This is a genomic window from Cyanobium sp. A1C-AMD (assembly GCF_024346495.1).
GTDB classification, from domain to species: Bacteria; Cyanobacteriota; Cyanobacteriia; order PCC-6307; family Cyanobiaceae; genus Cyanobium_A; species Cyanobium_A usitatum.
Window position 1 is genome coordinate 1 of sequence record NZ_JAGQDB010000005.1, and the last position, 55,783, is coordinate 55,783.

Below are 55,783 nucleotides of genomic sequence, written 5' to 3' on the forward strand. Positions count from 1 at the left end.
ACAGGCCGCCGAGCACGGCGTACAACTGCTGGCTGCCAGCGGCCTGCTGTACGCGGCCAATGGCCAACAACAGGCAAGCCGGGAGATGACCTGGGTCGGCGGCGGTGCCACCGTCGGCATCCTGCTGTTGCTGTTACTGGCGTTCCGTCGTTGGCGCGTGTTGCTGGCGTTTGTCCCGGTGCTGGTGGGCATGCTGTTTGGTGCAGTGGCCTGCGTGGCGCTGTTTGGCCATATGCATGTGATGACCCTGGTGCTGGGGGCGAGCCTGATCGGCGTGGCGGTCGACTACCCGCTGCACTACCTGTCCAAGAGCTGGAGCCTGCAACCCTGGTGCAGTTGGCCGGCCTTGCGCCTGACCCTGCCAGGCCTGAGCCTGAGCCTGGCCGTTGAAGCTGCCCAGCAGCCCACCCCCGGCGATGGCGAGTCCAAGCAGCAGTTGGGCCTGGGGCGATGGGGTATGGGCTGCCATGCCGATGCACTAGTTCAGACTGCTCCCACTCTGGCCCCCCGCATGGGGGATCGCTGCCGTGAACGACATCTGGAACGACCCCTTAATTGAGCAACTGGCTGCTGAGTCCCGGGAGTTTGATGGCACTGGTCGGGATCCGGAGCGCAACTGCTGGCTGGCCGTGCATCGGTATGTGCACGGTGTACTTCCCAGCGAATACGACATCCGCGAGGTTCCGGAGGAGCTTTATCTGGCCGTGCTGGCTGCCCGCCGAGGCCAGAACTGAGATCCGGGCAGAGTTTTTCCCGGATTTTCGCTCAGCTACGGAGGCCAACAAAAAACCCCGACCTTGGCCGGGGTTTGCTGAAGGACTAATTGGATAATTGAGTCAGGAAGACCAGCCCAGGAACACCGGCCCCGGAAGACCAGCCCTTAGATCAGGCCCAGCCCTTAGAAGACATGTCTTCGACGTAGGCAGCGACATCAGCGATGTCACCTTCGCTGAGCTTGCCACCGAAGGCAGGCATGGCGTTCTTGCCGTTGGTTACCTGGTAAGCAATGGCAGCTTCGTGGCCTTCGCTGTAGTTGGCCAGGTAGGCCGTTAGGGCATCCTGCTTAAGGGTGCGCTCGGCATTAACAACGTTGCCACCACCCATGTGGCAAGCGGCGCAGTTGGCGGAAAAGATCTGGCCGCCATGGGCCACATCGGCAGCGAAGCTAGGAGCAGCACCCAGCACGAGCGCTAGGCAGAGAGCGATCAGAGAGAAGAGACGGCGCATGGGGGGCGCTTAAAAGCATGGGCAACTCGACAAAATTAAGGCGTGAACGGGGCTGATGTGACCTCTGGCAACCAGGTTCGAAACAATTGCCACAAAGTTGGCTGTGAGGTGGGATCAGCTAGGTGCCAAGACGTTGATTTCAGCGGTCATCCCTGCTGCCCGATGGGGCTCACACCAGATCGCGTAGCGGCCGGGCATATCAAATTTTTGCTCCCAGCTTTCGCCCAAAGCGAAGCTGAGGGGTTCATGGCTCCATTCGGGATGGCCTGCCACGATCAAGTTGTGGGGGCCGAGCCCCCGTACTTCAAAGCTCACTGTGTCGCCGGCGTTGATCGTCAGCTGTTCGGGTTGGAACACCAGAAAGCCTTCGTCGTTGCCCAGCAGCATCGTGAACACGAGGCAGCCCAGCAGCAGCCTCCCGACCAGCCAACCATGCCTGTGCTTGCTCATCTGTGCGGCAGGCCAGCGGTTTCGAACACCGCTTGGAGCGTTGGTGCATAGCTCACCAGGCCAAAGCGTTCTGGTGGGCTCACCGGCTCGTGCACGAAGTGGCGTTGACGAATTGAGAAGCGATCCCAGGCATTGACTTCGATGCGTAGCAGTTTGATCAGGGCTTCGATTAACCAGCCTTGCAGGTCGATCCCAAAGGATGGCTGCCAGCTGCGGCGCCAACGGCAGAGCTGGGCCACGGTGTCATTGACGCTGATCGGCGCCTGGCCGAGCACCAGGCGCCGCAGAGCTCCCTGGTTTGGTTCCGGATTGGGTTGATGGGGCTGGGTGGTCAAATGGGCGCACACCAGGGCTATGTCGGCGGCGTGGATGAAGTGGAAGCTGGCTTCGGTGCGCAGCCACTTAGCAAGCCACAACCAGCGGGTTGCCTCCTTAATCCCGGCGGTGAGATAGCTGGTGGGATGGCGGTCGCCCGGACCCACCTGACCCCCAAATACCAGGGTGGGAAATACGGCCACAATTTTGGCGGCTAGGGGGTGGGCCTCCAGTTGCTGCAGGCAGAGGGCCTTGGTTTGGATGTATTCCGTGCCAAATTCCGCTGCCTCGGGCAGCAGCTGCAACTGCCGATCCAGAATTGAGGCGGTGGAGAAGTAGATCACCTGCTCCAGCCATACAGGGCTGGTGAAAGCCAGCAGCTGCTTGACCGCGTCCACGTTCACCTGCTGGGCTCTTAGGGGATCGCCCCAGGCGGTGGCCGTGTGGATGATGCGAGTAGCGGTGGCGATTGCACCGGCATGGGGCGTTAGCTCCCGCAGGTCACCGACCAGCAGGGTGACCCGAGGATCAGCTGCTGAAACAACCGTGAGCTTGGTTGGATCACGGAGCAGGAGCAGCAACTCCGCATCGCTGTGGCGATAGAGCTGCTCGGTGATGTATTGGCCAACGCAGCCACTAGCCCCTGTGATCAGGATCCGCTGGGGTCGGGATCCTCCCGCGGGGCTGCTCAAGCCGCCGCTCCGATGCGCTCCATCACACTCTTGCCGGCTTCAAAGAAGGCACGGCCGTTTTCTTCTGGAGTGCCCGGCAGGATGCCGTGGCCCAGGTTGAGAATGTGCTTGCGGCCGCGGGCTTTGCGCACGGTGTCGTCGATGCGGGCCTGGATGGCCGCTGGGGTGCCGAATAGCAATCCGGGATCCACGTTGCCCTGCACGCCAATGTGCTCGGGTAGGCGGGCCAGGCCCTCGGCCATGTCCACGGTCCAGTCGAGCGAAATGATGTCTACCCCGGTGCGTGCCATGCGCTCAAGTACGCCGGCGCTGCCGGAGATGTAGAGGATGAAGGGGGTATCGGGGTGGGTTTGCTTAACCAGATCCACCACCTTCTTCTGGTAAGGCGCCGCGAAGCTGTCGTAATCCATGGGGCTGAGCTGGCCGGCCCAGGAATCGAACATCTGCACCACCTGGGCGCCGGAATCGATCTGGTAGCGCAGGTAGGTGGCAATTGACTCGGCGAAGTGGTCTAGGAGCTTGTGCAGCAGCTCCGGCTCTTTGAAAGCCATCGCCTTGATCACGGCGTAGTTCTTGCTGCTTTTGCCCTCCACCACATAGGCGGCCAGGGTCCAGGGGGCACCCACAAAGCCGAGTACAGCAGCTTCATTGCCAACCGATTGACTTAAACGGGTGAGCACTTCACCCACAAACGGCATGCTCTCGGCCGGCTCCAAGGCCCGCAGTGCCTCTACTTGGGCAAGGTTGCGGATTGGGTCCTGGATCAGGGGCCCCTGGCTCTCAATGATGTCGAAGTTGATCCCCATGCCCGGTAGGGGCGTGAGGATGTCTGAAAAGAGGATCACGCCGTCGGGCTTGAAGGCGTGGAAGGGCTGCATGGAGATCTCGTAGGAGAGATCGGGGTTTTCCGAGCGCTCGCGGAAACCGGGATGGCGGTCGCGCAGGTCGCGATACACCTTCATGTAGCGCCCGGCCTGGCGCATCATCCAAACCGGGGGCCGCTCCACCTGCTCACCTCGGGCGGCGCGCAGCAGCAGGGGGGCGGTTTCGGTCATGGTTGCAAGCAGAGCGAAGCGAGAACTTACCCGAGCAGGGCCCCGGAACCGGTGGCTTCGTCACAGGTGTCTTTATCCAACTGCTGGCTGCGCTTTTCATCGCGACGGAACACCAGCACTGAAAGGGGTGGTAGGCAGAGATCCAGAGATTGCTCATAGCCATGGATGCCCCACTGGTCGGTGAATTTGCCGCCCAGGTTGCCAAGGTTGCTACCGCCGTAGCGCTCAGAATCTGTGTTGAAGGCTTCCTCATAGAAGCCTTCCAGCGGTACTCCAACTCGGTAGTGGGAATGGCTCTGGGGAGTGAAGTTGGCCACCACCACAAGCCACTTGCCCGTGGCACTTTCACGCCGCATGAAGCTGATGATCGAGTGGCGATTGTCGTTGCAATCGATCCACTGGAAGCCGAATTCGCTGAAGTCGTCGCCCCAGAGAGCCCGCTCCGATTTGTAGAAGACGTTGAGATCGTCGACGAGACGCTGCAGCCCCTGGTGAGAGTCGTGCTGCAGCAGCTCCCACTGCAGGTCGCCCCATACATTCCACTCAGCCCTCTGGCCAAATTCCATCCCCATGAAGATGGTTTTCTTGCCGGGATGGGTCCACATGTATGCCAGCAGTGCCCGCACGTTGGCAAATTTTTGCCAGTCGTCACCAGGCATTTTATGCAAGAGGTTGCTCTTGCCATGCACCACTTCGTCGTGGCTTAACGCCAGCATGAAGTTCTCGGTGAAGGCGTACCAGATTGAGAAGGTGACGTTGTTCTGATGGAACTGGCGGAACCAGGGATCTAGCTCGAAGTAATCGAGCATGTCGTGCATCCAACCCATGTTCCATTTGAGGTTGAAACCGAGGCCGCCAATATTGGTGGGCTGGGTAACCATGGGCCAGGTGGTGGATTCCTCGGCGATCGAGAGTGCTCCAGGGAAGTGCTCGAACAGCACGTGGTTGGCCTGTTGTAGAAAAGTGACTGCCTCGGTGTTTTCACGACCGCCATGGTCATTTGGCAACCATTCACCATCTGGGCGCAGGTAGTCGCGGTAAAGCATGGAGGCCACCGCATCTACGCGGATGCCGTCGATGTGGAACTCCTCAAACCAATAAACCAGGTTTGCCACAAGGAAGTTGCGCACTTCGTTGCGGCTGTAGTTGAAGATTAGGGTGCCCCACTCCTTATGCTCGCCGATGCGCGGATCGGCATGCTCATAAAGATGGGCGCCATCAAAGAAGGCCAGGCCGTGGGCATCTTTGGGGAAGTGGCCTGGCACCCAGTCGAGGATCACGCCAATGCCTTCGGCGTGGCAGCGATCCACGAAGGCGCGGAATTCATCCGGTGTGCCAAAGCGGCTGGTGGGGGCGTACCAGCCCGTGACCTGGTAGCCCCAGGAACCATCGAAGGGATGCTCCGAGATCGGCATCAGCTCGATGTGGGTAAAGCCGCGGGCTTTCACGTAGGGGATGACCCGATCAGCTAGCTCCGGATAGGTGAGTAGGCGAGCGCCGGGTTTGAGATCGGCTGCAGGCACCGGCGGGCGCGGTGTGCCGTCAGCTTCGATGTAGGGCTGGTCGGCAGCGCCGTGCATCCAGCTGCCCAGATGCATTTCATACACAGACACCGGCTGGTCGAGGGGGTTGCGGCTATCCCGCTCCTGCATCCAGCTCGAGTCTTGCCATTGGTGCCCCGCAAGCGACTCAACGATCGAGCCATTGTTGGGACGAATCTCATGGCGGAAGCCATAGGGGTCTGCTTTTTGATAGCAGTGCCCGTTTTGAGCTCTTACTTCGTATTTGTAGATCTCACCTGGCTTAAGCCCGGGAATGAATAGCTCCCAGGATCCACCCACCCTTGCCTGCATCGGATGGTGGCGGCCATCCCAGCCGTTGAAATTGCCCAGCACCGCCACGCTGCGGGCATTGGGGGCCCAGAGGCAGAACTGAACGCCCTTGACGCCGTTGTGCTCCACCACGTGGGCACCCATACGGCGCCATATGTGGTGGTGGTTGCCCTCTGCAAACAACAGGCGGTCTAGTTCGCCCATCCATTCATGGCGAAACGACCAGGGATCGGGCTGCACGTGTTCGATGCCGCCGCGGTTTACCCGCACTTGGTAAGCGGTACCGGGATCACTGCCCCAAGCTGCTTCGAAAATCCATGGGTGATTCGGAGTGGCCATCGGCAGCGATTGGCCATCGATCAGCAGCTCAACACGCTCTGCCTCAGGCATCCAGACGCGTAGCACCCATCCGCCCGATTCGAGGGGCTGGGGCCCCAGCACCGCAAACGGGTGGTCGTGCCGGCATTCAGCCAGCCGCTGGCAATCGTCCGCCATCCAGTTAAGGGTGAGCAAGGACATGTACCAGCAGCGATCGGAAGGCGAGCTTAGGCGGCTCAGGGCTCAGCGCACCGGCTTGGGGGTGATTGGATCGCTGGGAAAGTCGATGCCGATTATTTCGTTGTTGGCATTAAGGATCACAAAGAGGGAATCGCTAAGACGATTGAAATCGGTATTTACCAGTACAAGGCGCTGGTCGCCGCCGCCCTCGGCCACCACAACCTTGCGGATCCGTACAAATTCGCCGGTTTGACGTTGCAGCTGCTGCCAGCGCACCTGCAGGCTGCTTGCGGAGATCTCCTTCTGCAGTGACAGGCTCAAAAAGCTACGCGCTGAGATGAACTGGCCACTGGTTAGGGCGGTGACAAATCTTTTGGCAACCACGCTCGGTGCCTCATCGGTTACATCCAGGTGGTAACCAGCGAGCTTGCCTTCGGGGTTGAGCACGATGAACAGCTCTCGCTTGCCCATGGTTGTGGTGATGCTGGCCTCAACGGTGGTGTTGCGCAAACCCCCTTGCACGCTGAGCAGGGTCCAGCTCAACAGTTTCGGTTGGGTGCGCATTGTCTCCGCCACCATCGAAGGGCTGCTAACCGCCTTGAGTTCCTCTGAGAATTGGCTGTAGCGCAGGTTGGGATCGCGGCTTTTTACTGCTGCCAAGATCCGATCAGCCGCGGCTCGGGCTGCTTCGACGCTGAGGGCTGGGCGATCCACACCACTGCTCTGGCTCTGGGCCAATGCCGCACTGCCTGATGTTCCTGGCAGTGCGGCCATGGTGATGCTCAGGCCGGTGGCCAGCGCAAGCATGCCGAGAGCCATGCGGCTGAGGGCCTGGGGCTGTTGAACAAAGCGCAGGTGGCGCAGCGACATCGCAAAAACAAACATTTGGATCAGTGTGCCCCAAATTTGCCGCCCAAGAGGGGCAGCAGCTGCAATTGGGAATCAGCCAGTTCAAGCTCCAGCGTGATGACTCGATGGTGCGGGCCTGTAGGCCCGAAGGTCTCGAAGCCGTCGCCGGGGTTTACGGCAATCTGCGGCCAGGCCGCTCCCGCTAAGGAGAGTCGCAACCGTTCCCCGGGGCAGAGCTCAACTAGCAGGGGCTGCAATTGAACTTGCAGCAACGATTTTTCGCCTGCTAGCTGCTGCGTCCTGGCCACACCCGTGCTCAGTTGGAGCACCCTTCCCTGGGGATCAATCACCGAGAGAGCTGCACAAAGGTCAAAGCTGGGTTGGTCGGCACGCACAGAAATGGTCAATAGGGGCCGTCCCTCCAGCTCCAGGGGCGTGCTGAGTGGTGAACTGCTGAAGCAGATCACATCACTACGGCGGTCCAGGTCGCCGCGTTCACACGGGCCTGGATCGAGGCCAAGGTGGCCGCCCCGGCCTGGAACTGGTCGCCAGGGATCGTGCACTAGAGCGACCTCGCCGCTGCCAAATTGATCGAGCAGCAATTCGCCCTCCTCCACGTCGATTGTGGCCAGGCCACGACTGCGTAGCCCCCAGCTCCGGTTGCTGCTGTCTGAATTGGGGGGCCGCCAATGGAGGCTTGAGTTCTTGCCGTTTGTAAGGGGGGCTTTTTCTACAAGAACGGCAGCGCTGAGTTGTTCTGGAGCGGCTTGATCCTGAAGATGGTGCTGAAAGAAGGCCAGTTGCAACCGATCAAGGCCGCCGTTCCAGTCGAGGTGGGTATAGGCACCAATGCGGAGCAGCGGCGAGCCACCTGCAGCGCTAGCAAGTGCAAAGAGGTTCAAGATGCCGCGCAGATGGGGGTCATACCAGCCACCGATCAGCAGCATCGGGCGCTGCCATAGAGCTGCGACTGGTTGGTGGCAAACCCATCTAGGGGCCTCGCTTGCCGGCAGCTGCAGCCAGCGGCAGGCCATGCCTTGGGGGTCATGGCGCTTGAGCAGGTCAAAGCCTTCAGACAGAAAGTCGCCCGAGTCGAGGCTGCGGCGAATCGCTTGCCAGCCGGCATCGTCCCCAAGTTTTTTGCAGCGCAGGGCTGCCAATTGCAGTCCCCAGCCCAGGCCTAGGGCCCACCAGTGGGCTCCTCCCTCGCAGGCCCAGTCTCCGCGCTCGTCCAAACCAGCCATGGCCGGTGCCAGGCAGTCGGGCAGGGCCGCTGGATCGTCGCTTAGCAGTTGGGTCAGGCCTTGGTATGAAAATCCATAGCAACCGACTCTTCCGTTACTGCTTTCAAGTTTGCGAACCCAGCGGATGGTGTCTGCCCCATCGGATAACTCCTGTTCGAATCCTTGGAACGTCCCCTGGGAAGCACCTTGACCGCGCACATCCTGAACAACTACCAGAAAGCCATGGGCTGCGTACCAGCTGGGATGGGCATAGGTAATAGTTGAGGCGATTGCTCGGCCGTAGGGCTGTCGCATCAGCAGCACCGGCCATGGTCCTTGGTCTGCTGGTTGCCAGACTCGGCTGATCAGCTGGGTGCCATCCCGACAATCCATGGCCTCGTCTCGCCATCGAACCTGCAAAAGGTTTGGCGCCGGGCTGCTCACTCAGCGCACATCGGGGCAATAAAGCCCAATCACATAGGTGATAAGAACCTCAGAATCCATGGGACTGAGGTTTTCTTGGCGGGCGATCTGGCTCACGGCCGAGCTGGATGTAGCGGAGAGCCCCTGGGCGTTGAAGCCCTGAAACTGGCTGCAAAGCGCCTTCGCCCTCGCAGGGTTTTGCTTCACGGACTCAAGCAATTGGGATTGGGCCAGGGCAGGTGACCACAGGGCTGCCAGACTGATCAGCAGCAGCGGCACCAGGCCGAAGATGTAACGGCCGCAGGTCGAATTACTGGGTGGGGAGTGGAGATTTGACAACGTATGCAGCCCCAAGGCACTTCCATTTGAGCCACCTGGGGCGGCGGCTGGTGGCTGCTCTGGATCAGTTCGTGGGGCGGCGCTGAGCGCGCCGGATCCATTCGCTCAAGGTGGTCAGATCGAGCAGGGGGGAGGCCATGCCGGTGAGGCTTCGTTGCAGCCGGCCCATCTGTACCAAGAGTTGGTGCGGATCACTGGCCGCCAATCCAGCCCTGCTAGCGATGCCGGCGTAGAGCAGCAGGGCGGCTTCTGCCGGCTCGAGGCCCACCTCCACAACTAGCCGGGCCTGGCCCCGAAGCTTGATCAGCCGGGCCTCGCTGGCGCCGCCGCTGCGGCCGAGCCGGCGCAGGTCCTGGTCTTGGAGACCGGCGAGTTGGGGCCAGTCATCGATGCCGGCTAGCTCCAATTGGCGTTGTTCACGCTGAAAGTGAATCGGCAGTTGCCACATGGCTAGGGCTGTAGCTCAACATCACCACTTGTCAGGCTGCGGGTGGCTTCTGCCAGCACCACTGGCTTGCTCAGCCCTGGGGCGATCGTCTCGACGCGGCGCAGTCGCACATGCACCAGGTTGTCGGCGCTGCTGCGGCCGCCACCCCTGAGGTTTTGGGCTACTTGCTGAATGGTGGGTGCGGCGGCCCCATCCGCTAGGCCGTCTGGCGCTGCTGCCACCACCAGGTCGATGCCGTTGTCAAACACCACCGGCACGCTCACGGCCCCAGCTAGCTGCACCCGAGGGGTGTAGCTCACCGCAAAGGCCAGGCAGGAAACGGCAAGCAGGGCCGTGAAGCTGGTGACACCAACCAGCCGAAAGCGAATCCCCCAGCGGCTCAGATAACCAACAATCGTGGTCAAAGCCAGGACCCCACTGGCGGCCCCCAGCCATTTGCCTGCTGTCAGCAGGATTGGATCAGCGGCCATAGGGCTGGATGTTTGGGTTAGTGCCTTTATATTGCGCCCGTCGCAGGGGTGGCAGCCCACGGGAATGGCGGAGTTGCCAGAACAGAACCCTGGGCCAGTCCCCGCTTCGCCTTCACTTGCACCCCCACCCTCGCCCCAGGGCCAGGGCAGCTTCCGCTTGCTGGCGGCGTTTACAGGCGGCTGCGGTGCCCTGCTTCTGCTGGCCTGGGGAGGGGATCAGGCCCTGAGAAAGCTCTACGAGCACTGGAGACCTCGGCTTGAGCAGCCGCTCAGCCAGCTTGCTGGCCATCCCGTTGAGCTTGGCGAATATCAGGGTCTGGGCTGGGGTGGTCTGCGCATTGGGCCCAGTCGCATCGCCCCTGGGCGGCTGGATGGCTCCTCAGTCTTGGTGCGTTCGGTTTTGGTGAGCTTGGATCCGCTAGCCAGCCTGCGCCAGCGGTTGCCAGTGGTGCATGTGGGCCTGACTGGTGTGCGCGCTGAGTTGCGGCGCAACTCCCAAGGTCAGTATTGGGTGCCAGGGCGCCTTGCTGTAGGCAGCGAGCCGCCGCGCCTGGATCTCAGGTTGCGCCTGGTGGATCCCGCCTTGCTCAACCTGCAGCCTTCCGGTGCGAGCCTCCGCCTCACGGGCCGTGGTGCAGTGCTGCCCCATCGCCGGGAGGTTGAACTGGCGGCTTGGCTGCGCTCGGAGGTGGCCGCTGGCGAGCTGGCCATGGAGCTCCAGGGCAATTGGCAGAGGCAGCGCTGGGATGGAACCCTGCGGACAAAGGCCTTGCAGCTACCCCCTCTGCAGCGCCTGTTAGGCCTGCCTGGTCAACTTGCGGGTCACGCAGATGGCAAGTTCGCCTTGGCCTGGAGGGATCGCCAGCCCTTCTGTCGAGGTGGAGCCCAGCTGCGCCAATTGCGCTGGCGGCCTGCGACCGGCGTATCCCGACTGGAGTTGCCATTCAGCCAACTGCGCTGCAGCGGCCAGGCGCTCGAGTTGGACCGCTCTGCCTGGCGCTGGGGAGCACCGGGCAGCAAGGGCCTGCAGGGCACCCTGCGGCTTGAGGGGCTGTGGCAGCGAAACCAGCTTCAGTTGCGCCAGTTTGAGCTGGCCCGCGGTCGCTCCTGGCTAAAGCTCAAGGGGAGCTTGGCCAGGCGTTTTGATCTGACGGGGCAATGGCAGCTCCGGCCCGGTGACCTTCCCCTGCAAGCCGGCACCCCTGAGTGGCTGTTGAACCAACAGGTAAGCGGCTCAGTTTCGGCCAGGGGGCCGTGGCGCCTGCCCCAGCTCCAGGCCCGCTTTGGTCAGCCCAGTAACCCGTTGCTGGGTCGCTGGGATGCGGTTTTGGATTGGCGCGATAAGCGCCTAGTGCTGCAGCGTTTCAGTAGTGCCCACCTCTCCGCCCGTGGCGTGTTGCCCCTGGGCCTGCGGGCCGGTGAGGGGCTGGTGCCAGGCCAGCTCGATCTCAACTTGGAGCTGCAGCGCTACCCCCTCGAGCGGCTCGATTTGCTTGTGGGCACCCAATTGCAGGGAATCTTGCAGGCCACTGGCCGGGTTCGGGGCCCTCTCAAAGCCTTGAGGCCAGACCTGGATCTCCAGATCGACCAGCCCGGTGCGGGCCCCCTCAGCTTGCGGGAAAACTGGCAGGGCCAGTGGTTTGGTGATCCGGCTGGTGGTGGGCGCCTACGCATGCAAGCTCTCGCCCCTGCGCCGGTGGGGGTGCTTACGGCCCGCCTCGATTCCCGTTGGGTCCCCCGTGCAGTTCGCCTTGACCGGGCCGGCGGCACTCTGGAACTCAACGGCAGCCCTCGGGCCTACCGCTGGCAGGCATCCCAGTTGCCCCTCGACGGATTGCAGCTAGCCCTGGGGCCAAATTCGAGGCGTCAACCCCTGCAAGCCCGGCTGAGCGGTCAGGGCCTGCTTGAACTCCAACCCCTGGCCTTCAGCGGTAGCGCCCAGCTTGATCGGCCGGTGTTTTTGGGCGTCTGGGGGAAATCGGCCCAGGCGAATATCCGCTATGCCAAGCGTCGCTACTCAGTCCAAGGAGCCATCTCTCCCCTTGCTGGGGGCAACCTTGCCATCGATTGGAGTGGCGTGTGGCATGGCGCCTTCCGAGCCCGCCTTCAGGGTGAGCGATTACCGCCGCTGTTTTTGCAGCAGTTGGTCAGGGCCTGGCCCCAGTGGCGCGGAGGGAGCGCGCCGATCCTGGGCCGGGCCAGCGACATCGGCACCCTGCTTATCGATACCTTTAGCGGCAGCGTGCAGGACCAGCTGCGGGCCCTGGAGCTTGCTAGAGCTCGGCTGAGCGCTGCCCGGCTGGAGCGTGACCGGCAAAGCAGTCCTCAGGAGCGACTGCAGCGGCTGGCAGGTCAGATCGACGCCGACCTGCGCCTTGACGGAGCAAGCCTGCTAGAAGCCCGCGCCGACCTCCAGGCCCGCGCCCACCTGTGGTTGCCTGAGGCAAACCAGGACCATCCCCTTACCTCTGTGCCGGTGCTGGTGAAGTTCACCGGGCCCCTGCGGCGGGGGGCTGGCAATTTCAGCCTGGCTGATCTGCCCCTTGAGCTGTTGGCGCTGCTTACCCCTGTGCCCGCCGGATTGCGGGGCCGCCTATCTCTGCAGGGGCGCTACCGCCTCGGCACTCCCCAACCTGAGCTTGCCCTCAACATCAACCTGGTTGATGGCTACCTAAGGGAAACGGCTTTGGTGCTGGAGCGGAGCACCATTCAGCTGGAGCAGGCCAGGCTGCTCCTCGATCTTTCTTTGCGGGCGGCCGGGGCTTCAACCAGCGTCGAATTGGCGGGTGTTGTGCCCTTGGATCCGGGGAGGCAGGGTCTTGAACTGCGCCTGGCTAGTCGTGACGACGGCTTGCGCTTCCTGGCGGGGCTTGCCCAGCCTGCCCTGCAGTGGAATCAGGGCAGCGGCGACCTCCAACTGCTGGTGCGCGGCAGCGTTAGAGAGCCGATCGCTAACGGATTTTTGCGTTTTCGGGGTGCTCAGTTGCAGTTCATCGGCCAAAAGGTTCGTGACGTCGATGCCACCGTGCTGTTCGACTTTGAGCAGCTCCTGCTTCAGGAGTTCAACGCCAAGGTGGGAGATAAGGGAGTGGTGCGTGGTCAGGGAAGCCTGGGGCTGTTTCGCCCTGAGGCCACAGCTGATGGCAAAGACGCCACGCTGAAGGTAGAGCTTGAAAAGGTGCCCTTTGCCATGTCTCGGATCAAGGCCGTGGCTGATGGGTCCCTTCAAATCGGAGGCAGCGTTGCTGCCCTTGATATTGGCGGGGAGCTGGCTATATCCCGGGGCAGCATCAACGTTCAGCCGGCTCGACTGGCCAGTGAAGCCAATCTGGCGGCACCGGTAGCTAGCGCTGCTGAATTGCTCGAATCCAGCTGGAATTACGACCAGCCCTTGGTGCTGCTCGGTCCCGATGTGGAGAGCAACGCCAGTGAGGCCCTGCGTGCCGCCGTACCTAATGCCAGCTTTGTGGGTTTCGACGACCTGAGGTTGAAGCTGGGCCCCGACCTGAAGGTTGGCATCCCCAACCTGGCCAGCTTTGGCACCAGTGGTTTGCTGCGACTTAATGGGAGGCTTGATCCGAGCCTGCGCTTGCAGGGTGTGGTGCGATTGCTGAACGGGCGACTAAACCTGTTCACCACCACGTTTGGTCTCGACCCCGACTCCCCAAACGTTGCGGTGATCACACCCTCGATGGGATTGATTCCTTTTTTAGATATCTCGCTGCGTACCAGGGTCTCCGACAACCTGCCGACCACCAGTGGTATTGGGACCGCCGGCAGCCTTTCATTGCAGGACTTTCAGGCGGTTGGCGCCACCAACTCCCTCGACCAGCTCAACTTGGTGCGTGTTTTTCTGAGTGTGAGCGGCCCGGCGGACCGTCTTGCCGACAACCTGGTGCTGCGCAGTTCGCCGCCGCTCTCGGAAGATCGGCTGCTGGCCCTGATCGGCGGCAATACCCTGGCCGGCCTGGCGGGATCTGCAGGCGGCACCGTGCTGGCTACCGCCCTAGGACAAACCCTGCTCTCGCCTCTGCTCGGCACCCTCGGCGATGCCTTCGGCCAGCGACTCAGCTTTGCCCTTTATCCCACCTATGTGAACCAAGGTGTGGCCAGTGGCGCCGAACGTCGCTCAGGTCGGGTGCCGCCCCAGCTGGTGCTTGGAGCTGAGTTAGGTCTTGATCTCACGGAACGCTTCAATGCATCTGTGTTGGCTGCCCCCAACCGCTCCGACGTCCCCCCCCAATTAAATCTGAATTTCAAGGCCTCAGAATTGCTCAACCTGCAGGGGGCTATCGACTCCCAGGGTGCCTGGCAGACCCAGTTGCAGCTGTTTTTCCGCTTCTGAGCTTGTTTTGTTCGATGCAGCGATTCCGATGAACCAGTTGATCGGGGTGGATCTCGGTGGTAGTGCCATCAAGTTGGGGCGCTTCAGCGAAGCCGGCGACCTGCTTGCGGAGTTGCAGGTGCCTACTCCCCAGCCAGCGGTCCCTGGTGCTGTGACAACGGCGATCGTGGCGGCGGTACAGCAACTAGATCCTCAGCGGTTGGCCGATCGGATTGGGGTCGGCCACCCCGGGCCCAGCGACCAAGCCGGCCGGGTGGCGCGCATCGCCATAAACCTGCCGGGTTGGCTGGATGTGCCCTTGGCCAATTGGCTCGAGCCCCTGCTGGAGCGCCCTGTGACCCTGGCCAATGACGCCAACTGCGCCCTGATCGGTGAGCACTGGCTCGGGGCAGCCCGGGGAGTTGGCGATGTCTTGCTGCTCACCTTGGGCACGGGCGTGGGCGGTGCGGTGTTGCTCGATGGCCAATTGTTTACAGGTCATCGGGGGGCGGCCGCCGAGCCCGGTTTGATAGGCCTCGATCCCGCTGGTCCGCCCTGCAACAGCGGTAACAACGGCTCCCTGGAATCCTTCTGCAGTCGCCGCGGCTTCGATCGCCTATCCAGCCTGGATCCGGCCGAACTCTGCCGCCGGGCCACTGGCGGCGATGGCGAAGCCCTGGCGGTGTGGCGGGCCTATGGCCAGTTGCTGGGGCAAGGTTTGAGCTCGCTGCTTTATGTGCTCACACCGGAGCTAGTGCTGATTGGTGGTGGCCTCAGCGGCGCCAGCGATCACTTCCTGCCAGCGGTGTGGCAGGAGGTGGAGCAGCGGGTGCAGGCAGCCAGCCGGGAGGGTCTGACGATTCGTCGCTGCAGTCTCGGCAACGGAGCCGGCCGGCTGGGGGCGGCTCGCCTGGCGCTGCAACGTTTGGCGCCCAGCTTGGGATGATGGCTTGATGATTCCTGATCCCTCCCCAGACCTGCTGGCCCGGGCCGCCCAGGTGCGCCGCTGCGCCATGGCCCTTGGCCAACTCGACGATGGCAAGCGCCGTCAGGCCGTGCTGGCCATGGCAGAAGCCCTAGAGCAGGGCAGTGAAGTCATTTTGGCCGCCAACCAGGCCGATCTTGAGGCCGCTGCCGCCGAGGAGCTGGCGCCGGCGCTGGTGGCCCGGCTCAAGCTCGATGGTCCCAAATTGGCAGGGGCGATCGCGGGTGTGTGCCAGGTGGCGGAGCTTGCCGATCCGGTTGGCCGCCGTCAGCTCCACACCGAGCTAGATGAGGGGCTGGTGCTGGAGCGGTTAACGGTGCCCCTGGGGGTGCTGGGCGTGATCTTTGAGGCGCGGCCAGATGCGGTGATGCAGATCGCCTCCTTGGCTATTCGCTCCGGCAACGGCGCCCTGCTCAAGGGTGGTCGCGAAGCAAGCCGTAGCTGTGAGGCCATTCATGCAGCGCTGCGCCGTGGCCTGGCCGCTAGTGCGGTGCAGCCCGATGCCCTGGAGCTGCTCACCAGCAGGGAGGAAAGCCTGGGGCTGCTCAAGCTCGACGGCCTGGTGGACTTGATTATTCCCCGGGGCTCCAATGCCCTGGTGCGCTTCATCCAAGACAACACCCGTATTCCAGTGCTGGGTCATGCCGATGGCATTTGCCACCTGTTTGTGGATAGGGCCGCGGATCTGGATCTGGCACTGAAGGTGGCGCTGGATTCCAAGACCCAATACCCGGCAGCTTGCAACGCGATCGAAACCCTGCTGGTTCACGCGGAGACAGCTGCCGATTTTCTGCCCAGGGCCGTGCTGGCCTTCGGGGCAGCCGGGGTTGAATTGCGCGGCGATGCCGCCGCCATGGCGCTGGGTGTGAGCCATGCCGCCTCAGACGACGACTGGAGCACCGAATATTCAGACCTGATTTTGAGTGTGAAGGTCGTTCCCGACCTCGAGGCAGCCCTCGATCACATCGCCCGCTACGGCTCCCGTCACACCGATGCCATCTGCACCCGGGATGCTGCCATGGCCGACCGCTTCCTGGCTGCGGTAAACAGCGCCGGCGTCTACCTCAATTGCTCCACCCGCTTTGCCGATGGCTTCCGCTACGGCTTCGGCGCCGAGGTAGGCATCTCTACCCAAACCATGCCCCCCCGGGGCCCCGTTGGGCTGGAGGGTTTGGTGACCTACCGCTACCGGCTGCGCGGCGAGGGCCACATCGCCGCCGATTACGCCGGCGGCGTGCGCCATTTCAGCCATCGCCCCCTGCCCCTTTGAATTTCCTGCCATGAGCGATGCGATTCAGGTGCGCGGCCTGCGGCTTTGGGCCCATGTGGGGGTGCTCGATTTCGAGCGCAGGGATGGCCAGTGGTTTGAGCTGGATCTGGAATTGGGCGTGGATCTCAGTGCTGCTGGGCGCAGTGATGCCCTAGGCGACACCCTCGACTACAGCCAGTTGATCACCGCCCTGCAAAAACAGGCCCGCAGCCTGCGCTGCCAAACCCTGGAGCACTACAGCGAGAGGATTCTCGAACGGATCGAGGAGCTTTATGGCCCGGTGCCGCTCCGCCTTGAACTGCGCAAGTGTCAGGCCCCGGTGTCAGGCTTTGGCGGGATTGTGGCGGTGCGGCGCAGCCGGCATCACTAGGCAAATTTGAGGCAGAACCCGCTTCTGTGGTGAAAGTCAGGTTCGCTGCCAGGATGGGCCACGGCCCAGTAGGCCAGCTCTCCGTTGGAGCTTTGGAGTACGGCGGAGACCCCAACTTCGATCCCCTCAGCTGCCCGGTGGCTGGCCAGCGCTGGTGGCAGCGCGCAAGTAAGGCTCAAGCTCAATTGTTTGTCATCACCCATCACACTGAAGGGGAGTTGCTTGTAAGCAGGTTCCTCAGCTAGCCCCTGCCGGTAGCCCTCTAGGTGATAGACGTTCCAGTGACCGGCGGGCGAAAGGTTGTACTCCCAGTAGTCGCTGTTACCTGCAGCGGCAAGAAAGAATTCCAGGCAGGTTGCTTGCCAAAGAAGGTCTTGTCGCAGTGGTGGGCCGCTGCTATGAGCAATCCTCAACTTGGCTAGTTCGCCCTCAAGCTGGAATGTGATCTGCAGAGTATTCTCAGCCATGCTGAGTTGGCCATGGAGTGAGTAGAGGGCAAGTTCTCCCTGCATTTCGGCTGCAAAAGGAATTAATTTGAAGCTAGTGGTGTTCATCGCAGTTTTGCCACAATCTGCCGGATTTGTTCTTCCTGGGCCTCAATGCTTTCGGTGAGACGAAATTGGACCAAAGCCCTATCGAGGTTGTGGTTTGCATGGGTGGTACGAAAGTAGACATTGCCTGCTAGATGGTCGCTTAAGAAGCGCAGGCCTAGCTCGAAGCTGATCAGCCTTGCCGACACGTAGATGTAATCCAGGTCTGTATCGCTTAGGAATGTTCTTGCCGCGTCCAGGTAGCCCTCTAGGAGGATCTCGCAGAGATCGAGATCAAATTTGACGCTATCAGGTTCACAGGCTTCTTCCCCCGCTGGATTGCAGGCTGAACGCAAGCAATCACCAATGTCGTAGTGCACCAGGCCTGGCTTAACTGTGTCTAGATCCACCATGCTCACGGCAGTTCCCGTGTGGGCGCAGAGCATCACATTGTTGATTTTGGGGTCGCCGTGAATAGGCCGCAGCTGCAGAAGGCCCGCTTTATTGGCGTCCTCAAGGATCGGCGCCAGTTCGCGGCGTTGCTCCACGAATGCCGCACACCATTGCTCCCGATCGTCATGACCTATTGGGCTGCATAGCAAAGCTTGGTCGTAGGCCGCCAGGTAGGTCGGTGTGACGTGGAAACCCGGCAGGGTGTCGGCTAGTTGCTCTGGGGGCAGGTCGCTGATCAGGAAGTGGAATAGCCCTAGGCCGCGGCCTACCTGCCGGGCCTGCTCCCGGTCCGTGATCGCCTCAACCGTCACGGCCTCTTCGATGAAGCTCTGTAAACGCCAAAATTGGCCCTCTGCCCATAGCCAGGGTCGGCCGGTATGACGGTTTGCGATTAGCCGCGGCACTTCCCATCGTTGTCCGATCAGAGGGTGCTGCTCGGCATGTTCGCTGAGCGCCTCCAGGTTTTGCATCACCAGCTCCGGCTGGGGAAACACCCGGGTATTGAGCCTTTGCAACACGTAGCGGCGTGCTGCTGCCCCCCCCGAGTGCACCTCCAATAAATAGGTGTCGTTGACGTTGCCGTTACCTAGGGGCGCAATCGTTGTGACAGGTCCGGGGAGGGCGAAGGCCTCGGCGACCGCCACCAGCTCCGGTGCAGGAGTGGCCATCAGGCGGCCACCAGCCCGGAATGGCGGATAAGAGCCTCGCTGCTTGGCTGACGCCCTCGGAAGGCTTCGAACACCTCAGCTGGGGAGCGGCTGCCACCGAGGCTGAGCACGGTGTCGCGGAAACGGCGGCCGGTGGCCACGATCTCCTCCTCCTGCTCCAAGCCAACCTCCTCGAAAGCGCTGAAGGCATCGGCGCTGAGCACCTCAGCCCACTTGTAGGAGTAGTAGCCGGCCGCATAGCCGCCGGCGAAAATATGGCTGAAGGCGCAGAGGAAGGCGTCCTCGGCTATGGGCTCAAGCACCGTTGTGGTGGCAGCGATATGGCGGCGCAGTTGATCGGGACTATCACCGCTGTCGGGGGTCCACTGGCTGTGCAGGCGTAGATCGGTGAGGGCGAAGTGCACCTGGCGCAGGGTGGCGCCGCCAGCCATGAAGGTGCGAGCTGCCAGCAGCTTTTGGTATTCGGCCTCCGGTAGCGGTTCGCCGCTCTGCCAGTGGCGGGCCATGCCCATCAAGGTGGCACGGTCGTAGCACCAGTTCTCCATGAATTGGCTGGGTAGCTCTACCGCATCCCACTCCACGTTGTTGATACCGGCGGCCTGGGGCCGCTCCACCGTGGTGAGCATGTGCTGGAGGCCATGACCAAATTCGTGGAAGAGGGTTTCGACCTCGTCGAAGGTCATCAGGCTGGGGGTGTCCCCTACCGGTGGGCTCTGGTTGCAGATCAAGTAGGCCACCGGCAACACGGGCTCGCCGGTGGCGCTGCGGGAGCGGCCGAGGCATTCATCCATCCAGGCTCCACCTCGCTTGCTGCCAGGGCGGCTATAGGGATCAAGGTAAAAGCCGGCTAGGGGCTCGCCGTTACGGGCTTCAAGCACTCGGAAATAGCGCACATCGCTATGCCAGATCGGTGCTTCCCCATCTGCGGCCACTATTTGTATGTCGAACAGGCGCTGGCAAAGAACAAACAGCCCCTGCAGTACCTTCTCCAGGGAAAACCAGGGTCTGAGGGCCTCGCTGTTGAGCTCGAAGCTCTCCTGACGCAGCACCTCTGCCCAGTAGCTCACGTCCCAGGGCTTGAGCTCAGCTGCCTCTGGTGCCCCGTGGCGGCTGGCGCAGGCAGCAAGGGCGGCGAGCTCCTGCTGGGCCACTGGGAATGCTGCAGCGCGCAGGTCTTCAAGTAGGTCTTCCACCTCTTGCACCGAGCCTGCCATTTTCGAGGCCAGGCTTACCTCGGCCCAGTTGGCATAGCCCAGCAGCTGGGCTTGCTTCAACTTCAGCTCCAGGATTTGGGCAATCAAGGGATTGTTATCCAGTTCGCCGCTGGCGGCCCTGCCCACCTGGGCGCGGTAGACCTTTTCGCGCAGGTCCCGGCGCTCACTGAATTTGAGAAAGGGCACCACCCTCGGCATATCTAGCCCCAGGCGCCAGCCGCTTTCACCGGCATCTGCCGCAGCTTGGGCCAGCAGCTGCCGCAGGCTGGCTGGTAGGCCGGCCAGTTCGTCTTCGCTGTTCAAAGTGAGGCTCCAGCCGTTGGTGGCGTCGAGCACGTGGTTACCGAAGGCGGTGGCGAGTTCGGCGAGCCGCTCACAGGCGGCGTTGAAGGCTTGCTGCTCCTGCCCCTCCAGGCCCACGCCCCGCAATTGCATGTCCCGTAGCTCCGCCGCCAGGATGCGGCTCTGGGTGGCATCGAGCTGGCTGGGATTGGCTTGCAGTGCCTCGAGAGCCCGATATGTAGGACGCGATTGCCCAGCGCGGTTGCCGAATTGCACCACGGCCCCCTGCTGCTGTTGGTGGGCCTCCCGCAGGGCTGGTGTGTTGCAGACGCCATTGAGATGGCTCACCACCCCCCAGCTCCAGCGCAACCGCTCGCCAAGCTGGTGTAAAGGCTCCATAACCTCCTCCCAGCTGAGCGACTCGGATTCGCCTAAGCGCAGCTCAAGGCTGGCTTCTAGGGCGGAAAGCGATTCGTTTAGCTCGCCTAGTAAGGCAGGGATCGCCTGCTCTACCTGCTCCGGCGTGATCACATCGAAGGGCGGAAGACCCTGACCAACCAGCAAGGGCAGGGGTGCGCTCAGGGTCATGGATGGGGGATTTGGTGAACCCATTCCAGCCGATCCAGCAAGCTTTTGTGAATTAGCCCAGGGCGGTGACCCGGCCCATGGCAACCAGGGCAGTTGCACTCAATTGCTGGGCAAGAGCGTTGGTTGAGGCCTCATAGACATCGATTGCCAGCCGCGGCCAAAAGCCAATCGCCAGCGTTGGTATCAGCAGGGTGAGACCAATAAAAAGCTCCCTTGGACGCATGTCGCCCACCACTGCTAGGGCCGGAATTCTGGGACCGAAGAACACCCGGCGGCAGAGGCTGAGCAGATAAACAGGGGTTAGCACTAGTCCGATCGCCGCCAGCACGATGGCGATCACCCGGAAGCCGATGGTGAAGTCGTCGTTGGCGGTGATGCCGAGGAACACCGTGATCTCGCTCACAAAGCCACTCATGCCTGGCAGGGCAAGGGAAGCAAGAGAGCTGGCCAGGAAAAAGGCGAAGGTGATCGGCAGGGCTTTGGCGAGGCCGCCCATGTTGGGGATTGAAAGGGTTTTGGTGCGTTCGTAAAACACCCCGGTAACAAAGAACATGGCAGCTGCGATCAGTCCATGACTGATCATCTGCAACATGGCGCCGCTGATGCCAAGGGCATCTACTGCACCTATACCGAGCAGCACAAAACCCATGTGGCTCACGGAGCTGCAGGCTATTCGCCGTTTGACATTGTCCTGGGCAAAAGCATTCAGGGCTCCGTAGACGATGTTGACAATGCCGAGCACAATTAGGGCTGGGGCGAGCCTTAGATGCACCTCCGGAAGCATCTGCACGTTGAAGCGCAGCAGGGCGTAGCCACCCATCTTCAGCAGCACCCCTGCCAGCAACATTGATACGGGCGCATTGGCTTCGCCGTGGGCGTCTGGCAGCCAGGTGTGCAGGGGGAACATTGGCAATTTCACCCCGAAGCCCACCAGGAAGCCCAGATAACAGAGCAGGCCAAAGGTGCCACCGGGGGAACGGCTGGCTAGCTCTGAGAGGTTGAAGCTGAAGCTGTCGCCTGAGAAGGCAAGAGCAAGGCCGCTCAGCAGGATCAATAGGGAAGCTGTGGCGGTATATAAAATAAACTTAGTGGCCGCATATTGACGTTGCTTGCCACCCCAGATTGCGATTAATAGATATACCGGAACCAGCTCAAGCTCCCAGGCAAGGAAGAAAAGCAGAAAGTCTTGTGAGAGAAAAACCAGGCCCTGGGCTGAGGCCTGAACCAGCATCAGGGCGAAATAGAGGCGGGTTTTGGTCTTGATGTTCCAGCTGGCTGCCACCGAAAGCAGGGTTACCAGGCCTGAGAGCAGCACCAGCGGCGTGGAAAGGCCATCAGCTGCCAGGGACCACTCCAGGCCCATGGCCGGCACCCAACTGACCCTTTCCACCAGTTGCAAATCACTGCTGGAGCCATCGAAGTGCCTGCTAAAGCAGAACACCATCAGGCCAAGGTCAATCGCCAGGGTGGCGAGGGCCAGGGTGCGGGGCCACTTGGGGTCGCTGCCATCTCCCGGCAGCAGCGGCATTACCAGGGCGACTGCTGCTGGCAGCAGCACGATCAGGCTCAGCCAGGGAAAGGCCGATTCCGCTGCTGGAGCGACCAGGCTGGACGCGGCTAGCAGGGGCATGTTGACGTCCATCACGGCCCGATTGCAGATCTGGTGATTCGCTGAACAAAGCCGAGGTCAGGCACTGTTCAAATCGGCAACCAACCTATCAGCCCCAGTCGCTCGACTGAGTAAATTTACTCACTGGCACCTAGCTTCTGGTCTGGCAAGTGCTCCCAGCGGCTGCCCAGTTGCTGTATGGCCAGCACCTCGGAGCGGGACTCAACACCGGCTTGGTGCCAGGCCCGCACCATCGCTCTGCTGACGTTCTCGGCCGCTGGTTTGGGGCAAAGGGCTAGCAGGCTTGGACCGGCGCCACTGATCACGCAACCCCAGGCTCCCGCGGCTAGAGCCGCCTCCCTCACGGCCTTGCCACCGTGGATCAGGCCCCAGCGGTAGGGCTCATGCAGGCGGTCGTGCATGCCATCGGTGATCAGGTCGCCATTGCCGGTGCGCAGCCCCTGCAGCAGCAAGGTGAGGGAGCCCAGGTTGATAACCGCATCCCCCACCGGAATTGATTTGGGCATGGCCCGCCTTGCTTCGCTGGTAGTGAGCCGGATAGCGGGGATTGCCACCACGGCCTGCACCAGGGGCGACCACTCACAGCGCACCACCCGCCAGCGGTGCGACGCCGCTTTGGCTGTCATGCACAATCCCCCCACCAGGGAGGGCACCACGTTGTCGGGATGGCCTTCGATATCGATGGCCAACTCCAGGAGCTTCTCGCGGCTGAGGGGCTCGCCCACCAGCGCATTGGCGCCGATCAGCCCAGCCACGATCGCAGTGGCGCTGCTGCCTAGACCTCGTGCCGGCGGCACCGCCAGCCGCACTCTTGCCTCAAGGGCCACCGGCTCCTCGCCAGCTTCTTTCCACACCCGTTGGGCCGAGCGGTACACCAGGTTGTCGGGCCCACCGCGTAGGTGGGCACCCTCGGTACCTTCAATAATCAGATCAAAGCGCTCGCTGCCTCCCTCAATGCAGCGCATCTGGAAGACATTGTCGAGATCCAGGGCAGCCCCCAGACAGTCAAAGCCTGGGCCCACATTGGCGGTGGTGGCGGGAACGTGAACCTCAACCCCTTGTCCGACCCGGGGGCGCACCATGGGACAACTTCTGCTGCGCCCAGTGTCTCAGGCCAGCAGCATGCGCGCCCGGCAGGCCGCGCTGAATTGGCCAATGGCCGGATCGACCACGGCCGTGATCGGCATGCTTGCCAGCACCGGCTCAAGCCGACCTTTATTAAGGAAAGCCCGGTTAAAGGTGGGCGAGCGCAGGGTCTCCAGCAGTTTTCCTGCGGTGCCGCCGGCCAACCACACCCCTCCCCGGCTCAGACCAGCCAGGGCCAGATCGCCACACACACTGCCGTAGCAGCCGATCCAGATCTCCAAGGCTTCGCAGGCCAGGCTTTCCCCTAGGGCAGCGCTGGCTGCCACGGCAGCGGGCAGTTCCGACCCCTCGGCTAGCGGCAAAAGGGGATGGTCTCCGCCGGGGTCGCGGATTTGAAGCAGCCAGCGCGCCACTTCGCCCAGGCCCGTGCCGCTCACCACCCGCTCGATCGAGACCCGCTCCAGGCCCCGCTCTTGGGCGAGCCACTGCTTGAGCTCCCATTCCTGCTGGCTGCGGGGGGCAAATTCAGCGTGGGCGGCCTCGCTAGCCATCGCTACCAGCCCAGTTGGGGTTGGTACGCCGTAGGCCACTCCCAAGCCCGTTCCCGCACCGAGCACCAGCAGGGGTGCATCCGGCATCGCCACCCCCGGGCGGATTGGCGCCTGTTGCTCTGAGGTGAGGTGGGGCAGGCCGTAGATCAATACGGCGAAATCATTGACCAGCTCAAACCGCCCTATACCTGTGGCAGCAGCCAGCTGGCTGCCATCGAGCTGCCAGTGGAGGTTGGTTAGTTGGGCTTGACCTGCCTCCACCGGCCCAGCCACCGCCAGGCAGGCGGCAGCTGGGGTGGGCTGGCCAACACCCAGAAAGCTGTCAAGCATTGGGGCTAGGTCGTCCCAGTCGGCGGATAGGTAGCGCTCACTGCGCAGCAGCTCCAATTCACCCCCGGCCTGCAGCTGATACAGGGCGAGAAGGGTCTTGGTGCCGCCGATGTCCCCAGCTAGGAGGGTGGTCACTGGCCGGGTGTTGGGACCGCCGGCAGGCCTAGGCCTGCTGCCCGCTCGGCATTTGCCGTCACTGCTGCAGCCAGCAGGTTGGCCACGGCCACGCTGCCGAGCTCGCCTTCGCGCCTGCTGCGCAGGCTCACGGCACCTGTTTCAGCCTCCTTGGCGCCGATCACTCCCAACAGGGGGATTTTCATCTGCTCGCCGTTGCGAATCAGCTTGCCGAGGCGCTCGCCGGAATGGTCCAGGGTGGCGCGGATGCCAGCGGCCTTGAGCTGCTCCAGTAGCTGCTCGGCGTAGGGCATCACCTCATCGGTAACGGGCAGCAGCCGGATCTGCTCGGGCGCCAGCCAGAAGGGGAAATCGCCGGCGTAGTTCTCGGTCATGATCCCGAAAAACCGCTCCAGCGAACCGAAGATGGCCCGGTGAATCATGATCGGGCGCATTCTTGAGCCATCTGCGGCTACGTACTCCAGTTCGAACCGTTCTGGCAGGTTGAAATCGAGCTGGATGGTGGAGCACTGCCACATTCGCCCGATGGCATCCTCGATTTTCAGGTCGATCTTGGGTCCGTAGAAGGCGCCGCCGCCTTCATCGATCTTGTATGCCCAGCCCTTGCGATCGAGGGCCTCGATCAGGCCTTGGGTTGCCAGTTCCCATACGGCGTCTTCGCCGATTGATTTCTCCGGCCTGGTGGAGAGGTTTATTTCGTAGGTCTTGAAATCGAAGGTGGAAAGGATCTCCTCTGTGAGATCAAGAATGCGCAGGATCTCATCGCTGATCTGCTCTGGTAGGCAAAACACGTGGGCGTCGTCCTGGGTGAAGCCGCGCACCCGCATTAGGCCGTGCATCACACCCGGGCGCTCGTAGCGATAAACGGTGCCCAATTCGGCCCAGCGAATTGGCAGCTCCCGGTAACTCCGCAGGGTGCTTGCGTAAGTGAGCACGTGAAAGGGGCAGTTCATGGGCTTGAGCTGGTATTGCCGCTCATCTACTTGCATGGGGCCAAACATGCTCTCGGCATAGAAGTCGAGGTGGCCTGACGTTTTCCACAGGCTGATATCAGCCACGTGTGGTGTGTACAGCAGTTCGTATCCAGCTGCGAAATGGGCCTGACGCCAAAAATCCTCGATCAAAAGGCGCATCCGCGCCCCGCGGGGATGCCAGAACACCAGCCCAGCCCCGGCCTCATCCTCGATCGAGAACAGATTCAGGTCGGTGCCCAATCGCCTGTGGTCCCGTCGTTTGGCCTCTTCCTTGCGCCGCTTGTGTTCCGCCAGCTGCTCGGGGGTTTCCCAGGCGGTGCCGTAGATGCGCTGCAGCTGGGCTTTGGTTTCATCGCCACGCCAATAGGCGCCGGCGACGCTCTCAAGCTCGAAGGCCTTGGGGTTGAGCTCGCTGGTGTTGGCTACGTGGGGCCCGGCGCAGAGGTCCCACCACTCCTCGCCCAGGGTGTAAAGACTTATGGGCTCCTGGATCCCTGCCAGGATCTCCAGTTTGTAAGGCTCGTTTTGGGCTTTGATCCTGGCCTCGGCTTCAGTGCGGCTTACTTCGATCCGCTCAAGCGGCAGACGCCGGCCAATGATCTTGCCCATCTCCTTTTTTATTGCCTTGAGATCGGCCTCGGTGAAGGGATCGGGATTGTCGAAGTCGTAATAGAAGCCGCTCTCGGTCCAAGGGCCAATGGTGACTTGGGCCTGGGGAAAGAGCTTCTGCACCGCCATGGCAAGCACATGGCTCATCGAGTGACGGATGCGCAGCAGCTGGTTGCTTTCGCTGGTTTTGGGCAGGGCGATCGGTGCGGGCTCGGAGCTGCTTGGGTTCACGGGCACTGATCGCGCGGCTAACTAAGGCGAATCTCGATCCTACGCAGCGCTCCTAAGCTGGATCTATGGGTTTTTCTCCTCCAACACCCGAGCATGAATCCCCCGGCGTCCTGCTTGATCAGCTGCTTGGGTCCTTGCTCGACGACTTCAGTTCCTGTTTTGAACGGGGTTTGTTGCTGCTAGATCACTGTCCGGAAACCGTGATGCCCCAAGACCAGCAGCTGATCCTGCGCGATCACCTGGTGCTGGCCCGCAAGGAACTCTGCGCTGCCACCAGCTTGCGCCAGGCGGCTCCGATACCAATGGCCCTCGAGATGGAGACCCTGGCTCCTTGGCATCAACTGGTTTTGTCGGTGTGGAATCTTTCGGCGGCCCTGCGCCGGCATGGGGTGACCCTGCCGTGATGGTCGAGCGCCGCAACCTGGCTTTGAGCTACGTCCTCTGGGCCCTAGGCCTGGTGGGAGTGTGTGGCGTGCATCGCTTTTACAACCGCAAGCCCCTCAGCGGCACTCTCTGGTTGCTCACTTTTGGCCTCTGCTTCGTGGGCCAATTGGTTGATCTCTGGTTGATGCCCGAACTGGTTGATCAGGCCAACCGGCCTTTGGTGTTATCAGGCTCGACCCTCTCGGTTGAGCGGCAGCTAGTTCATCTGGCTAGGCGCAGAGGTGAGCTGGGCTTCACCCTCAATGACGCCCTCGTCGAGATGGAGTTGCCGGCTGGGGTGGAGAGTCGCCAGGTGCGTGATGAGATCCAAAGGTTGCTCCATGCTGAGCTGCTGGATGTCGGCAATGACGATCGGGGCCGGGTGATCTACAAGGAGCCTTGAGACAGGGACGTTTTTTGCTGTTGATAGGGCTGGCGGCTGGAGCGTCGGTGCCCATGGGGTTGTGGAGTTGCCCCCTGCGTCAGCTCACGGGCATACCCTGCCCCACCTGCTACTTAACGCGCTCCGTGCTGGCGACTCTGCATGGCGACCTCGCCCAGGCCCTGGAGTGGCATGCATTTGGCCCGGTGCTGGTGGGGCTAGCGCTGGCCCTGGGGCTCTGGACTCTCTTAGGTGGCCGCCTGGCGTCTCGGCAGCTGCTGCAGTTGGCCTGTGCCGCTGCGCTGCTCGCATTTGGCTACTGGCTGCTGCGGCTCTGGGGCTGGAGCCAGGGCCAGCCTTTGCCGGCCTGAACTGCCGAGAAAGTTCCTAGGCGGGCGGCAAGAAACCCAGAGTTTCCCGCACCCGTTTGAGGGTCTCATCGGCCACGGCCGCAGCCTTGTGTTGGCCATTGCGCAGCACCTCTGCCACCGCGCCTGGCTGCTGCCGCCACTCCTGATAACGCTGCTGCACGGGCCTTAAGGCCTCTACGGCAGCTTCTGCCAGCAGGGGCTTAAAAGCGCCCCAGCCCATGGCGCCGCACTGCTCGGCTGCCTGCGAACGGCTTTTGCCGGCCAGCAGGGCGTAGAGCCCAAGAAGGTTGTCTGCTTCCGGGCGCTCCGGATTACCGAATTCCAGCCCCATGGTGGGGTCGGTTTTGGCCCGTTTGATTTTTTTAACCACCAGTTCCGGCGGATCCAGCAAGCTGATCCGCGAGCCCTCGTTGGGGTCGCTTTTGCTCATCTTTGAGCTGCCATCGGTGAGGCTCATCACCCGGGCCCCTTCTCGCAAAATCAAGGGCTCGGGCACCTTCAGCACTGGAATCAACTCACCATCTGGATTGCGCTTGCCAAAACGGGCGTTGATGCGCTGCTGGGCAATGTCGCGGGCGAGTTCAAGGTGCTGCTTTTGGTCCTCCCCCACCGGCACCAGATCAGCGTCGTAGAGCAGGATGTCGGCAGCCATCAGCACCGGGTAATCCAACAGGCCCACAGACACCTGGTCTCCCTGTTTGATTGCCTTTTCCTTGAACTGGATCATCCGCTCCAGCCAATTGAGCGGGGTGACGCAGTTGAGCAGCCAGGCAAGTTCGCAGTGGGCGCTCACGTGGCTCTGCACGAACACGGTTGAGCGATCGGGATCTATGCCGCAGGCGAGATAGAGAGCTGCTGTTGAGAGCGTGTCCTCGGCGAGCTGGGCTGGCTGATGGGGAACTGTGATCGCATGAAGATCCACCACACAAAAAAAGGTTTCGTGGCTGCTCTGGAGATCAACCCAATTACGGATTGCGCCCAGCCAGTTGCCGAGGTGCAGAGCCCCAGTGGGTTGCACCCCAGACAAAACCCTCGGCCGTGCCATGGGACTCAGCTCGCGGTGCTCTCAGGATTTTCGGTGCTCTCAGAGTAGTCGGTACTCTCAGTGCTCTCGGGGGCAAGCTCTTCGGCGGCAGCTTCGATCTGCTCGTCAGCGGCATCCTCTTCAGAGTTGGTCTCGATGGGCTCAGCCACGGGAGCAGGAGGCTTGCTTGGGCGAGCAAAGGGATCGATTCGAGGTGCCCGCTCCTGGCGGATCACCCGGCTCTCGCCACCCCCCGGCCGGCGTTCTGCGCGTGGGGCATCACCCCGTGGACCGGCCTGGGCCCTTTGCTGAGCGACTAGTTCGTCGAGCTTTCCATCCTCGAGCAGCTGGGCCACCGTGCGAATGGCGAATCCCAGGGCAGCAACCGTGGAGCGCAGCGCGAAGCCCTCCTGAATGGCTCTAGCGGCACGCATCTCGTTGTCGCTGAGGCGGATGCGGAATCCGCCGGGTTCGCGGTTGCCTGGCGGGCGGCCGCCACCGGCGCGCCCTCCCTGGTCATCGCGAGATTGAGAGGGGGTGGTTTCGTCGGCCATCGCCTCAGCCTGTGCAGTCAGGGGCAAGTGTGCCGCATCGGCTGGCCAAAGGGGGGGTGAGCCAGTGCAGCCGATGGGGCTCCCGCTGCCCACTGCGAGCTAGCACGATCAGGGGCAAGGACCGCACGCTTCCTGGTTGAAACTGGTTTCTATAGGTCTCCAGCAGCTCCAGATAGGCAGTAAATGTCCAGCCGTGGTTGCCTCGCTCCTGGTGACCCCAAAAGTGGCGCAGCGCCTCCTGGCAGGCCGGTTGACCGAATTCTTGCCAGCAGCGCAACTGGGCTGACCAGGCCGGCTGTCCGGCGGCGATCCAGGCCCGATAGCGCACCAGCTCTGGTGCTTCAGCACTGGCATCTGGCGGCAGCACCAGGGCAAGCTGCTCCAGTGATATGCGGCGCAGCCTCAGCCAGCAGCGCTCAAGCAGGGCCACCGGCAGGCTGCCAACCCAAATGGGAGCACCCTGAAGCTCCACTGCCCAATCCAGCAGCTGGGCCTGCTGCCTAAGGGTCAATTGCGGGAGTGTCAATTGCGGCAGCTGCTCAGCCATGGGTGCCCTTAAAGGTGATTGCGGCGCTTGCGTATTCGCGGGGTTCGAGGTGGATCGTGCAGCGCACCCGACCAAAACGGGCCTCTAGGTGCTCCTCCACCAATTCGGTGATCCGGTGCGCCGTTGGCAGGTCATTGGCGTCCACCACCATGTGCATGTCGATAAACACCTGCTGGCCGAGCACCCCGCGGCTGGCGATGTCGTGGCAGTTGAGCACCCCAGCAACTTCCATCGCGACCTGGTGAATGGCCTCCGGAGCAATGGCGATCTGATCAACCAACTGGGGCAGGTTGGTTCGCAGCACCGACCAGCAGACCCGCACCAGCAGCAAGCACAGCGGAATTGCTAGGGCAACATCGAGCCAACTGAGGTTGAGCCACAGCGCTCCGGCCAGGCCCACCAGCACCACCGCCGTTGTCCAGATGTCGCTGCTGGTGTGGGCCGCATCTGCCTTGAGGAGGGGACTGCCTAGCCTTCGCCCCTCGGCCCGCTCGTAGCTAGCTAACAGAATGTTGATGCCGAGCACGAGCAGTAGTACCAGTAGCTCCCGGCTGTCCATTCGCAACGGCTGTAGTCCGTTGCGAAGACGTTCGAGGGCGGCCTGCAGGATCTCGAAGGCAGTGAACAGGATGAAGGCTGCAATAGCCAGGGCACCGACCGCTTCGTACTTGTGGTGCCCGTAGGGATGGTCCCGGTCTGGTTCTGGATCCGAAAGTCCATTGGTCACAAGTCCTAACAGACTCGAAAATCCGTCAGTGGCACTGTGCATGGCATCCGCCAGCACGGCTAGTGAGCCACTCAATAGCCCCAGCAGCAATTTCAACAGCGTCATGCTGATGTTGACGGCTAGGGCCACCAGCAGCACTCGCTTCACTTGTTCTCGGGTGTCCTGGCGAACCTCCATTGGGTTGTCCCTTACTCCTGGAGTTGGCAAGGCAGACCCCCGACTCGCGCCCAAGCTATTGGCATTTGCCGCCTGCGCAGCGTCTCAAGGTGAGCTAGAGATGCATCAGCTTGTCCAGCGCCGTTGACGCCGCCGGTGACCCTCCCCCAGCTCGCCGGGTTAGCCATGGTCCGCCAGGCCATGCCCACGACCATCAAACCTTGGCTGCCGGCTATCGGCACCGGGGTCATGGGCTGGTTTGCCCTCGATGGGCTGCTGCGGTTGAGTCACCTGCCCATCGCCTCTGGCCTCACCTTGGCTGGCCTGGGCCTGGGTGCTTCGCTGCTGCGCCGCCGCCAACCCCGGGGGCCAGCCCCTACGGATGTGCCCGGCTGGCTGGGGCGCCTGGAGCAGCTTGAGGGCCAGTTTTTACGGTTGGCAGCGGAGCCAGCCCCAGCCAAGGCTGAGCTAGCCAGCCGGATGCGCAAGAACCAACTGGCAGCCCTGCGCCAGGAGCTGGATCGGCAGGGCTTGCAGTTGGCCTTAGTGGGTACCTGTCCTCCGGCTCTGGCTCTGCAACCAGATCTGATCGAGGCCCTGCGTGGTTCCGAGATCCTGCAGCTGCACTGGGCCCACCCCTTGCCGGCATGGAGCAACGATTGGTCTTGGCCTGAAGCATTTGCTGCCTGCGACCTGCTGATCCACCATCTGCGCACTCCTCTCTCAGCTGCCGATCTGCGCTGGCTCGAGGCCCTACCCGCCGCTCAGCCCGCCTGGCTGCTGGTGGAATTCAGCAGAGGTGACCAGACTCTCGAAGGTCTGGCAGCTGAATTGCGCTCCCAGCTTGGACAGGATCTTTCCCAGCGTCTGCTCTTTTGGAATGGCCTGCCCACGACTCTTGCAGCCAGCATTTCGCCCCTAGCCCGGCACCTCGCCAGTGCCGGAGCGGAGCTGCGCCGCGGCCGCCAGCTGCGTCGTCTTGAGCAATTGCATGGTCTGTGGCAGTGCGAGCTCGAGCAGCTGCGGCGGCAGCACTTTCTGCCACTTCAGCGGCGCACCCAATGGCTGGTGGCGGCTGGTGTGGTGGCGGCGCCCCTGCCCAGCCTCGACCTGCTGGTGCTGGCGGTGGCTAATGGCTTGATGCTGCGCGAGATGGCTCGCCTCTGGGATTGCCCCTGGACTTTCGAGCAACTGCAGGCAGCCGCTAGTGAGCTCGCCAAGGCAGCCCTCGCCCAGGGGGTGGTGGAGTGGAGCAGCCAGCTTCTTACTGGCCTAGTCAAATTGCATGGCGCCACCTGGCTGGTGGGGGGGGCGTTGCAGGCGCTCAGCGCTGCCTATCTCACCCGGGTTGTGGCCAGGTCCATGGCTGACATGTTGGCCCTCTCGGCGGGGGTGAGCGAGCCGGATCTCGCCGAGATCAAACGCCAGGCACCCCTGTTGGTGGCCAAGGCAGCGGCGGCTGAAAAACTCGACTGGCCTGCCTTTCTCGAGCAGGGCCGGCAATGGCTTCGCAACCTGCCCCCTGCCGGCATGGACAGCTCAGAACTGATGGCAGCGGAGCCAACCCCTTGATTGCCATCGATCAGCGGGTGCTGTATGCCTTTCTACTCACCCTGGCAGCCGGTCTTTGCACCGGGCTCGGTAGTTTGCTTGGCCTGGTGTCGAGGCGATTCAGCCCAAAGTTGCTCAGTTTGTCGTTGAGCTTTTCGGCTGGCGTGATGATTTTTGTCTCCTTTGTGGAGATATTTCCCAAGGCCAGGCAAGCGCTGGCCCTTGGGCTTGGAGCCACTACGGGCTATGCGGTCACCGTGCTGGCGTTTTTTGCTGGCATGGTGGTGATTGCCTTGATCGACAATGCCCTACCCAGCCATGATCTGACCCTTCCTGAGGCCAACTTTCCCAGGGCCCAGTCCCAGACCTTGCTCCGCACAGGTTTGTTTTCGGCCCTGGCGATTGGAATCCACAATTTTCCAGAGGGTTTAGCCACCTTTGTTGGTGCCCTCTCAAGTCCCAAGCTTGGCATCAGCATCGCCATTGCCATCGCCATCCACAACATTCCCGAGGGCCTGGCGATTTCAGCTCCGGTGTATTACGCCACTGGGAGCCGCCGCACTGCTTTTTGGGTGTCTTTCGCCTCAGGGCTTGCTGAGCCAATCGGTGCAGTGGTGGGCTACGTCTTTTTAAGAACATTCCTCAGCGACACGGTGATGGGCTTGGTTTTTGCCAGCGTCGCCGGACTGATGGTTTACATCTGCTTCGACGAATTGCTGCCTGCCGCCCAGCGCACCGGGGCCCATCACCACGTGATGATTGCTGGCCTCACGGCAGGAATGGTGGTGATGAGTGTCAGCTTGGTGCTGCTGGCCTGAGGTGAACCAGCTCTCCAGCCGAGATCAAGCTGCGCCGGGCGCAGATCAGAGCTGGCCCTGGTGGCCGCTGTTGCCGCTCTACCCCTACGGACGCCGCCGCACCTTGGTGCGCGAATTGATCCTTGGCCAGGTCTGGAGTTTCGAGCAGCTCCAAGGGGTGTTTTACGTGGCAGTGCCGATCCGGATGACGGTGGTGCGTGTGCGGGGTGGTCTGTTGCTCTATGCCCCCGTGCCACCCACTGGAGAGGTGCGGGCAGCTCTTGCCGAGCTGGAGCACCGCTACGGGCCCGTTTGCACGATCGTGCTGCCCACCAGCTCTGGCCTCGAGCACAAGCTGCCGGTGCCGGCGATGGCAAGGGCGTTCCCCGCTGCTGAGGTGTGGGTGACACCACGGCAGTGGAGCTTCCCCTTGCCGCTGCCGCTGGCTTGGCTGGGGTTCCCGGCCCAGCGCACCCGGGTGCTGTTTGAGCAGGGGCTTCCCCATGCCGATGAGCTGCACTGGCTACCGCTCGGGCCCCTAGACCTAGGCCTGGGCACCTTCATGGAGGCGGCCTGCCTGCACCGCGCTAGCGGTTGCCTGTTGCTCACCGATGCCCTAGTGGCCATCAGTGAGCAACCCCCAGAGCTATTTGATGCCGATCCAACGCCGCTGCTTTTCCATGCCAGGGATCGCGGTGATGCGCCCTTGCTCGACACTCCTGATTGCCGCAGACGGGGCTGGCAGCGACTGGTGTTGTTTGCCTCCTATCTCCGCCCAGATCATTTGCAGGTTCCTGGCATCAGGGAGTTGCTTGCCGGCCTGCTGGCCGCGGGGGTGCGCTCGCCGCGGGCCTATTTCGGCCTCTATCCCTTCCGCTGGCAGGAGGGTTGGCAGGCTGAATTTCGGAGTTTGGTGCCCGGCCCTGAGGCCGCACTACTGGTGGCGCCTGTCTTGGAGCGGTTGGTCTTTCCACGCTGCCGGGCCGCCCTGGTGACGTGGATCCGCACCTTGGCTGGCCAATCCGAGATCCGCTGGCTGGTGCCGGCCCATTACGAGGCTCCCGTGGCTTGCAGCCCTCAGCGTCTAGGGGAGCTTGCAGCCTGCCTGGAAGGGCGAGATTGGGCACCAGATAGGGGCAGCTGGGCCTACCTGAGCGGCATTGACAAAACACTCCTGCGCTTTGGAGTGGTGCCGGAGCAGCCCGCAGAGTCTGGGCCAGGGGGTTCTTGACCAGGTGATTCTGGCTTAGGGGTTTACTGAGTTTGAGCTAGCTCAGAGCCTGAGCTCGCCTGGGTCGGCATCGAGATCGCTGTCCAGATCTCCGCAGCCCAACAGGCTCGTGTCCAGTTCCATGCGCTGTTCCATCTGGCGCAGGAAATAACCGGTCATCATCGCCGAAGCCAGTAGGCCAGCGAGGTTTTCTCGGTTGGTCTGAATCTTGACCTCGAACTGCTCGCCGGGGAGCATCCCCAACAACCCTTGGACGTTGTGGCGAATGATGTCCTGGATGTCGCCACTGGCTGAGCGCGCAACCCTTTGCAGCACATCAGGAGACTGCTCCTGCAGGTACTGAATCAACGAGTTACCGCTGATTGCTTCGTTATCGGTGGTCAGGAACTCCGGGTTGAACATCGCCGGCGTGCGCTGCATCCGGATTGCACCTTACCCCAGCTCATTCGTCGTACCAGGGGGGTGGCCCATGGCGGAGATCCGTAACCAGCCAAACCGATTGAGGGGCCAGTAGCGAAGCACCGCCGTGCCGATCAAGGCCTTTTGAGGCAGGGGCCCCCAGAGGTGGGAATCCAAGCTGGCATTACGGTTGTCGCCCAAAACAAGCAGATGGTCTGGGGGCACAGTGAGGGGTTCCAGCTGGTAGTCCATCGGTTCAGCAGACCAATCGATCGCCGCCTTGCTGCCGTTGCGCCAAAGCACACCATCGCGCACCTCCACTTCATCACCAGCTTGTGCCACCACCCGCTTGATCAGGGCCGCCTTGGGGTCGTAGCCAGCGGCTATTAGGGCTGTGGGGGGATGGAAGACCACCACGGTGCCGATCGGTAGGGGGCGATGCAGCCGGGCGCGCAGCTTCTCCACCAGCACCCGATCCTGCAGTTGCAGGGCCGGGAGCATTGATCCCGAGGGAATCCAGCGGGGTTCCAGCACCGCCCAGCGCAGCACCAGGGCCAGCAAGACCCATGCCAGCACTGGCACCACTTGGCGGCGCAGGGTTTCGACCAGGCTGGGAGTGCTGCTGCGGGGCGAGGACGACAAGGGAGCAGGGGAGACTGGTCCAGTCCATCATGAACCGCCCTGGCGTGGAGTTGGCCCGTCGCAATCTCGAGGCGGCGCTGCTGCTACTGAAGGCCCTGATGGGCCAGGGGCTCAGCCAGGCTGTGTTGTGTCCTGGCAGTCGCTCCGGTGCCCTGGCCCTGGCCCTGGGGGTGCTCGAGCCGCGCGGGCTGGCGCTGTACACCGCCATTGATGAGCGCTCTGCCGCTTTTTTTGCCTTGGGATTGGCCAGGGCGACTGGAAAAGCTGTTGCTGTTGTCACTACCTCGGGCACCGCTGTGGCAAACCTGCTGCCCGCCGCGGTGGAAGCGGACTATGGCGCCATCCCCCTATTGCTGATCAGTGCTGATCGCCCCACCCAGCTCAAGGGCTGTGGGGCAAACCAGACCGTGAACCAGGAAAGCTTTCTGGCCGCCAGTGTGCGCTGGTTTGGCCAGGGCGATGGCACTGGACTGGCTGCCATGACAGACGCTGCCATCGCCGCCCTGGCTCGCCAGGCATGGTCTGCCACCCGGCCCCCTGCCCTGGCCCCGGGGCCAGTGCACCTCAACCTTCCCTTTGCCGAACCTCTACATGCGGACGGTCCGGCGCTGCTTGAGGCCATCGCCGACGGTTCTCTTGAGACACCTTCCCTTTCGTCAAGATCACCGTCATTTGCCGAGACCGCCCTGAGTGCTGCTGGATCAGGGATACAGGAAACGCCCTTCAGCCCCGCTCCCGATCCAGACCAGCCAGGCGTGGTTGTGGCTGGTCCCTGGCGCGGCCTGCCCCAGAGCTGGCCTGGTTATGTGGAGGCTTTGCTGCGCTGGCAGCGGCGCACGGGCTGGCCCGTGCTGGCCGATGGACTCAGCGGGCTGCGGGGGTTGGCTGACCTCGATTTGATCAGCAGCTACGACCTACTGCTCGAGGCTCCTGAACCCATGCTGCGTTCAGCCCAGGTGCTGCGCCTTGGCCCCTTGCCTGCCAGCCGCCGCCTACAGCGCTGGCTGGCCGATCGAAACCCTCTCCAGTGGCTTGTCAGTGAGGGCGAGCCGAGATGTCTTGATCCGCTCGGCAGCGGACGGCTCGGCAGTGGATGGCACGGCAGCGGATGCCAGCAGAGCGCAGCCGGTTTGGCCGCCTGGAGCGCCAGCTTGCCTCCATCTTTTTGGGCCGGCGGCCCCAGCGCCGAGGCCCTGCAGTTTGGGTCTCGCTGGCGGCAGCGGGAGCAGCAATTACAGCTTTGGCTAGATCAGCAACTGGCCAGCGGTGATGGGGCAGAAACTGGTGTTAACGAGCTTTGTTTGGCGCGCCAGCTGGGGCTCTTGCTGCCTGCCGGCTTGCCGCTGGTGCTTGCCAACAGCAGCCCCGTGCGCGATTGGGAGAGCTTCGCTAACCCCGCAGCCCCCTGGCGACCGGTTTATGGGTTTCGAGGGGCATCAGGCATCGATGGCACCCTGTCGATCGCCTGCGGGGTCGCAGAGGCCCATGGCCAGGCGGTGCTGCTCACCGGTGATCTGGCCCTGCTGCATGACAGCCATGGCTGGCTCTGGCAGCGCCAACTAAAGGGGCGACTCACCGTGATCCTGATCAATAACGGCGGTGGCGGCATCTTTGAGCAGCTGCCAATTCGCACCACGCCTGAGCAGGCCCTGGATTTCGAGAGGCTGTTTGCCATGCCCCAGCAGCTTGATCACTTGGCTTTGGCTGCAGCCCATGGCGTGCCGGGGCGCAGGGTGGAGCAGCTCGCTGACTTGCCATCCCAGCTGGACTGGGCGCTGAATCAGCCGCTGGCACTGCTTGAGCTGGTGAGCGATCGCCGCGCCGATGCACTCAGACGCCAGACCTTGCGCAGAATGGCCGCCCAAGCCCTGATGCAGTCTTGAGCCCTTCCTCCCCGACCCCGTCAGCGGTGCAGTGGCAGCCCGCCGGCTCCTACGAGGACATCCTTTTTGACCTGTGCGAGGAGGGGATCGCCCGCATCACGATCAACCGACCCCACAAGCGAAACGCCTTCCGGCCCCGCACCGTGCAGGAGCTTTGCGACGCCTTTTCCCGAGTTCGCGACAACCCTCGGGTTGGGGTGGTGTTGTTTACCGGAGCCGGCCCAGCGGCTGATGGTGGCTGGGCCTTTTGCGCTGGCGGCGATCAAAGCGTGCGCGGCGATGGGGGCTATCTCGACGAGTCGGGTTTGCCCCGTCTCAATGTTCTGGACTTGCAACGCCTGATCCGCAGCTTGCCGAAGGTGGTGATTGCCCTGGTGGCCGGTTACGCGATCGGTGGTGGCCAGGTGCTGCACCTGCTTTGCGATCTGAGCCTGGCGGCTGAGAACGCCGTATTTGGCCAGACTGGACCACGGGTGGGCAGTTTTGATGGCGGCTTTGGCGCCGGCTACCTGGCCCGGCTGGTGGGCCAGCGCAAGGCACGGGAGATTTGGTTTCTCTGTCGTCAATACGGGGCCGACCAGGCTTTGGCCATGGGCTTGGTGAATGGGGTTGTGCCCCTTGATCAGTTGGAGCAGGAGGGGATCAGCTGGGCGCGCGAGGTGATGCAGCACAGCCCGACGGCGATCCGCTGTCTCAAGGCTGCCTTCAACGCTGAAACCGACGGATTAGCAGGAATTCAGGAGCTGGCCGGCCAGGCCACCCATCTCTTTTATCGAACAGCGGAGGGCCAGGAGGGGCGCAATGCCTTCCTTGAGAAGCGACCGCCAGACTTCTCCGATGCTCCCTGGTTACCTTGAAAACAGACGGATTTCATCTCAGGGCAGTGGGTTGTTTGGGGCTGCTGCCTTTGCTTCCGCTCTTGCTTGTGGGAGCCGACTTAATTGCGCCACCCCTTGCCGTTGCAGCTGGAGAGCCATCTCAGCATCGTCGGCTCGTCCTTGACCGGCGCCAGCGCCAGTTGTTGGTACTAGAGGGCAACCAGGAGCGCAAACGCTTTCCAGTGGGTGTCGGCCGGCCGGGCTGGGAGACCCCGGTGGGTCAGTTTTCGGTTATCGAGCTAGCGGTAGACCCCACCTGGGAGCACCCAGCCACCGGCCAACGCATCCCGCCTGGACCTGCCAACCCCCTTGGCAGCCGCTGGATTGGCTTCCACCGCGACTGCAAGGGCCGCGCCGGCTTCAACGGCAGCGAGCACCTTGTGGTGAAGGGTTGCGTCAGCGCTGGCTTCCACGGCACACCCCAGCGGCACAGCGTGGGCCAGGCCGTTTCCCACGGCTGCGTGCGCCTACTGGATGAGCATGTGCGGGAACTGTTCGATCTGGTGGAGATGGGCACCCCCGTGACGGTGCTGCCCTAGCGACGCCCGTAGAGTTGCGCCCACCTCCGGTAACTCTGGGATGCGGGTCTTGTTTGCGGCAGCCGAATGCGCGCCGATGATCAAGGTCGGGGGCATGGGAGATGTGGTGGGTTCCCTGCCCCCGGCCCTAGCCGCCTTAGGGCACGACGTACGCATCATCTTGCCGGGTTACGGCAAGTTGTGGTCGAAGTTGAAGGTTTCGCCCGAACCCATCTGGCGGGGCCACACGATGGGCAATGACTTCGCTGTCTTTGAGGCCCGCCATCCAACCAACGGCCTGATTCTCTATTTAGTGGGCCATCCGGTGTTTGATCCGGAGCGCATCTACGGCGGTGAAGACGAGGATTGGCGCTTCACTTTCTTTGCCAGCGCGACTGCGGAATTCTGCTGGCATCACTGGAAACCTCAGGTGCTGCACTGCCACGACTGGCACACCGGGATGTTGCCTGTGTGGATGCACCAAGACCCGGAGATCAGCACCGTTTTCACAATCCACAATCTCAAGTATCAGGGACCTTGGCGCTGGAAGCTTGATCGCATTACCTGGTGTCCCTGGTATATGCAAGGGGACCACACGATGGCGGCGGCCTTGCTGTATGCAGATCGGGTCAATGCGGTGTCTCCCACCTATGCGATGGAGATCCGCACGCCCCAATACGGCGAGCATCTAGATGGCTTGCTGAATTTCATCAGTGGCAAGTTGCGCGGCATTCTCAACGGCATTGATACCGAAGACTGGAATCCAGCCACTGATGCCAGCCTGCCAGCTCAGTTTTCGGCTGCGGATTTAGCCCCCCGTGCCGTTAATAAGCAGGCCCTCCAGGAGCGCTTTGGCCTGGCTGTGAATCCCCGCTCCTACCTAATGGGGATGGTGAGCCGGCTAGTCGATCAAAAAGGTGTCGACCTGCTGCTGCAGGTTGCTGATCGGGTGTTGGCCTACACCGACAGCCAGGTTGTTGTTCTCGGCACGGGGGATCGCACCTATGAGTCGGGGCTATGGCAGATGGCAGCGCGCCATCCCGGCCGCTTCGCCGTTTTCCTCACCTACGACGACGCCCTCTCTCGGCTGATCTATGCCGGCAGCGACGCCTTCTTGATGCCGAGCCGCTTTGAGCCCTGCGGTATCAGCCAGATGCTGGCGATGCGCTACGGATCGATTCCGGTGGTGCGGATGGTGGGCGGTCTGGTGGACACCGTGCCCCCCAACGACCCCCTGGCTGGCAGCGGCAACGGCTATGGCTTCGACCGTTATGAACCAATCGACTTTTACACGGCGATCGTGCGCTCCTGGGAGGCCTATCGCAATCAGGCCAGTTGGCAGGAACTCCAGCGCCGGGGCATGGGCGTGGACTTCAGCTGGGCCCGCTCGGCGCTCGAATACGACGCCATGTACCGCGACGTTTGCGGGGTAAAGGAGCCAACACCTGAGGCTGCCGCCGTTGAGCGTTTCTCCCAGGGTCAAGATGCGGACCCCAGCCGGCGGGGTCTGGCTTCCCTGCTGAAGCGTCGTTGAACCTCTTTTGGTGACGCCACCCACCTCAGCCCCCGACAGATCGGGCCGCTCGGAGCCACCAGCTCCCTATCCGGCCCTTTACGAAGAACCTTGGGGGCGTCTTGCCGTGGACCTGCGTGCCGCCTTGGCCAGCACGGTGCTCAAGCTGCGGGAGCTGGTGCGCCGCAACCGGGAGGGAGATTTATCCGTGCCTGGCTTTTGGCCCCAAGGGCTTGCGGCCTTTTTTTGGCCGGTGCTGCTAGCCCTCAGCCTGGCTGTATTGGCGTGTTTGCTGACGCTGCTGATAAAAACTGTCTTCTATAGCCCCACCCCCAGCCCAACCACTTTTGATATCGCGGATAGTGCAGCCTCTCAACCAGTTGTTGAACAACTTGCTGAACGACTTGCCCCCCGTTCTGACCTGCCGCTCCCGCAGGCCCTAGGCCAGCCAGCTGCTCGCTCTGTTGGTCCAGCGCCAAGCTCCCCTGAGCCTCCTGAGCTTGCAGAGCCTGCTCCTGCCGTGCGCCTTGAGCTAGACCCCCTGCTGGCCCTGCTCTCAAACGATGACCCCGATGGCAGCATTTCTTCTGCGCTCCCCCACCCTGAGCAGGGGCTGCTCGACCTGGAGCTGTTTAGTACCTGGGCAGGCTTGCCATTGCAGCGACGCCAGCAGCAAGCCGATCTCTGGCTGCAGCGCAGCCGTGAGTTGGGTTATGAGCGTCTGCGCCTGGTAGCCCCTGGCGGCAATCTGCTGGCTCAGGCCGCCCGGGTGGGTAGCGGCATGGTGCTGTTGGAGGCGGAGACAATTCCTCAGGCATGATCCTCCGCATCGCCCCCGACTGCCGACGATGAGTCTGCGTTTAGCCCAGTTGCAGGAGCTCTGGGGTCAACCCGCCACCGGCCCCCTGGCCGTGGATCAGGCGGAGCTGAAGCTTGCCCCCCAGGCCATCTGCACCGATAGCCGCCAACTCAGCGGCGGCGACCTTTTTCTGCCGCTGATTGGCGAGCGCTTCGATGGCCATGGCTTCCTTGCCGCTGCCCTTAAGGCGGGTGCAGCCGCTCTCACAGCCCAGGCGGGCCACCTTGCGCCAGCCTCCCAGGCCAGTGTGTTGGCTGCTGCTGCCGCAGCTCACGTGCCCCTCTGGCTGGTGCCGGACACCCTGCAGGCTTACCAGGACCTGGCGGGTCTCTGGCGCCTGCAGCTTGCAGCGCCAGTGGTGGCGGTGACCGGTTCTGCCGGTAAGACCACCACGCGGGAACTTATCCGTAGTGCCCTGGCTCCGCTTGGGCCGATTTGGGCCTCTAGCGGCAACGAAAACAACGACGTAGGCGTCCCCCTGACCTTGCTTGGCGCAGGCCCTGATCAGGCGGCCTTGGTTGTGGAAATGGGCATGCGGGGCCTCGGTGAGATCGAACGGCTGAGTCGCTGCGCCAGCCCCGATGTGGCAGTGATCACCAACATCGGCACAGCCCACATCGGCCGGCTTGGCAGTCGCGAGGCAATCGCAACGGCTAAGTGCGAAATCGTGGCTGGTTTAAGGCCCGATGGCTTGGTGGTGATCCCGGCTGGTGATCCCCTGCTGGACCGTGCCCTGGCCAGGGTGTGGTCTGGCCGGGTAGTGCGGGTTGCCCTGCAGGGAGAAGGCTATGAAGCTGCCGCAGATCTGGTGGGCAGCCTTGATTGCCAGGAGGAGATTCTGGAGTTGGCCGGAGTGGCCCTGCCCGTGCCGCTAGAGGGAGTGCATCACGCCCGCAACCTGATGCTTGCCATGGCGGTAGCTCGAGAGCTCGGCCTTGAGCCTGAGCGTTGGCGGCCCCTACAGGTGGATCTGCCCGGAGGACGCAGCCGCCGTTTGCAGCAAAATGGCTTGCTGATACTTGACGAGACCTACAACGCCTCACCGGAGGCGGTGCTTGCTGCCTTGGAGCTGCTGGCCCAGCAGCCTGGCCGCCGCTTCGCGGTGCTCGGCACGATGCTCGAGCTGGGCGAGCAGAGCCTCGCTCTGCACCGCAGCGTGGCCGAGCGGGCAAGGCAACTAGACCTTGATGGGCTGGTGATCGTGGACCAGGGCGAGGAAGGGGCGGCCATGGTTGAGGCGGCCACTGGCCTATCGCGTTTAAGGCAGGTGGATTGCCCGGAGGCTGCGGCCGAGCCATTGCAGCAATGGCTGCAGCCTGGAGATGTTCTTTTGCTCAAGGCCAGCCGGGGTGTTGCTCTGGAGCGCTTGATCCCCCTTCTTTAATAGGGCTCGCCGGGCTCGACACGATCAGCCATGATGCTCAAGGAGCAGCATTTCACGATGTTGTGCCTTCGGGCGAAGGTCCTGGGTGGTGGTTCACTCGGGACCTTTCTGCTCTCAGCCCAAATACCAATGCAACATGGCGGCCAGCTGGCCCACCATGCCCTTGCCGGTGAGAAGCTCGCCGACGATTGCTGCGGCAAAGCCCAGCATGGCCATCCGCCCGTTTAATAATTCCACCCCGGCCAAGGCAGCCTTGTTCCAGGGTTTGGGGCTGGTCATGCTCTCGCCAAACCGTTCTACCGGCTCGTAGAGAAAGCCATCCTTATCTGGTGAAGCCGCAGGACGCCTGTCGCGATTCATAAAAGCTGGGGAAGATTGGCGCAGCCTATGGGGTTTGAGGGCTCGGCTGGTTTAACTGGGTGGACCAGTTTTCCTTGACGAGCTGGCGAGCACGGCCCAAGGCGAGCGAGCCGGCCGGCACGTCTTTAGTGATCGTCGAGCCGGCACCAACGGTGACGTTTTCGCCCAGGGTCAATGGTGCTACAAGCACGGAATTTGCCCCGGTTTTGCTGCCGGCACCCACCACGGTGCGGTGCTTGCGCACACCGTCGTAATTGGCGGTGATTGTGCCTGCTCCCACGTTCACGCTAGCGCCCAGATCTGCGTCGCCGATATAGCTGAGATGGTTTACTTTCACTCCATTGGCAAGACTGCTGTTTTTCACTTCCACAAAATTGCCGATGTGACAGTGCTCTGCCAATGAGCTGCCGGGGCGTAGCTGGGCGAAGGGGCCAATGGAGCAGTGATCAGCAACCTGCACTTGGCGCAGCACTGAATAGAGCACGGTCACACTTGCTCCCAAGCTGCTGTCTTCGATCAAGCAGCCGGGCCCGATGCGGCAGCCATCGCCGATGGAGCTGCTGCCGCGGAAGTGGCATTGGGGTTCAACAACAACATCCTGGCCAAACCGGCAGTCCTCGCTGAGGGTGCAGCTAGCTGGATCCACAAAACTCACACCCTCAGCCATCCAGTGGCGCTTTAGCCGCTCCTGCAGAGCCGTCTCGCATTGGCTGAGCTGAAGCCGGTCGTTGATACCGGCGATTTCGTCAGCATCAGCCACTTCTCGGTGCATGGCCGGCTGGAGCAGGGCCACCGTGTCGGTGAGGTAGAGCTCGCCTTGGTCGTTGTCGGTGGTGAGCTTGGGCAGCACCTCGGCCAACTTGGCCCAGTTGAAGCAGTAGATACCGGCGTTGGTGAGGTCGTTGAGACGCTGCTGGTCGTTGCAGTCGCGGTGCTCCACGATCGCGCTGACGGAGCCGTTGGCATCGGCAAATACTCGCCCGTAGCCACTGGGATCGTCCAGCCTGGCCGTGAGCAGAGTCACGGCAGCGCCACTGCTGCGGTGTTGCTCCAGCAGGGCCGCAAGGGTTTGGGGGCGTAGCAGCGGCACGTCGCCATTGAGCACCAACAGATCGCCGCTGAAGTTATTTAGCGGTTCGAGCAGTTGCTGCACGGCGTGGCCAGTGCCGTTCTGGGGCTGTTGCAGCACGAATTCAAGGCCGCTTAGGCCCTGCAGCTGCTGCTCCACCCGCTCGGCCTGGTGGCCAACGATCAGCAGGCGCCGCTCTGGCTGAAGCTGCTCGCAGCTCGCCAGTACCCGCTCCACCAGGGTGGCGCCGGCTAGGGGCTGGAGCACCTTGGGCAGGGCGCTCTTCATGCGGGTGCCCTTCCCTGCGGCCAATACGGCAACGGCGAGCATGGGCAGGTGGTAACGACTGGCCGGGAATCTACGTGGACTACCTATCAACTTGCCTGCTGCTTGAGGCGGGCTAGGTCGTCCCAGAAGCCCGGATAGGAGACGGCTGCCGCTTCCGGCCGGTGCAGCAGGGTGTCCCCCCGGGCGATGCCGGCAGCAACCGCCAGACTCATGGCAACCCGGTGGTCGGTTTCACTGTCAACCTCTGCGCCGTGCAGTTCGGTGCAGCCACTGATAGTCATGCCGTCTGCGAATTCCTCGATGCGGCCGCCCATCTCACCGAGCTGCCTTGCCATGACCGCGAGGCGGTCTGTTTCCTTGACCCGCAGCTCCTCAGCGTCACGAATACGGCTGATGCCCTGGGCGCAGCAGGCGGCTACCGCCAGTACTGGGATTTCATCCACGAGCCGGGGGATCAGTTCGCCACCGATATCAAAGGCTTGCAGCGGGCCGTGGCAAACCCGCAGGTCTCCCACCGGCTCTCCGGCCACATCCCGGAGGTTGAGCACGCTTATTTGGGCGCCCATCTGCTCCAGTACCTCGAGGATGCCGGTTCGGCTGGGGTTGAGCCCCACGTTCTGCACTGTGATCTCAGCGCCTGGGGTGATGGCACCGGCCACCAGCCAGAAGGCGGCGGAGCTGATGTCACCTGGCACTACCACCGCTTGACCTTTGAGCGTTTGCCCCGGGATCAGGGTCACAACCGTGTTACCCGCACCGCCCACAGACAACTCGGCGCCGAAGGACCGCAGCATTCGTTCGCTGTGATCGCGGCTCTGGGCCGGTTCGATCACGGTGGTGGGTCCGTCAGCGGTGAGGGCGGCAAGCAGGATGGCGCTCTTCACCTGGGCTGATGCCACCGGGGTGTGGATGGTTGTGCCGTGCAGGGGCTGGCCCTGCACCGCTAACGGTGCGAAGTTGCCGTCGCCGCGGCCACAGATCTGGGCACCCATTTGGGCCAGGGGAGCTCCGACCCGCCGCATCGGCCTGCCCCGTAGGGAGCCATCACCAGTGAGCACGAAGTGGCGGCCAACCCGGCCTGCCAGCAGCCCCAGCATCAGCCGCATGGTGGTGCCCGAGTTGCCGCAATCGAGCACATCGCCAGGTTCCTGGAAGCCATCAAGGCCGGCGCCTTGCACAGTCACAGGCTGGCCTGCCTGAATCGGCGACACCTCCACTCCCATGGCCCGCAGGCAGGCGGCCGTACTGAGCGGGTCCTCCGCTGGTAGCAAGCCCTCGATGCGCGTTTCTCCTTCTGCGATAGCCCCAAACAAAAGGGCCCGGTGAGAGATTGATTTATCGCCGGGTACCTGCACGGTTCCCACCAGAGTGCCGCCGCCAGCCAGGCTGAGCGGGGCGGATTTAGCGGCGGAATGGGCCACGAAGCACTGACGGCAGTTGGCCGATCCTATGGAGCGCGCCGCTGCCCGACTGATCCATAGGCGTGCCAGTGGCATAGAGGACCGTGACCAGCGCCAATGGCGAGGGCGGAGCGCAAGCCGCCTTCCACGTAGCGCTTGGCCTCGATCACTGCCTCCTGAAGGGATCTCCCGAGGGCCCGCTGGGCGGTGATCGCTGCCCCTAGTGTGCAGCCACTGCCGTGGGTGTGGGTGGTGCTGATTGGCGCGTGGCTGAGCCACTGCCCTGGGGCATGGCGCTGCAGCAGGAAGTCGCGGCCGCGCAGCCCTGGCCGGCCGCCGCCCTTGACCAGCACCGCTGCTGACCCCAGCTCCAGCAGGCTCTGCGCCGCTTGCTCAACCGCACGCTCCAGATCGGTAGCTGCCTCGATCGTCACGCCGCTGAGTAGCTGGGCTTCATGCAGGTTGGGGGTGAGCAGCTCGGCTTGGGGCAGCAGCAGCCGGTAGGCAGCGATGGCGCTGGGTTCAAGAAGCACTGAACCTGCCCGCGACACCATCACCGGATCGATCAACTTCGGGATCGTCAGCGGCGCCAAGGCGGCAGCAGTGGCCTCAATTAGGCCGACATTGAGCAACATGCCGGTTTTAAGGGCCGCTACCGGCAGGTCTGTGCTCACCGCGGTGATTTGGGCGCTAAGGGCCTCTGGCGACAGAGCGTCCACGCGGCTGACACCTGTGCTGTTCTGGGCGGTGATGCAGCTGATGGCCGAGCAGCCGTACACCTTCATGCTCGTGAAGGTCTTGAGGTCGGCCTGGATGCCGGCGCCGCCGCTGGAATCACTGCCGCCGATTGTCATAGCGATGGAGGGAGTCATCGGCTTGCTCCAGCAATGAACTGTGGGGAGGCCCATGGCTTAACCAAGCATCACCCCACCCTCGCCATCGGATCCGGCCACGGCGCTGCGCAGGTCGAACAGCAGGTCTTCGAGACTGAGTTCCGCCAGCGCCTTCTGTCGGACCCGCTCTAGCCGTAGGTGCAATGCATTGGTCACTTGATCGGCTGGAGAGTTGGCCGGCTCCGACGTTGCAAGCCGGTGCGGACTGTCTGTCAAAGCTTCGCCAAGCCCCGCCAAAATCAGCTCCATTGAAATTGCCCGGGCTGGCCTGCTAAGTCGGTACCCCCCCACCCGACCTCGCCTCGCCTCCAGTAGTCCGGCCCGCCGTAGACGCAGCAGCAGCTGCTCAAGCATTGGCTCGGGTAACTGTTGGGCCGTGGCCAGCGCGTGGGTTGACTGCCAATCCAAGGGCCTTGCTGCCAGCTCCAACAGGGCCTTAAGAGCATGGCTGGCCTGGCGAGAAAGCATTACGCCTTAGCCGTTGCCCGCCCCGCCAGCCGCTCCAGCACGTGCTCCAGGGTGTAACCAAATAGGGCTGGATCTGGCTCGTCCTTACCGATATCTGCCAAGCCAAGCTCGGCCCAACGGGCATCGAGCCTGGACTCCAGCTCGGCGGGACGGCTAAGCGGTTCGCCCCAGGGGTGGCGCTTCTCCGGACCAATCTTGGTGGTGGCATCGATCGCCAGCCTGCCGCCCAAGCCCAGGCGCTCGCTGGCGAAATCGAGGCTGTCAAAAGGGGTGTCTTCGAGCACAAACAAATCCCGCTGCGGATCCACTTGGGCACTGATCGCCCAGATCACTTGGCGCGGGTCGCGGATGTTGATGCTTTTATCCACCACCACAACAAATTTGGTGTAAGTGAACTGGGGCAGGGCGCTCCAGAAGGCCATCGCCGCCCGCTTGGCTTGGCCTGGATAGGCCTTATCGATGGCAATCACAGCCAGTTTGTAGCTGAGCCCCTCCATCGGCAGAAAGAAATCGACGATTTCAGGGATCTGCTGGCGCAGGATCGGCGTGTAGATGCGGTTTAGGGCGATCGCCAACATGGCGTCTTCCTTGGGGGGCCGGCCACTGAAGGTGGTGAAGTACACCGGATCACGTCGCTGGGTGACGCACTGGATCTGGACGAGGGGCGAATCTTCGACGCCGCCGTAGAAGCCCATGTGGTCGCCAAATGGTCCGTCAGCCAGCTCAGAGCCAGGGGTGATAGTGCCTTCCAGCACCACCTCACTGTGGCTCGGTACCTCCAAATTCACCGTTTTGCACCTAGCGAGCCGGACGCCCTCGCCGGCGTAGATGCCAGCAAATAGCCACTCGCTCAACTGCACCGGGATCGGCGTGGCGGCCGCCATCACCAGCAGCGGATGCACGCCGATGGCAATGGCGATTTCAAGCTTTTTGCCCATCGCCGCCGCCTTGCGCAGGTGGCGGGCGCCACCGCGCACGCTCAGCCAGTGCACGGTCATTGAGTTCAGCGACTGTTGTTGCAGCCGGTACACGCCCACATTGGGTGTGCCAGTTTCTGGATCCTTGGTGATCACCAGGCCCAGGGTGATGATCCGGCCGCCGTCGCCGGGCCAGGGCCGCAGCAGGGGCAGGGCATCAAGATTCACCGCCTCGCCCTTAAACACCTGCTGGTGACAGGGAGGGGTGAGGTCGAGATCGGGCCGGGCTTTGATCACATCCAGCAGCACCGAGCCAAAGCGCAGCGCCTCCCTGGCCCCTTTAGGGGGTCGGGGTTGCTGCAGCAGGGCCAGGCGCTCGCCGAGCCGTTCCAGCTCCTCTGGTTGCTCCATGCCCATGCTCCAGAGCACCCGCTCCTGGGTACCCAGCAGGTTCACAGCCACCGGCATGGTGGAGCCAATCACATTTTCAAACAACAGGGCCGGGCCGCCAGCTGCCAGCACCCGGTCGGCAATCGCTGCTAATTCCAGGTCTGGATCCACCGGCGCGGTGACGCGCCTCAGCCGACCCCGTTGGTCCAGGAGGTCGATGAAGCCGCGCAAATCCCGGCGACTGCGTTGACTAATTCCCTTATTCGGCATCGACTTTTATGAGCGGTGACTACTGTGACGCACCTGAACTGGGGCCGCGGCTGTGCAAATTTCCTACTTCCACTCCTCTGAATGCGTGCCACCCGTCAGGTCCCTGGCGGAGGGTGGGCCAGATGCGGCAGTAGTTATCGACGTTCTACGGGCAACGACCACGATTGCTTGGTCCTTGCAGAACGGAGCTGAGGCGATCGAGGCCTTCGCCAGCCTGGAGGAGCTTGAAGCAGCAGCGGCTGCCTGGCCGGCGCAGCAGCGACTGCGTGCCGGTGAGCGAGGCGGCCAGAGGGTGGCGGGCTACGACCTAGGTAACTCTCCCCTTGCGGTAACCCCCGAGCTGGTGGGTGGCAAACGCATATTCATGAGCACCACCAATGGCACCCGCTCCTTAGCGGCCGTCAAGTCGGTGCCTCTGTTGCTGACGGCCTGTCTCCCCAACCGCACCGCAGTAGCACGGCGTTTGCTTGATCAGGAGTGCTGCCGGGTCTGGATCGTGGGCAGTGGCTGGGAGGGCGATTACTCCCTCGAAGACAGCCTCGCTGCAGGTGCCGTTGCTTCTGCGGCGATTGAGATGGCGGTGGCTCCCCATATCGGTGTGAGCTTCGGCAACGACGAAATGCTGGCGGCCCTTGCTCTCTGGCAGCAGTGGCACCTCGATACCGAGACCTGCTTGCGCACTGCAAGTCACGGCCAGCGCCTGATCAATCTCGGCGACCATGACGCCGATTTTGCTTGCTGCGCAGCTGTCGACAGCCTGCAACTAGTGCCCTTTCAGGCCGAACCCGGGGTGCTGAAGGCCAGTTGATCCCAGCTGCGCGAACCGCCTCCTGGCAGTTCCTTTAAAGTTTGACGGACTGGTTGGGGCAGTGAGTGGGCAGTTTTCTGGCGGCAGCTGTGCAACTCACCAGCACCCCGGATCCGGATGCGAATTTCGCTTCAGCGGAAGAACAGATCGAGCTGGCTGCCCGTCGCGGCGCTGAGTTGGTCGGGCTCCCCGAAAACTTCGCTTTCATGGGGGAGGACGAGCAGCGCCTTGAGCTGGCCCCATCGTTGGCGGAGCGCTGCAGCAGCTTCCTTGTCACGATGGCGCGCCGCTATCAAGTGACCTTGTTAGGCGGAGGCTTCCCCGTCCAAGCTGGACCAGGGCAGACCTTCAACCGAGCTGAGTTAGTGGGAACGGAGGGCCAGCTGCTGGCTCGCTACGACAAAATCCACCTCTTCGATGTGGATTTGCCCGACGGCAACACCTATCGGGAATCAGCCACGGTGCAGCCCGGAGACCAACTGCCCCCGGTAGTTGATGTGCCCGGTCTTGGCAGGATTGGCCTGTCGATCTGCTACGACGTTCGCTTCCCTGAGCTTTATCGCCACCTGGCCCAGGCAGGGGCTGATGTTTTGTTTGTGCCCGCAGCCTTTACCGCTTTTACCGGCAAGGACCACTGGCAGGTGCTGCTGCAGGCCCGGGCGATTGAAAACACTGCCTACGTGGTCGCCCCCGCCCAGACGGGCCAGCACTACGGACGCAGGCAGAGCCACGGCCATGCCTTGGTAATCGACCCTTGGGGCACGGTGCTGGCAGATGCTGGCGTAAGTGTCAGCGCTGCCATTGCCCCGATCGATCCGGTCCATGCCCAGAGGGTGAGGGCCCAGATGCCCAGCCTGAGGCACCGCCGGCCGGCCCTGTTCTGACTGTCCCGATGCCCTGGTCCGTCAGATTTCGGTGGACTGCTGCTTTTGCAGCGGTTGCTTTGGTGCTGGCTGATCTGCCGGCCTGGGCTTCTTCCCTGGCGGCCTGGCGCGTCTCCCGCAGTGGCCAGCTGGAATTACGTACCAGTATCGATGTACGCCCCCAGGCCTTTTTCGAGGCTGGTACAGGCTTTAGGGGCCCCCGGGTCTGGGTAGACCTCCCTGGTGCCCCATCGCGCACACGCACTGTGCGAGGCAGTGGTGCCTTGCGTGAGGTACGGATTGGTCGTCCGGATGGCTTCACAACCCGCCTGGTGCTGGAATTTGCGCCAGGTACCCAGCTCGATCCCTCTGGCCTGCGCCTGGTGGGCACCTCCCGCGACCGCTGGCGCATGGAGTTGCCGGGTCTTGGCAACCAAGCTGGGCTTGGCCTCGGCGAGGGAGACCTCGATGCTGTCGCCAGCTTTGGCGCCGATCAGCAGACCTTCTTCCCCACCGCAGCTACGCCCCTCTCCGCCGATGGCTTGCCGGTTGTGCCCCGGGGCCGCTTCAAGGTGGTGATCGACCCTGGCCATGGGGGCCCCGATCCAGGTGCCGTCGGCATTGGTGGCCTACGGGAAACCGACGTAGTGCTTGATGTTTGTCTGCAAATCGCCCGGCTATTGCAGGCCCGCGGCGTCCAGGTGTTGATGACACGCACCTCCGAGGTGGACGTTGACCTGCCTCCCCGGGTGGCCCTGGCCAACAGCAGCGGTGCCGATCTGTTTGTGAGCGTGCACGCCAACGCCTTGAGCATGGCCCGTCCCGATGTGAATGGCATCGAGACCTTTTTCTTTGAGGGTGCGGGATCGCCCTCCCGTCGCCTGGCTGCGGCCTTGCAGGAGCAAATGGTGGCCATTTCCCCTGGCAGTCCAGATCGCGGCGTGCGCACCGGACGCTTTTTCGTGATCCGCCGCACGGTTATGCCCTCTGCTCTTGTTGAGATGGGCTTCGTCACCGGTGAACTCGATTCCCGGCGCCTCGCCGATGCCAATTTCCGTCGTCGCATGGCTTTAGCTCTGAGCGCTGGGATTCTTAACGCCCTGCAGGGTCAGCCATGAGCGCTTTGGTGGGGCTATTTGACAGCGGCTTGGGGGGCCTCACGGTGCTGCGGCGACTTCAGGAGCGCTATCCCCATTCCTCCTGCCTTTATCTCGGGGATACGGCCCGGGTTCCCTACGGCCAGCGCAGCGTCGCCGATATCCGCTCGATTGCGGCTGAGGTGGTGGGCTGGCTGCGTCACCAGCAGGTGGGGGTTCTGGTGATGGCCTGCAACACCTCCAATGCCCTCGCTCTTGATGTGGCCGTGGCGGAGGCCGGCGTTCCCGTGGTGGGCCTGATCGACAGTGTTGCTGCCGACCTAAACAGCGAGTGCGTGGGGGTGTTGGCTACTCCCGCCACAGCCGCAAGCGGTGCCTATAGGCGGGCAATCCATGCCTGCCGGCCCCACACCTCTGTGCTCGAGGTGGGCTGTCCCACCTTCGTGCCCTTGATCGAGGCCGGTGATCTCCAGTCTCCAGCCCTGATAGGGGAAGCCAAGGCATACCTGGAGCCCCTACTCGCAGCCGGTGTCGACACGGTGGTGCTGGGCTGCACCCACTACCCGATGCTGCGCCCCTTGCTCACGGCCCTACTGCCTCCCCATGTGCGGCTTGTTGATCCAGCTGAATCGGCGGTACGGCGCCTAGGGCCCCTTTTGGCAAGCATGGGCGGCATGCCGGAGGGCGAACTCGCAGCGGTGGAGGTGGTGACCCCAGCCGAGCGCACCCGGGTCTGCGTCAGTGGATCTGCGGAGGCCTTTGCCGACGGGGCGAGCCGCTGGTTGGGTTACCGGCCTGCCGTTGAGCGGGTGGACCTGCGGTCGATGGGGCGAGCCTTCTAGGATCACGCCACGGCGGAGGTGTTGTGGCAACGGTTGCAGAGCTGCTCCAGCCCGTAGAGGCTGACCTAGATGCCCTGCTGGCCGACCTGCGCAGCCTCATAGGAGCTGGCCATCCAATTTTGCAGGCTGCAGCAGAGCATCTGTTTGCTGCAGGTGGTAAGAGGCTGAGACCCGGCATTGTGCTCTTGCTATCGCGGGCAGTAGCCCCCGACGGTGAGCTGGGGCCCCGCCACCGCCGCCTGGCCGAGATCACTGAAATGATCCACACGGCTTCGCTTGTCCACGACGACGTTGTCGATGAGGCTGCAACCCGGCGCGGAGTTGACACGGTGCACAGCCGTTTCAACCATCGAGTGGCGGTGCTTGCGGGGGATTTCCTTTTTGCCCAGGCCAGCTGGCATTTGGCCAATCTCGATGATCTCGAGGTGGTGAAGCTGCTCAGCCGGGTGATCATGGATTTGGCAGACGGCGAGGTGAAACAGGGACTTTTCCGCTACGACACCGGCCAGAGCTTCGAGACATACCTCGAAAAGAGCTACTGCAAGACAGCCTCGCTAATTGCAAATAGCGCTAAGGCAGCTGGCGTACTTACCGGTTTGCCAGGAGCCCAGCTCGATGATCTTTATCGCTTCGGCCGCCAGTTGGGTTTGGCCTTCCAGGTAGTTGACGACATTCTCGATTTCACTGGCAGTGATCAGCAGCTCGGCAAGCCAGCTGCAAGCGATCTGGCCTCTGGTTACCTCACCGCTCCGGCCCTTTATGCACTGCAGGAGCGCCCTGCCCTAGCCGGCTTGATTGAACGGGAATTTTGTGAGGCAGGTGATCTCGAGCAAGCCCTTGAATTGGTGAGGGGTTGCGAGGCCATCCCCCGCACCCGGGCTTTGGCTGAAGGCTTCGCCCAAGAAGCAGCTGAAGCTTTGGAATGGCTAGCCCCCTCCGAACCGCGCAGCGCCCTGCGGGCCCTGCCTGATTTCGTCCTTAGTCGCCTCTACTGACGCTGCTCAGCCAGCTACCAGCGCACATCTCTGAGCGAATTGAGTCGGGTCACCCCAGCTGGTGTGGCTTGGCTGTCCGCTTCGCTGGGGACAAGGGCATACACCTGACAACCGGCGGCCACTGCGGCTTCGATGCCGGCGGCTGAATCTTCGAAGGCCCAGCAGTCGCGAGGATTGCAGCCAAGGCGTCTAGCTGCGAGCAGAAATGGGTCCGGTGCCGGTTTGCCCGCAGCCAGGGCTGGATCATCGCCGTAAACCCTTACCTGGATCAGCTCTAGCCATCGGTGGGGTGCAGCCTTACGACGCACGGCGTCCTGGGAGCTGCTGGTGACCAGGGCCATGGGGACGTGGTGATCCCTGCAAATCTGCACTAGTTCGGCGGCGCCGTCCATTGCGGCAGCGGTGGGCACCAAGGCATCCGCCAGGGGTTGGCGCACGGCCAGCAAAGCCTCACTACTCGGGGGATTGGAACCTGAAGCTGCGATCCAGCGGCATACCAGGGCAGCACAATCCAACCGGCGCTGGCCCCGCAGCCTGAGCAACTGTTCAGCACCGAGCTGGCAACCAAAGTGGGCGGCGGCCATATGCCAGGCCCTGGCCTGCAGTGGTTCGGTGTCTAGAAGCAGGCCGTCGAGATCGAACAGGCAGGCGGCAGGACCCATCTATCTATCCTGCATCACGACGGCCCATTACATGCCGGTGCACGGAGCATGTGACTTCGGCGCCAGCTGGTTAAAATTTTCTTTGGCATCTGCCAGTTAGAGACCGCCCGTCAGCATCCGCCTGTCTGCCACCCATGCCTGATGCCACAACGGGCCCGACGATCGAATCGGTGCTTCAGGAGCAGCGGTTGTTTGCGCCCCCAGCTGAGCTGGCCGCCTCGGCCCGCATTGGCTCTCTAGATGCCTACCGGGCCCTATGCAGCAAGGCTGAATGTGATCCCGATGGCTTCTGGGGCGACCTTGCCCGTAGTGAGCTGCACTGGTTTGACCCGTTCGATTCGGTGCTCGATTGGAGTGATCCGCCTTTCGCCAAGTGGTTTGCGGGGGGCACCACCAACCTGAGCTTCAATTGCCTCGATCGCCATCTCGATGGCCCTCGGGCCGATAAGACCGCCCTGATTTGGGAAGGGGAGCCCGGCGACAGCCTCAGCTTTACCTACCGCCAACTGCATGCCGAGGTTTGTAAGGCGAGCAATGCACTAAAAGCTCTTGGCATCGGCAAGGGGGATCTAGTTGCCCTTTACATGCCGATGATCCCGGAGGCAGCCATTGCCATGCTGGCCTGTGCCCGCATTGGTGCCCCCCACTCAGTGGTATTTGGCGGCTTCTCGGCCGATGCCCTGCGGGATCGCCTGATCGATGGCCAGGTGAAGGCGGTGATTACCGCCGATGGCGGCTTCCGTAAGGACAAGCCCGTGCCCCTTAAGCCCGCGGTGGATGAGGCACTCGCGGCAAATGGCGGCGCACCCAGCGTTGAGCATGTGCTGGTGGTGCAGCGGATTAAGGGCGACTGCGCCATGGCCACCGGTCGGGACCACTGGTGGCACGAGCTGGTGGATGGGCAGAGCGCCGAGTGCCCCGCCGAGCCCATGGCCAGCGAAGACCGCCTATTTGTGCTTTACACCTCTGGCTCCACCGGCAAACCCAAGGGGGTCGTACACACCACCGCCGGCTACAACCTCTGGGCCCACCTCACCTTCCAGTGGATCTTCGACATCCGCGAAGACGACATCCACTGGTGCACCGCCGATGTGGGTTGGATCACCGGCCATAGCTACATCCTCTATGGCCCGCTTTCTAACGGCGCCACCACGGTGATGTACGAGGGTGCTCCCAGGCCGAGCAAGCCAGGCGCCTTCTGGGAGGTAATTCAAAAGCATCGCTGCACAATTTTCTATACCGCCCCAACGGCAATCCGGGCCTTTATGAAGGGAGGCCGAGCCGTGCCGGATCAATACGACATGAGCTCGTTGCGAATCCTGGGCACCGTGGGTGAGCCAATCAATCCCGAGGCCTGGATGTGGTATCGGGATGTGATCGGTGGCGACCGCTGCCCGGTAGTGGATACCTGGTGGCAAACCGAGACCGGCGGCGTGATGATCAGCCCCCTGCCCGGCGCCACCCCCACCAAACCCGGCTCCTGCACCCTGCCCCTGCCGGGAATCGCCGCCGACATCGTCGACATGGACGGCGTTTCCCAGCCAGCTGATGCCGGTGGCTACCTGGCGGTACGTAGGCCATGGCCAGGAATGATGCGCACCGTGCATGGCGATCCGGAGCGCTTCCGCAAGAGCTACTGGGAGGAGATCAGACCCGCCGATGGCTCCTACCTGTATTTCGCCGGTGATGGCGCCCGACGTGACTCCGACGGCTACTTCTGGGTCATGGGCCGGGTTGATGACGTGATCAACGTGAGTGGTCACCGACTCGGCACGATGGAAATTGAGAGTGCTCTGGTGAGCCATCCCACCGTGGCTGAGGCGGCGGTGGTGGGCCGTCCCGATGAGCTCAAGGGTGAGGGGATTGTGGCCTTTGTGACCCTGGAGGCGGGTCGCTGCGGCGATGACGCCCTGGTTGCCGAGTTGCGGGCCCATGTGGGCAAGGAGATCGGCCCGATCGCCAAGCCAGATGAGATTCGCTTCACCGATTCCCTGCCTAAAACCCGCAGTGGCAAAATCATGCGCCGCATCCTGCGGGCCCTGGCCTCCGGCCAGGAAGTGACTGGTGACACCTCCACCTTGGAGGACCGTTCCGTACTGGATGCCCTAAGGGTTTAGGGGGTTAAGGGGGCCTGGCGAAGCGGTTCGATGAAGTCGACGTCCGTTGACTCAATGCTGATCGGGCGTCCAAACCAGTATCCCTGGCCGTAATCACAACCCAATTCGCGCATGCGTTCCAGCTGGTGCTCATTTTCGACCCCTTCAGCAACTACCTCCAGTTCGAGAGCTTTGGCGAGAGAGATGATTGTGGTTGCAATCACTTCATCTTCTGAATTGCTTCCCAATCCACTCACAAACGAACGATCAATTTTAAGAGCACCTACGGGAAATCGCTTTAGGTATAGCAATGATGAATACCCTGTCCCGAAATCATCGATGGCCAGGCGTAAGTCAAGATCTCGTAGTGCATTGATGGTCGCTACTGTCGATTCAATGTCGTCGACCAAAGTTGTTTCCGTGATCTCTAGGTAAACACTAGTTGGCTTGATTCCTGTTGATTCTAGGATTTCTT

Annotated in this window: 55 protein-coding genes (1 of these 55 cut by a window edge); 24 read left to right on the top strand and 31 right to left on the bottom strand. The window is 62.6% G+C overall.

Annotated elements, in window-relative coordinates; genetic code table 11:
• Both KBY74_RS01720 and KBY74_RS01725 read left to right on the top strand, forming a co-directional pair.
• Positions 1-559 (top strand): hypothetical protein (locus KBY74_RS01720; RefSeq protein ID WP_254941222.1); only part of this gene is annotated, 559 nt, incomplete at its 5' end.
• Positions 528-734 (top strand): hypothetical protein, encoded by a 207-nt coding sequence (locus KBY74_RS01725; protein ID WP_254941223.1) that lies wholly within the window; start codon positions 528-530, stop codon positions 732-734. The genes KBY74_RS01720 and KBY74_RS01725, both read left to right, overlap by 32 nt.
• Before the next feature lie 151 nt (positions 735-885).
• Here the strand turns inward: KBY74_RS01725 and KBY74_RS01730 are convergent, their stop codons facing one another.
• From KBY74_RS01730 to KBY74_RS01775, 10 genes are all read right to left on the bottom strand, one after another.
• Positions 886-1,227, bottom strand: coding sequence for a c-type cytochrome (locus tag KBY74_RS01730; RefSeq protein ID WP_106501929.1), 342 nt, complete (start codon positions 1,225-1,227; stop codon positions 886-888).
• A 114-nt stretch (positions 1,228-1,341) separates the two neighbouring features.
• Positions 1,342-1,677, bottom strand: a complete 336-nt coding sequence (locus tag KBY74_RS01735; RefSeq protein ID WP_254941224.1) for a plastocyanin/azurin family copper-binding protein — start codon at positions 1,675-1,677, stop codon at positions 1,342-1,344.
• A complete protein-coding gene (locus tag KBY74_RS01740) occupies positions 1,674-2,684 on the bottom strand; it encodes an NAD(P)-dependent oxidoreductase (protein WP_254941225.1) in 1,011 nt (336 codons plus the stop codon). Before KBY74_RS01740 ends, KBY74_RS01735 begins: the two co-directional genes overlap by 4 nt.
• Positions 2,681-3,739 carry a uroporphyrinogen decarboxylase gene (hemE, locus tag KBY74_RS01745; RefSeq protein WP_254941226.1) on the bottom strand — a complete coding sequence of 353 codons (1,059 nt, stop codon included), beginning with the start codon at positions 3,737-3,739 and terminating at the stop codon, positions 2,681-2,683. Before hemE ends, KBY74_RS01740 begins: the two co-directional genes overlap by 4 nt.
• A 26-nt stretch (positions 3,740-3,765) precedes the next feature.
• On the bottom strand, positions 3,766-6,090 hold the full coding sequence (gene glgB, locus KBY74_RS01750) for a 1,4-alpha-glucan branching protein GlgB (protein ID WP_254941227.1): 2,325 nt from the start codon (positions 6,088-6,090) through the stop codon (positions 3,766-3,768).
• A 42-nt stretch (positions 6,091-6,132) separates the two neighbouring features.
• Complete coding sequence (locus KBY74_RS01755) at positions 6,133-6,939, bottom strand: DUF3887 domain-containing protein (RefSeq protein WP_254941228.1); 807 nt, start codon at positions 6,937-6,939, stop codon at positions 6,133-6,135.
• 20 nt (positions 6,940-6,959) lie between these two features.
• The gene (locus KBY74_RS01760) at positions 6,960-8,534 is read right to left on the bottom strand and encodes a CocE/NonD family hydrolase (RefSeq protein WP_254941229.1); all 1,575 of its coding nucleotides are present in this window, start codon (positions 8,532-8,534) and stop codon (positions 6,960-6,962) included.
• 51 nt (positions 8,535-8,585) lie between these two features.
• Entirely contained in the window at positions 8,586-8,918 is a 333-nt protein-coding gene (locus KBY74_RS01765) for a hypothetical protein (protein WP_315859023.1), read from the bottom strand.
• A gap of 49 nt (positions 8,919-8,967) precedes the next feature.
• On the bottom strand, positions 8,968-9,351 hold the full coding sequence (locus KBY74_RS01770; protein WP_254941230.1) for a DUF4332 domain-containing protein: 384 nt from the start codon (positions 9,349-9,351) through the stop codon (positions 8,968-8,970).
• 2 nt (positions 9,352-9,353) lie between these two features.
• On the bottom strand, positions 9,354-9,821 hold the full coding sequence (locus tag KBY74_RS01775) for a Ycf51 family protein (protein ID WP_254941231.1): 468 nt from the start codon (positions 9,819-9,821) through the stop codon (positions 9,354-9,356).
• A 64-nt stretch (positions 9,822-9,885) separates the two neighbouring features.
• Here KBY74_RS01775 and KBY74_RS01780 point away from each other — a divergent pair, with 64 nt between their 5' ends.
• From KBY74_RS01780 to KBY74_RS01795, 4 genes are read left to right on the top strand one after another with little or no spacing between them, the layout of a single operon-like run.
• Positions 9,886-14,166 carry a translocation/assembly module TamB gene (locus tag KBY74_RS01780; RefSeq protein WP_254941232.1) on the top strand — a complete coding sequence of 1,427 codons (4,281 nt, stop codon included), beginning with the start codon at positions 9,886-9,888 and terminating at the stop codon, positions 14,164-14,166.
• A gap of 28 nt (positions 14,167-14,194) precedes the next feature.
• Positions 14,195-15,091, top strand: a complete 897-nt coding sequence (locus tag KBY74_RS01785) for an ROK family protein (protein ID WP_254941233.1) — start codon at positions 14,195-14,197, stop codon at positions 15,089-15,091.
• A 7-nt stretch (positions 15,092-15,098) separates the two neighbouring features.
• A complete protein-coding gene (locus KBY74_RS01790; protein WP_254941234.1) occupies positions 15,099-16,400 on the top strand; it encodes a glutamate-5-semialdehyde dehydrogenase in 1,302 nt (433 codons plus the stop codon).
• Between the two features lie 10 nt (positions 16,401-16,410).
• A complete protein-coding gene (locus KBY74_RS01795; protein WP_254941235.1) occupies positions 16,411-16,770 on the top strand; it encodes a dihydroneopterin aldolase in 360 nt (119 codons plus the stop codon).
• Here the strand turns inward: KBY74_RS01795 and KBY74_RS01800 are convergent.
• The 7 genes from KBY74_RS01800 to thrS form a co-directional block, all read right to left on the bottom strand.
• Positions 16,767-17,324, bottom strand: a complete 558-nt coding sequence (locus KBY74_RS01800; RefSeq protein WP_254941236.1) for a DOMON-like domain-containing protein — start codon at positions 17,322-17,324, stop codon at positions 16,767-16,769. The two genes, KBY74_RS01795 and KBY74_RS01800, sit on opposite strands and share 4 nt — an antisense overlap.
• Complete coding sequence (locus KBY74_RS01805) at positions 17,321-18,421, bottom strand: phosphotransferase enzyme family protein (RefSeq protein WP_254941237.1); 1,101 nt, start codon at positions 18,419-18,421, stop codon at positions 17,321-17,323. The genes KBY74_RS01800 and KBY74_RS01805 overlap by 4 nt, the downstream gene beginning before the upstream one ends.
• The gene (locus tag KBY74_RS01810; protein WP_254941238.1) at positions 18,421-20,505 is read right to left on the bottom strand and encodes a M3 family metallopeptidase; all 2,085 of its coding nucleotides are present in this window, start codon (positions 20,503-20,505) and stop codon (positions 18,421-18,423) included. Before KBY74_RS01810 ends, KBY74_RS01805 begins: the two co-directional genes overlap by 1 nt.
• A gap of 52 nt (positions 20,506-20,557) precedes the next feature.
• On the bottom strand, positions 20,558-22,147 hold the full coding sequence (locus KBY74_RS01815; RefSeq protein ID WP_254941270.1) for an NAD(P)H-quinone oxidoreductase subunit 4: 1,590 nt from the start codon (positions 22,145-22,147) through the stop codon (positions 20,558-20,560).
• A gap of 104 nt (positions 22,148-22,251) precedes the next feature.
• Entirely contained in the window at positions 22,252-23,217 is a 966-nt protein-coding gene (thrB, locus tag KBY74_RS01820) for a homoserine kinase (protein ID WP_254941239.1), read from the bottom strand.
• Between the two features lie 27 nt (positions 23,218-23,244).
• Positions 23,245-24,237, bottom strand: coding sequence for a glucokinase (locus KBY74_RS01825; RefSeq protein ID WP_254941240.1), 993 nt, complete (start codon positions 24,235-24,237; stop codon positions 23,245-23,247).
• Entirely contained in the window at positions 24,234-25,967 is a 1,734-nt protein-coding gene (gene thrS, locus KBY74_RS01830; RefSeq protein WP_254941271.1) for a threonine--tRNA ligase, read from the bottom strand. Before thrS ends, KBY74_RS01825 begins: the two co-directional genes overlap by 4 nt.
• Before the next feature lie 149 nt (positions 25,968-26,116).
• Between thrS and KBY74_RS01835 the strand changes: the two genes are divergently transcribed.
• Genes KBY74_RS01835 through KBY74_RS01845 form a run of 3 tightly spaced genes read left to right on the top strand, consistent with a single transcriptional unit; the run spans position 26,117 to position 27,227 of the window.
• Positions 26,117-26,455 carry a DUF2605 family protein gene (locus KBY74_RS01835; RefSeq protein ID WP_254941241.1) on the top strand — a complete coding sequence of 113 codons (339 nt, stop codon included), beginning with the start codon at positions 26,117-26,119 and terminating at the stop codon, positions 26,453-26,455.
• Positions 26,455-26,877, top strand: coding sequence for a TM2 domain-containing protein (locus KBY74_RS01840; protein ID WP_254941242.1), 423 nt, complete (start codon positions 26,455-26,457; stop codon positions 26,875-26,877). The genes KBY74_RS01835 and KBY74_RS01840 overlap by 1 nt, the downstream gene beginning before the upstream one ends.
• Positions 26,874-27,227 carry a DUF2752 domain-containing protein gene (locus tag KBY74_RS01845; protein ID WP_254941243.1) on the top strand — a complete coding sequence of 118 codons (354 nt, stop codon included), beginning with the start codon at positions 26,874-26,876 and terminating at the stop codon, positions 27,225-27,227. The genes KBY74_RS01840 and KBY74_RS01845 overlap by 4 nt, the downstream gene beginning before the upstream one ends.
• 16 nt (positions 27,228-27,243) lie before the next feature.
• Here KBY74_RS01845 and trpS read toward each other — a convergent pair whose 3' ends face one another.
• Genes trpS through KBY74_RS01865 form a run of 4 tightly spaced genes read right to left on the bottom strand, consistent with a single transcriptional unit; the run spans position 27,244 to position 30,256 of the window.
• Positions 27,244-28,272, bottom strand: coding sequence for a tryptophan--tRNA ligase (gene trpS, locus KBY74_RS01850; protein WP_254941244.1), 1,029 nt, complete (start codon positions 28,270-28,272; stop codon positions 27,244-27,246).
• Positions 28,273-28,277: 5 nt separating this feature from the next.
• A complete protein-coding gene (locus KBY74_RS01855) occupies positions 28,278-28,832 on the bottom strand; it encodes a hypothetical protein (RefSeq protein WP_396123059.1) in 555 nt (184 codons plus the stop codon).
• On the bottom strand, positions 28,810-29,352 hold the full coding sequence (locus tag KBY74_RS01860; RefSeq protein ID WP_254941245.1) for a hypothetical protein: 543 nt from the start codon (positions 29,350-29,352) through the stop codon (positions 28,810-28,812). Before KBY74_RS01860 ends, KBY74_RS01855 begins: the two co-directional genes overlap by 23 nt.
• Positions 29,345-30,256, bottom strand: a complete 912-nt coding sequence (locus KBY74_RS01865; protein ID WP_254941273.1) for a cation diffusion facilitator family transporter — start codon at positions 30,254-30,256, stop codon at positions 29,345-29,347. The genes KBY74_RS01860 and KBY74_RS01865 overlap by 8 nt, the downstream gene beginning before the upstream one ends.
• Before the next feature lie 135 nt (positions 30,257-30,391).
• On the opposite strand from KBY74_RS01865, the gene KBY74_RS01870 reads away from it, so the two are divergent.
• The 3 genes from KBY74_RS01870 to KBY74_RS01880 are packed head-to-tail and all read left to right on the top strand — an operon-like array spanning position 30,392 to position 33,814.
• Positions 30,392-31,807: a YcjF family protein gene (locus KBY74_RS01870; RefSeq protein ID WP_254941246.1), complete on the top strand. Its 1,416-nt coding sequence runs from the start codon at positions 30,392-30,394 to the stop codon at positions 31,805-31,807.
• A complete protein-coding gene (gene zupT / locus KBY74_RS01875) occupies positions 31,804-32,604 on the top strand; it encodes a zinc transporter ZupT (protein WP_254941247.1) in 801 nt (266 codons plus the stop codon). Before KBY74_RS01870 ends, zupT begins: the two co-directional genes overlap by 4 nt.
• Before the next feature lies 1 nt (position 32,605).
• On the top strand, positions 32,606-33,814 hold the full coding sequence (locus tag KBY74_RS01880) for a DUF4336 domain-containing protein (protein WP_254941248.1): 1,209 nt from the start codon (positions 32,606-32,608) through the stop codon (positions 33,812-33,814).
• A 42-nt stretch (positions 33,815-33,856) separates the two neighbouring features.
• Here KBY74_RS01880 and KBY74_RS01885 read toward each other — a convergent pair whose 3' ends face one another.
• Complete coding sequence (locus KBY74_RS01885; protein WP_254941274.1) at positions 33,857-34,216, bottom strand: DUF760 domain-containing protein; 360 nt, start codon at positions 34,214-34,216, stop codon at positions 33,857-33,859.
• Between the two features lie 30 nt (positions 34,217-34,246).
• Positions 34,247-34,822 (bottom strand): signal peptidase I, encoded by a 576-nt coding sequence (gene lepB / locus KBY74_RS01890; protein WP_254941275.1) that lies wholly within the window; start codon positions 34,820-34,822, stop codon positions 34,247-34,249.
• Positions 34,823-34,884: 62 nt separating this feature from the next.
• On the opposite strand from lepB, the gene menD reads away from it, so the two are divergent.
• Genes menD through murF form a run of 6 tightly spaced genes read left to right on the top strand, consistent with a single transcriptional unit; the run spans position 34,885 to position 41,890 of the window.
• Positions 34,885-36,738, top strand: coding sequence for a 2-succinyl-5-enolpyruvyl-6-hydroxy-3-cyclohexene-1-carboxylic-acid synthase (gene menD / locus KBY74_RS01895; protein ID WP_254941249.1), 1,854 nt, complete (start codon positions 34,885-34,887; stop codon positions 36,736-36,738).
• The gene (menB, locus tag KBY74_RS01900) at positions 36,735-37,595 is read left to right on the top strand and encodes a 1,4-dihydroxy-2-naphthoyl-CoA synthase (RefSeq protein WP_254941250.1); all 861 of its coding nucleotides are present in this window, start codon (positions 36,735-36,737) and stop codon (positions 37,593-37,595) included. Before menD ends, menB begins: the two co-directional genes overlap by 4 nt.
• A 50-nt stretch (positions 37,596-37,645) precedes the next feature.
• Positions 37,646-38,155: a L,D-transpeptidase gene (locus KBY74_RS01905; RefSeq protein WP_254941251.1), complete on the top strand. Its 510-nt coding sequence runs from the start codon at positions 37,646-37,648 to the stop codon at positions 38,153-38,155.
• A 40-nt stretch (positions 38,156-38,195) separates the two neighbouring features.
• The gene (glgA, locus tag KBY74_RS01910; protein WP_315859024.1) at positions 38,196-39,668 is read left to right on the top strand and encodes a glycogen synthase GlgA; all 1,473 of its coding nucleotides are present in this window, start codon (positions 38,196-38,198) and stop codon (positions 39,666-39,668) included.
• Positions 39,669-39,678: 10 nt separating this feature from the next.
• Positions 39,679-40,467 carry a hypothetical protein gene (locus KBY74_RS01915; RefSeq protein WP_254941252.1) on the top strand — a complete coding sequence of 263 codons (789 nt, stop codon included), beginning with the start codon at positions 39,679-39,681 and terminating at the stop codon, positions 40,465-40,467.
• Positions 40,468-40,495: 28 nt separating this feature from the next.
• A complete protein-coding gene (gene murF, locus KBY74_RS01920; RefSeq protein WP_254941253.1) occupies positions 40,496-41,890 on the top strand; it encodes a UDP-N-acetylmuramoyl-tripeptide--D-alanyl-D-alanine ligase in 1,395 nt (464 codons plus the stop codon).
• 114 nt (positions 41,891-42,004) lie between these two features.
• Here the strand turns inward: murF and KBY74_RS01925 are convergent, their stop codons facing one another.
• Genes KBY74_RS01925 through KBY74_RS01950 form a run of 6 tightly spaced genes read right to left on the bottom strand, consistent with a single transcriptional unit; the run spans position 42,005 to position 47,945 of the window.
• A complete protein-coding gene (locus KBY74_RS01925) occupies positions 42,005-42,250 on the bottom strand; it encodes a chlorophyll a/b-binding protein (RefSeq protein ID WP_254941254.1) in 246 nt (81 codons plus the stop codon).
• A gap of 25 nt (positions 42,251-42,275) precedes the next feature.
• Positions 42,276-43,649: a bifunctional UDP-N-acetylglucosamine diphosphorylase/glucosamine-1-phosphate N-acetyltransferase GlmU gene (gene glmU, locus KBY74_RS01930; protein ID WP_254941255.1), complete on the bottom strand. Its 1,374-nt coding sequence runs from the start codon at positions 43,647-43,649 to the stop codon at positions 42,276-42,278.
• 44 nt (positions 43,650-43,693) lie between these two features.
• Complete coding sequence (aroA, locus tag KBY74_RS01935; protein ID WP_254941256.1) at positions 43,694-45,028, bottom strand: 3-phosphoshikimate 1-carboxyvinyltransferase; 1,335 nt, start codon at positions 45,026-45,028, stop codon at positions 43,694-43,696.
• 26 nt (positions 45,029-45,054) lie between these two features.
• Entirely contained in the window at positions 45,055-45,879 is an 825-nt protein-coding gene (gene thiD, locus KBY74_RS01940) for a bifunctional hydroxymethylpyrimidine kinase/phosphomethylpyrimidine kinase (protein WP_254941257.1), read from the bottom strand.
• 39 nt (positions 45,880-45,918) lie between these two features.
• Positions 45,919-46,368, bottom strand: coding sequence for an Rrf2 family transcriptional regulator (locus tag KBY74_RS01945; RefSeq protein ID WP_254941258.1), 450 nt, complete (start codon positions 46,366-46,368; stop codon positions 45,919-45,921).
• The gene (locus tag KBY74_RS01950) at positions 46,368-47,945 is read right to left on the bottom strand and encodes a UbiD family decarboxylase (RefSeq protein WP_254941259.1); all 1,578 of its coding nucleotides are present in this window, start codon (positions 47,943-47,945) and stop codon (positions 46,368-46,370) included. The genes KBY74_RS01945 and KBY74_RS01950 overlap by 1 nt, the downstream gene beginning before the upstream one ends.
• Positions 47,946-47,997: 52 nt before the next feature.
• On the opposite strand from KBY74_RS01950, the gene KBY74_RS01955 reads away from it, so the two are divergent.
• The 5 genes from KBY74_RS01955 (at position 47,998) to sds (ending at position 52,550) form a co-directional block, all read left to right on the top strand.
• Entirely contained in the window at positions 47,998-48,753 is a 756-nt protein-coding gene (locus KBY74_RS01955; protein ID WP_254941260.1) for a 2-phosphosulfolactate phosphatase family protein, read from the top strand.
• 65 nt (positions 48,754-48,818) lie between these two features.
• Positions 48,819-49,637 carry a carbon-nitrogen hydrolase family protein gene (locus tag KBY74_RS01960; protein ID WP_254941261.1) on the top strand — a complete coding sequence of 273 codons (819 nt, stop codon included), beginning with the start codon at positions 48,819-48,821 and terminating at the stop codon, positions 49,635-49,637.
• An 8-nt stretch (positions 49,638-49,645) separates the two neighbouring features.
• The gene (locus KBY74_RS01965; RefSeq protein WP_254941262.1) at positions 49,646-50,734 is read left to right on the top strand and encodes an N-acetylmuramoyl-L-alanine amidase; all 1,089 of its coding nucleotides are present in this window, start codon (positions 49,646-49,648) and stop codon (positions 50,732-50,734) included.
• Entirely contained in the window at positions 50,731-51,555 is an 825-nt protein-coding gene (gene murI / locus KBY74_RS01970) for a glutamate racemase (RefSeq protein WP_254941263.1), read from the top strand. The genes KBY74_RS01965 and murI overlap by 4 nt, the downstream gene beginning before the upstream one ends.
• Before the next feature lie 23 nt (positions 51,556-51,578).
• Positions 51,579-52,550 carry a solanesyl diphosphate synthase gene (sds, locus tag KBY74_RS01975; RefSeq protein ID WP_254941264.1) on the top strand — a complete coding sequence of 324 codons (972 nt, stop codon included), beginning with the start codon at positions 51,579-51,581 and terminating at the stop codon, positions 52,548-52,550.
• Between the two features lie 14 nt (positions 52,551-52,564).
• Here the strand turns inward: sds and KBY74_RS01980 are convergent, their stop codons facing one another.
• The gene (locus KBY74_RS01980) at positions 52,565-53,212 is read right to left on the bottom strand and encodes an HAD family phosphatase (protein WP_254941265.1); all 648 of its coding nucleotides are present in this window, start codon (positions 53,210-53,212) and stop codon (positions 52,565-52,567) included.
• A gap of 134 nt (positions 53,213-53,346) precedes the next feature.
• On the opposite strand from KBY74_RS01980, the gene acs reads away from it, so the two are divergent.
• Positions 53,347-55,329, top strand: coding sequence for an acetate--CoA ligase (gene acs, locus KBY74_RS01985; RefSeq protein WP_254941266.1), 1,983 nt, complete (start codon positions 53,347-53,349; stop codon positions 55,327-55,329).
• Here the strand turns inward: acs and KBY74_RS01990 are convergent.
• Positions 55,326-55,783: the final stretch of a bifunctional diguanylate cyclase/phosphodiesterase gene (locus KBY74_RS01990; protein WP_254941267.1), read on the bottom strand. It continues 1,246 nt past the right edge of the window; only the last 458 of its 1,704 coding nucleotides appear in the window; the start codon falls outside the window, past its right edge — the gene reads right to left on this strand; it ends in the stop codon at positions 55,326-55,328. The two genes, acs and KBY74_RS01990, sit on opposite strands and share 4 nt — an antisense overlap.

Excerpts from the sequence above, each read along its gene's own strand:
- KBY74_RS01730 (WP_106501929.1), bottom strand. The coding sequence starts at position 1,227 with ATGCGCCGTCTCTTCTCTCTGATCGCTCTCTGCCTAGCGCTCGTGCTG.
- KBY74_RS01735 (WP_254941224.1), bottom strand. The coding sequence starts at position 1,677 with ATGAGCAAGCACAGGCATGGTTGGCTGGTCGGGAGGCTGCTGCTGGGC.
- hemE (WP_254941226.1), bottom strand. The coding sequence starts at position 3,739 with ATGACCGAAACCGCCCCCCTGCTGCTGCGCGCCGCCCGAGGTGAGCAG.
- glgB (WP_254941227.1), bottom strand. The coding sequence starts at position 6,090 with ATGTCCTTGCTCACCCTTAACTGGATGGCGGACGATTGCCAGCGGCTG.
- KBY74_RS01755 (WP_254941228.1), bottom strand. The coding sequence starts at position 6,939 with ATGTCGCTGCGCCACCTGCGCTTTGTTCAACAGCCCCAGGCCCTCAGC.
- KBY74_RS01760 (WP_254941229.1), bottom strand. The coding sequence starts at position 8,534 with ATGGATTGTCGGGATGGCACCCAGCTGATCAGCCGAGTCTGGCAACCA.
- KBY74_RS01770 (WP_254941230.1), bottom strand. The coding sequence starts at position 9,351 with ATGTGGCAACTGCCGATTCACTTTCAGCGTGAACAACGCCAATTGGAG.
- KBY74_RS01775 (WP_254941231.1), bottom strand. The coding sequence starts at position 9,821 with ATGGCCGCTGATCCAATCCTGCTGACAGCAGGCAAATGGCTGGGGGCC.
- KBY74_RS01780 (WP_254941232.1), top strand. The coding sequence starts at position 9,886 with ATGGCGGAGTTGCCAGAACAGAACCCTGGGCCAGTCCCCGCTTCGCCT.
- KBY74_RS01785 (WP_254941233.1), top strand. The coding sequence starts at position 14,195 with ATGAACCAGTTGATCGGGGTGGATCTCGGTGGTAGTGCCATCAAGTTG.
- KBY74_RS01790 (WP_254941234.1), top strand. The coding sequence starts at position 15,099 with ATGATTCCTGATCCCTCCCCAGACCTGCTGGCCCGGGCCGCCCAGGTG.
- KBY74_RS01795 (WP_254941235.1), top strand. The coding sequence starts at position 16,411 with ATGAGCGATGCGATTCAGGTGCGCGGCCTGCGGCTTTGGGCCCATGTG.
- KBY74_RS01800 (WP_254941236.1), bottom strand. The coding sequence starts at position 17,324 with ATGAACACCACTAGCTTCAAATTAATTCCTTTTGCAGCCGAAATGCAG.
- KBY74_RS01805 (WP_254941237.1), bottom strand. The coding sequence starts at position 18,421 with ATGGCCACTCCTGCACCGGAGCTGGTGGCGGTCGCCGAGGCCTTCGCC.
- KBY74_RS01810 (WP_254941238.1), bottom strand. The coding sequence starts at position 20,505 with ATGACCCTGAGCGCACCCCTGCCCTTGCTGGTTGGTCAGGGTCTTCCG.
- KBY74_RS01815 (WP_254941270.1), bottom strand. The coding sequence starts at position 22,147 with ATGGACGTCAACATGCCCCTGCTAGCCGCGTCCAGCCTGGTCGCTCCA.
- thrB (WP_254941239.1), bottom strand. The coding sequence starts at position 23,217 with ATGGTGCGCCCCCGGGTCGGACAAGGGGTTGAGGTTCACGTTCCCGCC.
- thrS (WP_254941271.1), bottom strand. The coding sequence starts at position 25,967 with ATGAGCCATGTGCTTGCCATGGCGGTGCAGAAGCTCTTTCCCCAGGCC.
- KBY74_RS01835 (WP_254941241.1), top strand. The coding sequence starts at position 26,117 with ATGGGTTTTTCTCCTCCAACACCCGAGCATGAATCCCCCGGCGTCCTG.
- KBY74_RS01840 (WP_254941242.1), top strand. The coding sequence starts at position 26,455 with ATGGTCGAGCGCCGCAACCTGGCTTTGAGCTACGTCCTCTGGGCCCTA.
- trpS (WP_254941244.1), bottom strand. The coding sequence starts at position 28,272 with ATGGCACGGCCGAGGGTTTTGTCTGGGGTGCAACCCACTGGGGCTCTG.
- KBY74_RS01860 (WP_254941245.1), bottom strand. The coding sequence starts at position 29,352 with ATGGCTGAGCAGCTGCCGCAATTGACACTCCCGCAATTGACCCTTAGG.
- KBY74_RS01865 (WP_254941273.1), bottom strand. The coding sequence starts at position 30,256 with ATGGAGGTTCGCCAGGACACCCGAGAACAAGTGAAGCGAGTGCTGCTG.
- KBY74_RS01885 (WP_254941274.1), bottom strand. The coding sequence starts at position 34,216 with ATGTTCAACCCGGAGTTCCTGACCACCGATAACGAAGCAATCAGCGGT.
- menD (WP_254941249.1), top strand. The coding sequence starts at position 34,885 with ATGAACCGCCCTGGCGTGGAGTTGGCCCGTCGCAATCTCGAGGCGGCG.
- glgA (WP_315859024.1), top strand. The coding sequence starts at position 38,196 with ATGCGGGTCTTGTTTGCGGCAGCCGAATGCGCGCCGATGATCAAGGTC.
- murF (WP_254941253.1), top strand. The coding sequence starts at position 40,496 with ATGAGTCTGCGTTTAGCCCAGTTGCAGGAGCTCTGGGGTCAACCCGCC.
- KBY74_RS01925 (WP_254941254.1), bottom strand. The coding sequence starts at position 42,250 with ATGAATCGCGACAGGCGTCCTGCGGCTTCACCAGATAAGGATGGCTTT.
- glmU (WP_254941255.1), bottom strand. The coding sequence starts at position 43,649 with ATGCTCGCCGTTGCCGTATTGGCCGCAGGGAAGGGCACCCGCATGAAG.
- thiD (WP_254941257.1), bottom strand. The coding sequence starts at position 45,879 with ATGACTCCCTCCATCGCTATGACAATCGGCGGCAGTGATTCCAGCGGC.
- KBY74_RS01945 (WP_254941258.1), bottom strand. The coding sequence starts at position 46,368 with ATGCTTTCTCGCCAGGCCAGCCATGCTCTTAAGGCCCTGTTGGAGCTG.
- KBY74_RS01950 (WP_254941259.1), bottom strand. The coding sequence starts at position 47,945 with ATGCCGAATAAGGGAATTAGTCAACGCAGTCGCCGGGATTTGCGCGGC.
- KBY74_RS01965 (WP_254941262.1), top strand. The coding sequence starts at position 49,646 with ATGCCCTGGTCCGTCAGATTTCGGTGGACTGCTGCTTTTGCAGCGGTT.
- murI (WP_254941263.1), top strand. The coding sequence starts at position 50,731 with ATGAGCGCTTTGGTGGGGCTATTTGACAGCGGCTTGGGGGGCCTCACG.
- KBY74_RS01980 (WP_254941265.1), bottom strand. The coding sequence starts at position 53,212 with ATGGGTCCTGCCGCCTGCCTGTTCGATCTCGACGGCCTGCTTCTAGAC.
- acs (WP_254941266.1), top strand. The coding sequence starts at position 53,347 with ATGCCTGATGCCACAACGGGCCCGACGATCGAATCGGTGCTTCAGGAG.